At 71.7% G+C, this 57,300-nt stretch carries 47 protein-coding genes, 1 rRNA gene and 1 other RNA gene (1 of these 49 only partly in view); 14 read left to right on the forward strand and 35 right to left on the reverse strand.

Annotated elements, in window-relative coordinates:
* From ACZ61C_RS04435 to ACZ61C_RS04450, 4 genes are all read right to left on the reverse strand, one after another.
* A 16S ribosomal RNA gene (locus ACZ61C_RS04435) occupies positions 1 to 74 on the reverse strand; the annotation flags it as partial.
* A 423-nt stretch (positions 75 to 497) separates the two neighbouring features.
* On the reverse strand, positions 498 to 2,063 hold the full coding sequence (locus tag ACZ61C_RS04440; protein ID WP_465302802.1) for an amidase: 1,566 nt from the start codon (positions 2,061 to 2,063) through the stop codon (positions 498 to 500).
* On the reverse strand, positions 2,063 to 3,406 hold the full coding sequence (gene glnA, locus ACZ61C_RS04445) for a type I glutamate--ammonia ligase (RefSeq protein WP_465302804.1): 1,344 nt from the start codon (positions 3,404 to 3,406) through the stop codon (positions 2,063 to 2,065). Before glnA ends, ACZ61C_RS04440 begins: the two co-directional genes overlap by 1 nt.
* Positions 3,407 to 3,467: 61 nt before the next feature.
* Positions 3,468 to 4,748 (reverse strand): MFS transporter, encoded by a 1,281-nt coding sequence (locus ACZ61C_RS04450; protein ID WP_465302806.1) that lies wholly within the window; start codon positions 4,746 to 4,748, stop codon positions 3,468 to 3,470.
* An 88-nt stretch (positions 4,749 to 4,836) separates the two neighbouring features.
* Here ACZ61C_RS04450 and ACZ61C_RS04455 point away from each other — a divergent pair, with 88 nt between their 5' ends.
* A complete protein-coding gene (locus ACZ61C_RS04455; RefSeq protein WP_465302808.1) occupies positions 4,837 to 5,499 on the forward strand; it encodes an LppX_LprAFG lipoprotein in 663 nt (220 codons plus the stop codon).
* Here ACZ61C_RS04455 and ACZ61C_RS04460 read toward each other — a convergent pair.
* Together ACZ61C_RS04460 and ACZ61C_RS04465 are read right to left on the reverse strand one after the other, a co-directional pair.
* On the reverse strand, positions 5,496 to 6,962 hold the full coding sequence (locus ACZ61C_RS04460) for an alpha/beta hydrolase (protein ID WP_465302810.1): 1,467 nt from the start codon (positions 6,960 to 6,962) through the stop codon (positions 5,496 to 5,498). The genes ACZ61C_RS04455 and ACZ61C_RS04460 overlap by 4 nt on opposite strands.
* Positions 6,947 to 8,509, reverse strand: coding sequence for an alpha/beta hydrolase (locus tag ACZ61C_RS04465; protein ID WP_465302812.1), 1,563 nt, complete (start codon positions 8,507 to 8,509; stop codon positions 6,947 to 6,949). Before ACZ61C_RS04465 ends, ACZ61C_RS04460 begins: the two co-directional genes overlap by 16 nt.
* Before the next feature lie 155 nt (positions 8,510 to 8,664).
* Between ACZ61C_RS04465 and secA2 the strand changes: the two genes are divergently transcribed.
* Positions 8,665 to 11,004, forward strand: a complete 2,340-nt coding sequence (gene secA2, locus ACZ61C_RS04470; RefSeq protein WP_465302814.1) for an accessory Sec system translocase SecA2 — start codon at positions 8,665 to 8,667, stop codon at positions 11,002 to 11,004.
* 210 nt (positions 11,005 to 11,214) lie between these two features.
* Positions 11,215 to 12,936, forward strand: a complete 1,722-nt coding sequence (locus ACZ61C_RS04475) for an NAD+ synthase (RefSeq protein ID WP_465302816.1) — start codon at positions 11,215 to 11,217, stop codon at positions 12,934 to 12,936.
* Here the strand turns inward: ACZ61C_RS04475 and ACZ61C_RS04480 are convergent.
* Positions 12,933 to 13,547, reverse strand: a complete 615-nt coding sequence (locus tag ACZ61C_RS04480) for a VOC family protein (RefSeq protein ID WP_465302818.1) — start codon at positions 13,545 to 13,547, stop codon at positions 12,933 to 12,935. The two genes, ACZ61C_RS04475 and ACZ61C_RS04480, sit on opposite strands and share 4 nt — an antisense overlap.
* Before the next feature lie 7 nt (positions 13,548 to 13,554).
* Positions 13,555 to 14,898: a S8 family peptidase gene (locus ACZ61C_RS04485; protein ID WP_465302820.1), complete on the reverse strand. Its 1,344-nt coding sequence runs from the start codon at positions 14,896 to 14,898 to the stop codon at positions 13,555 to 13,557.
* A gap of 92 nt (positions 14,899 to 14,990) precedes the next feature.
* Here ACZ61C_RS04485 and ACZ61C_RS04490 point away from each other — a divergent pair, with 92 nt between their 5' ends.
* On the forward strand, positions 14,991 to 15,524 hold the full coding sequence (locus ACZ61C_RS04490) for a methylated-DNA--[protein]-cysteine S-methyltransferase (RefSeq protein ID WP_465302822.1): 534 nt from the start codon (positions 14,991 to 14,993) through the stop codon (positions 15,522 to 15,524).
* A 69-nt stretch (positions 15,525 to 15,593) separates the two neighbouring features.
* Here the strand turns inward: ACZ61C_RS04490 and ACZ61C_RS04495 are convergent, their stop codons facing one another.
* A complete protein-coding gene (locus tag ACZ61C_RS04495; RefSeq protein ID WP_465302824.1) occupies positions 15,594 to 16,184 on the reverse strand; it encodes a DinB family protein in 591 nt (196 codons plus the stop codon).
* Entirely contained in the window at positions 16,147 to 17,373 is a 1,227-nt protein-coding gene (locus tag ACZ61C_RS04500; protein ID WP_465302826.1) for an MFS transporter, read from the reverse strand. Before ACZ61C_RS04500 ends, ACZ61C_RS04495 begins: the two co-directional genes overlap by 38 nt.
* Positions 17,374 to 17,446: 73 nt before the next feature.
* Between ACZ61C_RS04500 and ACZ61C_RS04505 the strand changes: the two genes are divergently transcribed.
* Positions 17,447 to 17,893 carry a MarR family winged helix-turn-helix transcriptional regulator gene (locus tag ACZ61C_RS04505; protein WP_465302828.1) on the forward strand — a complete coding sequence of 149 codons (447 nt, stop codon included), beginning with the start codon at positions 17,447 to 17,449 and terminating at the stop codon, positions 17,891 to 17,893.
* On the opposite strand, the gene ACZ61C_RS04510 is transcribed toward ACZ61C_RS04505, so the two are convergent.
* Together ACZ61C_RS04510 and lysX are read right to left on the reverse strand one after the other, a co-directional pair.
* On the reverse strand, positions 17,856 to 18,428 hold the full coding sequence (locus ACZ61C_RS04510) for a hypothetical protein (protein WP_465302830.1): 573 nt from the start codon (positions 18,426 to 18,428) through the stop codon (positions 17,856 to 17,858). The genes ACZ61C_RS04505 and ACZ61C_RS04510 overlap by 38 nt on opposite strands.
* Before the next feature lie 64 nt (positions 18,429 to 18,492).
* Positions 18,493 to 21,816 (reverse strand): bifunctional lysylphosphatidylglycerol synthetase/lysine--tRNA ligase LysX, encoded by a 3,324-nt coding sequence (gene lysX / locus ACZ61C_RS04515; protein WP_465302832.1) that lies wholly within the window; start codon positions 21,814 to 21,816, stop codon positions 18,493 to 18,495.
* 237 nt (positions 21,817 to 22,053) lie between these two features.
* On the opposite strand from lysX, the gene panB reads away from it, so the two are divergent.
* Positions 22,054 to 22,917 (forward strand): 3-methyl-2-oxobutanoate hydroxymethyltransferase, encoded by an 864-nt coding sequence (gene panB, locus ACZ61C_RS04520; RefSeq protein WP_354919570.1) that lies wholly within the window; start codon positions 22,054 to 22,056, stop codon positions 22,915 to 22,917.
* Between the two features lie 104 nt (positions 22,918 to 23,021).
* Here panB and ACZ61C_RS04525 read toward each other — a convergent pair whose 3' ends face one another.
* Both ACZ61C_RS04525 and ACZ61C_RS04530 read right to left on the reverse strand, forming a co-directional pair.
* Positions 23,022 to 23,882 carry a cytochrome c oxidase assembly protein gene (locus tag ACZ61C_RS04525; protein ID WP_465302834.1) on the reverse strand — a complete coding sequence of 287 codons (861 nt, stop codon included), beginning with the start codon at positions 23,880 to 23,882 and terminating at the stop codon, positions 23,022 to 23,024.
* Between the two features lies 1 nt (position 23,883).
* A complete protein-coding gene (locus ACZ61C_RS04530; protein WP_465302836.1) occupies positions 23,884 to 24,810 on the reverse strand; it encodes an undecaprenyl-diphosphate phosphatase in 927 nt (308 codons plus the stop codon).
* 438 nt (positions 24,811 to 25,248) lie between these two features.
* On the opposite strand from ACZ61C_RS04530, the gene pip reads away from it, so the two are divergent.
* Positions 25,249 to 26,193, forward strand: coding sequence for a prolyl aminopeptidase (gene pip, locus ACZ61C_RS04535; protein WP_465302838.1), 945 nt, complete (start codon positions 25,249 to 25,251; stop codon positions 26,191 to 26,193).
* A 95-nt stretch (positions 26,194 to 26,288) separates the two neighbouring features.
* Here the strand turns inward: pip and ACZ61C_RS04540 are convergent, their stop codons facing one another.
* From ACZ61C_RS04540 to ACZ61C_RS04560, 5 genes are read right to left on the reverse strand one after another with little or no spacing between them, the layout of a single operon-like run.
* Positions 26,289 to 27,086 (reverse strand): ABC transporter permease, encoded by a 798-nt coding sequence (locus ACZ61C_RS04540; RefSeq protein ID WP_465302840.1) that lies wholly within the window; start codon positions 27,084 to 27,086, stop codon positions 26,289 to 26,291.
* A gap of 8 nt (positions 27,087 to 27,094) precedes the next feature.
* Positions 27,095 to 27,934 carry an ABC transporter permease gene (locus tag ACZ61C_RS04545; RefSeq protein WP_465302842.1) on the reverse strand — a complete coding sequence of 280 codons (840 nt, stop codon included), beginning with the start codon at positions 27,932 to 27,934 and terminating at the stop codon, positions 27,095 to 27,097.
* A gap of 1 nt (position 27,935) precedes the next feature.
* On the reverse strand, positions 27,936 to 29,138 hold the full coding sequence (locus ACZ61C_RS04550; protein WP_465302844.1) for an ABC transporter substrate-binding protein: 1,203 nt from the start codon (positions 29,136 to 29,138) through the stop codon (positions 27,936 to 27,938).
* Positions 29,139 to 29,148: 10 nt separating this feature from the next.
* Complete coding sequence (locus ACZ61C_RS04555; protein WP_465302846.1) at positions 29,149 to 30,219, reverse strand: ABC transporter ATP-binding protein; 1,071 nt, start codon at positions 30,217 to 30,219, stop codon at positions 29,149 to 29,151.
* A gap of 8 nt (positions 30,220 to 30,227) precedes the next feature.
* Positions 30,228 to 31,649, reverse strand: coding sequence for a gamma-aminobutyraldehyde dehydrogenase (locus ACZ61C_RS04560; protein ID WP_465302848.1), 1,422 nt, complete (start codon positions 31,647 to 31,649; stop codon positions 30,228 to 30,230).
* Between the two features lie 111 nt (positions 31,650 to 31,760).
* On the opposite strand from ACZ61C_RS04560, the gene ACZ61C_RS04565 reads away from it, so the two are divergent.
* Positions 31,761 to 32,489, forward strand: coding sequence for a FadR/GntR family transcriptional regulator (locus ACZ61C_RS04565; protein ID WP_465302850.1), 729 nt, complete (start codon positions 31,761 to 31,763; stop codon positions 32,487 to 32,489).
* A gap of 34 nt (positions 32,490 to 32,523) precedes the next feature.
* Entirely contained in the window at positions 32,524 to 33,240 is a 717-nt protein-coding gene (locus ACZ61C_RS04570) for a cache domain-containing protein (protein WP_465302852.1), read from the forward strand.
* 8 nt (positions 33,241 to 33,248) lie between these two features.
* Here the strand turns inward: ACZ61C_RS04570 and ACZ61C_RS04575 are convergent, their stop codons facing one another.
* On the reverse strand, positions 33,249 to 34,736 hold the full coding sequence (locus ACZ61C_RS04575; RefSeq protein WP_465302854.1) for a PucR family transcriptional regulator: 1,488 nt from the start codon (positions 34,734 to 34,736) through the stop codon (positions 33,249 to 33,251).
* Positions 34,737 to 34,843: 107 nt separating this feature from the next.
* Between ACZ61C_RS04575 and gabT the strand changes: the two genes are divergently transcribed.
* The 3 genes from gabT to ACZ61C_RS04590 are packed head-to-tail and all read left to right on the forward strand — an operon-like array spanning position 34,844 to position 38,148.
* Positions 34,844 to 36,199 (forward strand): 4-aminobutyrate--2-oxoglutarate transaminase, encoded by a 1,356-nt coding sequence (gene gabT / locus ACZ61C_RS04580; RefSeq protein ID WP_465302856.1) that lies wholly within the window; start codon positions 34,844 to 34,846, stop codon positions 36,197 to 36,199.
* Positions 36,196 to 37,623, forward strand: a complete 1,428-nt coding sequence (locus ACZ61C_RS04585; RefSeq protein ID WP_465302858.1) for an aldehyde dehydrogenase family protein — start codon at positions 36,196 to 36,198, stop codon at positions 37,621 to 37,623. Before gabT ends, ACZ61C_RS04585 begins: the two co-directional genes overlap by 4 nt.
* A gap of 6 nt (positions 37,624 to 37,629) precedes the next feature.
* Complete coding sequence (locus ACZ61C_RS04590) at positions 37,630 to 38,148, forward strand: HAD domain-containing protein (RefSeq protein ID WP_465302860.1); 519 nt, start codon at positions 37,630 to 37,632, stop codon at positions 38,146 to 38,148.
* On the opposite strand, the gene ACZ61C_RS04595 is transcribed toward ACZ61C_RS04590, so the two are convergent.
* The gene (locus tag ACZ61C_RS04595; RefSeq protein WP_465302862.1) at positions 38,137 to 38,907 is read right to left on the reverse strand and encodes a helical backbone metal receptor; all 771 of its coding nucleotides are present in this window, start codon (positions 38,905 to 38,907) and stop codon (positions 38,137 to 38,139) included. The two genes, ACZ61C_RS04590 and ACZ61C_RS04595, sit on opposite strands and share 12 nt — an antisense overlap.
* Complete coding sequence (locus ACZ61C_RS04600; RefSeq protein WP_465304175.1) at positions 38,904 to 40,310, reverse strand: RNB domain-containing ribonuclease; 1,407 nt, start codon at positions 40,308 to 40,310, stop codon at positions 38,904 to 38,906. Before ACZ61C_RS04600 ends, ACZ61C_RS04595 begins: the two co-directional genes overlap by 4 nt.
* Before the next feature lie 125 nt (positions 40,311 to 40,435).
* Between ACZ61C_RS04600 and ACZ61C_RS04605 the strand changes: the two genes are divergently transcribed.
* Entirely contained in the window at positions 40,436 to 41,380 is a 945-nt protein-coding gene (locus ACZ61C_RS04605; protein ID WP_465302864.1) for an ATP-binding protein, read from the forward strand.
* Here ACZ61C_RS04605 and ACZ61C_RS04610 read toward each other — a convergent pair.
* From ACZ61C_RS04610 to ACZ61C_RS04670, 13 genes are all read right to left on the reverse strand, one after another.
* Positions 41,377 to 41,559, reverse strand: coding sequence for a hypothetical protein (locus tag ACZ61C_RS04610; RefSeq protein WP_465302866.1), 183 nt, complete (start codon positions 41,557 to 41,559; stop codon positions 41,377 to 41,379). The genes ACZ61C_RS04605 and ACZ61C_RS04610 overlap by 4 nt on opposite strands.
* A gap of 42 nt (positions 41,560 to 41,601) precedes the next feature.
* On the reverse strand, positions 41,602 to 41,817 hold the full coding sequence (locus ACZ61C_RS04615) for a hypothetical protein (RefSeq protein WP_465302868.1): 216 nt from the start codon (positions 41,815 to 41,817) through the stop codon (positions 41,602 to 41,604).
* 2,886 nt (positions 41,818 to 44,703) lie between these two features.
* A complete protein-coding gene (locus tag ACZ61C_RS04620) occupies positions 44,704 to 45,690 on the reverse strand; it encodes a C40 family peptidase (RefSeq protein ID WP_465304177.1) in 987 nt (328 codons plus the stop codon).
* A gap of 17 nt (positions 45,691 to 45,707) precedes the next feature.
* The gene (locus ACZ61C_RS04625) at positions 45,708 to 46,310 is read right to left on the reverse strand and encodes a hypothetical protein (RefSeq protein ID WP_465302870.1); all 603 of its coding nucleotides are present in this window, start codon (positions 46,308 to 46,310) and stop codon (positions 45,708 to 45,710) included.
* A gap of 3 nt (positions 46,311 to 46,313) precedes the next feature.
* A complete protein-coding gene (locus tag ACZ61C_RS04630) occupies positions 46,314 to 48,398 on the reverse strand; it encodes a magnesium transporter (protein WP_465302872.1) in 2,085 nt (694 codons plus the stop codon).
* The gene (locus tag ACZ61C_RS04635) at positions 48,395 to 51,367 is read right to left on the reverse strand and encodes an ATP-binding protein (RefSeq protein WP_465302873.1); all 2,973 of its coding nucleotides are present in this window, start codon (positions 51,365 to 51,367) and stop codon (positions 48,395 to 48,397) included. Before ACZ61C_RS04635 ends, ACZ61C_RS04630 begins: the two co-directional genes overlap by 4 nt.
* 3 nt (positions 51,368 to 51,370) lie before the next feature.
* The gene (locus ACZ61C_RS04640) at positions 51,371 to 51,856 is read right to left on the reverse strand and encodes a hypothetical protein (protein ID WP_465302875.1); all 486 of its coding nucleotides are present in this window, start codon (positions 51,854 to 51,856) and stop codon (positions 51,371 to 51,373) included.
* Between the two features lie 12 nt (positions 51,857 to 51,868).
* Positions 51,869 to 52,135, reverse strand: a complete 267-nt coding sequence (locus tag ACZ61C_RS04645) for a hypothetical protein (RefSeq protein ID WP_005166545.1) — start codon at positions 52,133 to 52,135, stop codon at positions 51,869 to 51,871.
* A gap of 450 nt (positions 52,136 to 52,585) precedes the next feature.
* Entirely contained in the window at positions 52,586 to 53,440 is an 855-nt protein-coding gene (locus ACZ61C_RS04650; protein ID WP_465302878.1) for an SCO6745 family protein, read from the reverse strand.
* Between the two features lie 108 nt (positions 53,441 to 53,548).
* Positions 53,549 to 53,942: RNase P RNA component class A (gene rnpB, locus ACZ61C_RS04655), an RNA gene on the reverse strand.
* Between the two features lie 19 nt (positions 53,943 to 53,961).
* Complete coding sequence (locus ACZ61C_RS04660) at positions 53,962 to 55,206, reverse strand: NAD(P)/FAD-dependent oxidoreductase (RefSeq protein ID WP_465302880.1); 1,245 nt, start codon at positions 55,204 to 55,206, stop codon at positions 53,962 to 53,964.
* Entirely contained in the window at positions 55,203 to 56,009 is an 807-nt protein-coding gene (locus tag ACZ61C_RS04665; protein ID WP_465302882.1) for a ferredoxin, read from the reverse strand. The genes ACZ61C_RS04660 and ACZ61C_RS04665 overlap by 4 nt, the downstream gene beginning before the upstream one ends.
* Positions 56,010 to 56,017: 8 nt before the next feature.
* Positions 56,018 to 56,686, reverse strand: a complete 669-nt coding sequence (locus ACZ61C_RS04670) for a DUF4142 domain-containing protein (protein ID WP_465302884.1) — start codon at positions 56,684 to 56,686, stop codon at positions 56,018 to 56,020.
* 247 nt (positions 56,687 to 56,933) lie between these two features.
* Between ACZ61C_RS04670 and ACZ61C_RS04675 the strand changes: the two genes are divergently transcribed.
* A protein-coding gene (locus ACZ61C_RS04675) for a sigma-70 family RNA polymerase sigma factor (protein ID WP_465302886.1) crosses the window boundary here: on the forward strand, positions 56,934 to 57,300 show its 5' portion. The gene runs 212 nt beyond the window's last position; only the first 367 of its 579 coding nucleotides appear in the window; it begins with the start codon at positions 56,934 to 56,936; its stop codon lies beyond the right edge, outside the window.

Raw genomic sequence — 57,300 nt, forward strand, 5'->3', positions numbered from 1 at the left:
GTTCAGCGTTCGACTTGCATGTGTTAAGCACGCCGCCAGCGTTCGTCCTGAGCCAGGATCAAACTCTCCAACAATGAACAGTTTAATCGAGGCAAATTTTCTTGCTCTCAAAGGAACCTCATACGAGGTTCAATACATAAGCTCTACTGGCTTAGTTCACTAGCACACTGTTGAGTTCTCAAGCAACACACTCTGGAATCACCGCCTTATCGGCGGTTATATCCTCGGCAGTTGTTCCAAGCGATATTCAAAGCTTTTGGTCGAGCATGCCTCATCCTACGGTGTTGGTCGTAGGGATTCGGCGGCCGCTCGTGGGCCGACGCTGAACATTACCCGGTCCGATCCGCGGTGTCAACCCGCTCGGCCCGGCCGGATCTTCGGGGCTTGCGGCCCCGGGGCGACCCGGTGTTCCTGGCGACGAAGAGAAGATTACATGCCCTGAAACCGGTCCCGAACAGGGGGGTCACTTAACGCCAATGCCGCAGGTCAGAGCGTGTTCATCGACCCGCGGCCGGCACCGTCGCCAGGTACCTCGGCGGGACCCGCGCCGGAACTGCTCGCGAGAAGTCCGCGGCGAGCGCCAGCATCCGGGCGTCCGACCACCGGGCGCCCATGAACGAAATGCCGACCGGGAGCGGTCCGGCGAACCCCGCGGGCACGGTGACGTCCGGATAACCCGCGACCGCGGCCGGGGTCGACGACGGGATCACGTCGTTGTCGCCCACCGCGCAGTCGGTCTTCCACGCCGGTGGGTTCGTCGGCGACACGATCGCGTCGAGGCGGTACTTCGCCAGCGTCTCGTCGAGGGACCGGCGGGCCAGGTCCGACAGCTCCGCGCGGCCGGCGAGGTATCCCGGGTCGATCGGCGGCGGCGCGGCCAGCGCCTGCTCGAACAGCTCCTGGCCGGCGAAGCACGTCCGCTCCAGCGGGTCGGCCCGGTTGTAGGCGATGAGCTCGGCCAGGTTCCGCGGGCCGCGGGGACGCGTCGCGAGGTAGGCGTCGATGTCGCGGTGGAACTCCGTGAGCAGCGCCGGGAACTCCAGCTCGCCGAGTCGCGCCTGGTACGGCGGAGTCACCTCGACGACCGTCGCACCGGCCTTGACCAGGGCGTTCCGCGCGGACGTCATGATCGCGTCCGTCTGCGGGCCGAGCACCGGCAGCCGCCACAGCCCGATCCGCGCGCCGCGCAGGACGCCCGGCCGGAGCAGCTTCGCGTAGTCCGTCGGCTGGGTGCGCGGGTACTGCAGGGTCGCCGGGTCCGCGGGATCCCTCCCCTGCAAGACCGACAGCGTCAGCGCGACGTCTACGACGTTGCGGGCGATCGGGCCCGCCGTGTCCTGCTCGGCCGAGATCGGCACCACGCCGGTGCGGCTGACCAGGCCGAGGCTCGGTTTGTGCCCGACCGTGGCCGTCATCCCCGCGGGGCAGACGATCGAGCCGTCGGTCTCGGAGCCGATCGCGACCTGCGCCAGCGACGCGGCGACGCCGGCCGCGGACCCGGCGGACGACCCGCACGGGTTGCGGTCCAGCACGTACGGGTTGTTCGTCTGGCCACCGACGCCCGACCAGCCGGACGTCGGCTTCGCGGCACGGAAGTTCGCCCACTCCGACAGGTTCGCCTTGCCGAGGATCACCGCGCCGGCGTCACGCAACCGGGTGATCAACGTGGCGTCTTTCGCCGGATAGCTGCGCAGGGCCCGCGATCCCGCGGTCGTCCACTGGTCGCGCGTGTCGACGTTGTCCTTGACCAGCACCGGGATGCCGTCGAGCGGGCCGCGCAGGTGGTGCGTCCGACGTCGGGCATCACTCGCGGCGGCCTGGCTCAAGGCCGCGGGGTTCAGCGCAAGGACGGCGTTGACCTTGCCGTCGATGCGGTGGATCCGGTCGAGGTACGTGCCGGTCAGGCCCACTGCGGTGAGCCGGCCGGACGCCATCCGCGCCTGCAGCGACGGGATGTCGGCCGCGTCGAGGTCGAACTTCGACGACGCGGACGCGACCGGCGCCGTCGGGACGAGCACGAGTGCGGCGGCCAGGATCGCGAGGAGCACCGGCCGCCGCCTCATCAGAGCACCGGCAACAGGGTGCGGAGCTCGTACGGGGTGACCGCGCTGCGGTAGTTGTCCCATTCCACCCGCTTGTTCCGGAGGAAGAAGTCGTAGACGTGCTCGCCGAGGGCTTCCGGCAGCAGCTCGGACTTCTCCATCTCGGCCAGCGCCTCCCCCAGGTTCTGCGGCAACTGCGCGTAACCGGCGGCGCGCCGCTCGGAGTCGCTCAGCTGCCAGATGTTGTCCTCGGCGGGTGGCGGCAGCTCGTAGCCCTTCTCGATCCCCTTGAGCCCGGCGGCGAGGATGACCGAGTACGCGAGATACGGGTTGCACGCCGAGTCCAGCGTACGGATCTCCACCCGTCGGGATGACGCCTTTCCGGGTGAATACATCGGGACGCGGACGAGCGCGGACCGGTTCGCGCGGCCCCACGAAACCGTCGTCGGCGCCTCGCTTCCGCTGATCAGGCGCTTGTAGGAGTTCACCCACTGGTTGGTGACCGCGGAGATCTCCTTGGCGTGGTGCAGCAGGCCGGCGACGAACGCCTTGCCGGTTTCCGACAGCTCGTGCGGGTCCTCGGCGTCGTAGAAGGCGTTGCGATCACCCTCGAAGAGGCTGATGTGGGTGTGCATCCCGGAGCCGGGCTGGTTCGTGAACGGCTTCGGCATGAACGTCGCGCGGACCCCCTGGGTCAGCGCGACCTCCTTGACGACGTAACGGAACGTCATCACATTGTCGGCCATCGTCAGCGCGTCGGCGTAGCGGAGGTCGATCTCCTGCTGGCCCGGCGCACCCTCGTGGTGGCTGAACTCGACCGAGATGCCCATCGCCTCGAGCGTCTCGATCGCGTGCCGGCGGAAGTGCGTCGCCGTGGCGTGGCTGGCCTGGTCGAAGTAGCCGCCGTTGTCCGCGGGCTCCGGCTCGCTGCCGTCCTCGGGCAGGGTCGCGAGGAGGAAGAACTCGATCTCCGGGTGCACGTAGCAGGTGAAACCCGCTTCGGCCGCCTTCGACAGCTGGCGCCGCAGGACGTGCCGCGGGTCCGCCCAGGAAGGCGAGCCGTCCGGCATCGCGATGTCGCAGAACATGCGGGCCGAGTACGGGCTGCCGTCGGGGGTCTCCCAGGGCAGGACCTGGAACGTGGCCGGGTCCGGCTTGGCCACCATGTCGGATTCGTAGACCCGCGCGAACCCTTCGATGGCCGAGCCGTCGAAGCCGATCCCCTCGGTGAAAGCGCCTTCGAGCTCGGCCGGGGCGACCGCGACGGACTTGAGGAACCCCAGCACATCGGTGAACCAGAGACGAACGAAACGGATGTCGCGCTCCTCGAGCGTGCGGAGCACGAATTCCTGCTGGCGATCCATGGCCGCACCCTAACGACAGCGTGTTAACGGGATGTTTCACGACGCGCCGAGGGTGACCAAGTCACGCCGTGAGCACCGAAACGGGCTTCTTCGCGCGCTTGATCGCCAGCGACGCCACCGAGGCGAGCACCGCCAGGACCGCCGCCGAATACCAGGCCAGGTTGTAGTTCCCCAGCTGGTCGCGGACCAGGCCCGCGGCCGATGCCGCGAACGCCGCACCGAGCTGGTGGCAGGCGAAGACCCAGCCGAACACGATCGGGCCCGCGTCGCCGAACGCCCGGACACAGAGGGCGACCGTCGGCGGGACCGTGGCCACCCAGTCGAGGCCGTAGAACAGGATGAACGCCCACATGCTCGGCTGCACCGAGTTCGTGAACAGCTGCGGCAGCAACGCCAGCGAGAGGCCGCGCAGGGCGTAGTACACCCCGAGCAGGATGCGCGGGTCGACGCGGTCGGTGAGCCAGCCGGAGAAGATCGTGCCGACCACGTCGAAGACGCCGACCAGGGCGAGCAGGCCCGCCGCCGTCGTCTGGGGCATGCCGTGGTCGTGCGCGGCCGGGACGAAGTGGGTGCCGACCAGGCCGTTCGTCGTCGCGCCGCAGATGGCGAAGCCGACCGCGAGCAGCCAGAACGTGCGGGTGCGAGCCGCCTGACCCAGCACCGAGAGCGCGCGCCGGGCCGAGCCGGTCTTCGACGCCGGGCGCTCGACCACCGTGTCGGCGGGCGCGCCGTAGGCCGTCGTGCCGACGTCGGCGGGGTGGTCGCGGATCACCAGCAGGACCACCGGGACGACCGCGAGCGCGGCGATCGCGATCACCAGCGACGCCGTCCGCCAGCCCGAACCGACCGCGAGGTTCGCGATCAGCGGCAGGAAGATCAGCTGGCCGGTGGCGCCCGCCGCGGTCAGCACGCCGGTCACCACCCCGCGGCTGCGGACGAACCACCGGGCCGCCACGGTCGCGGCGAAGCTCATCGCCATCGAGCCGGTGCCCGCGCCGATCAGCACCCCCCAGCACAGCACCAGCTGCCAGCTCGCGGTCATGAACACCGTGCCGGCCGCACCGAGGGCGATGACGAACAACGCCGTCGCCGAAACGCGGCGGATGCCGAAGCGCTCCATCAACGCGGCCGCGAAGGGCGCGAAGAGGCCGTAAAGCACGAGGTTGACCGAGACGGCCGAGCTGATCGTGGCCGTCGACCAGCCGAACTCCTGGTGCAGCGGGTCGATGAGGACACCGGGGGCGGACCGGAAGCCGGCGGAGGCGAGCAGCGCGACGAACGCGGCGCCGGCGATCAGCCAGGCGCGGTGCAGCTTCGGGGCAGGACGGGTCTCAACAGTCACAAGAGGCAGTTTCGCCGCGCGCGCGTGGCAGGGAAAGTGGCCTGAAGGACATCGTCCGCAAGGATCAGGCCACGACTAGGCTCGGGGGATGTCGCGCTTCGCCCTCCTGCTCGTGCTCCTGCTGACGGCCGGCTGCACCGGATCGCCGGACACGCGGGGGCCGTTCCCGGCGGGTGCCGAACTGGTCCGCGACGCGGCGACGTCGTTCGCTTCGGTGCGGAGCGTGCACTTCGCGGCCGGGGTCAACGGTGTGCTGCCGGGCTTCCCGCTTCGGCAGATCGAAGGCGACGCGACCCTCGACGCCGGCGAGGCCGCGACCGGCACGGCCGACGTCCAGGAGGGCGACGGGCACACCAAGTTCCGCTTCACCGTCCGGGACGGCGAAGTCACCACCGACCCTGACATCGCGCGCGGCCGGATCCCGGCGATGTACGACGTCGGCAGGTTCCTCGGCCCGGATGCCGGGCTGAAACGCCTGCTCGACGGCGTCACCGACACGAAGACCGAGGGCCGGGAGAACGTCGACGGCGCCGCCGCGCTGCGGGTCGGCGGCCGGGTGCCCGCGGCCGTCGCGCACGGCGTGCTGCCGCAGATCCACGACGACGTCATCGTCAAGGTGTGGGTCTCGGCCGAGGGGCCACGGCGGTTCGCTCGGCTGTGGGTGCAGGTCCCGCCGGCCGGCGACCACCTCAGCCCGGTGATGTTCGAACTGTCCCTGACCAGGCAGAACGACACCGTCGACCTCGGTTAGCAGCGGGTGTCGGCGACGGTTCCGTCGATCAGGTACGCGATGCCCGCGCGGTCGACGCACGGGTTGCCGTCGAGGAAGACCGTGTGCTGGACCCCCTCGTAGGTGAGCAAGGCACTGCCGAGGTCCTTCGCGAGGTCGACGCCCTGCTGGTACGGCGTCGCCGGGTCGTGCGTCGTCGAGACGACCAGGGTCTTCGGCAGCCCGCCGACCCGCGGGACGTGCTCGGCCGACGTCGGCGGGACCGGCCAGGTCGAGCAGATGTCCAGCTCGCTCGTGTCGGGCGTGCCGCCGGCGAGGAAAGGCGCGCCGGACAGCATCTTCTCGTGCGCGCGGTCGATCGTGGCCCGGTCGGTGACACGGGTGTGGTCGACGCAGCGGACGGCGAAGTACGCGTCGATCGCGCCGCTGTACTGGCCGTCGCGATCACGCTGGTAGTAGTCGTCCGCGAAGGCCAGCAGCGTGCGGCCGTTGCCCTGGGCCACCTGCTCGAGCGCAGCCTTCAGGGCGGGCCAGTCGCCGCGTGAGTAGAGCCCGGCGAACGTGCCCGTGATCGCGTCCTCGAACGACAGCTTCCGCGTCCCGGCCGGGAGCGGCTTCGTGATCAGCGGACGCGCCAGCCGCTGGAGCCCCTCGGTGCCGCCGGTCAGCGGGCACGAGCACCACTTGGTGAACTCGTTCAGCGCGTCCTGGAAGCCCGCGGCCTGCGTGACCAGCGAATCCACCAGGCCCTGGGCCGGGTCGATCGCGCCGTCTAACAGCAGCGCGCGGACGTTGCGCGGATACGCCTCGGCGTAGGCCGCGCCGATCTGCGTCCCGTACGAATAGCCGAGGTAGGTCAGCTTCTCGTCGCCGAGCGCGGCACGAAGGACGTCTAGGTCGCGTACGACGTCTCGCGTGCCGACGTTCGCGAGGAACTCCTTGCCGTACTTCGTCGCTTCGACGCACTTCGCGCCGTACGCGGTCGTCTCGGCGAGCTGCTTTTTCACCCCTTCGGGCGACATATCGCTTTCGACGTCGGACGCGCGGTCCGCGTCCTGCTCGGCGCCCGTGCGGCAGGTGATCCGCGGCTCGCTCGTGCCGACGCCGCGCGGGTCGAAGCCGACCAGGTCGAAGCGTTCCAGCAGGGGCGCGGCGGCGGGTGACTTCGCGAGTGACGCGGCCGTCGCCGTCCCCCAGCCGCCGGGCCCACCCGGGTTGACGACCAGTGAGCCGATGCGCTGCTTCGTGGCCTTGTGCCGCCGGAGCCCGACCGTGACGGTCTTGCCGTCCGGCGCCGCGTAGTCCAGCGGAACGGTCAGGCGCGCGCAGTCCAAAGCCTCGCCGCAGGGACTCCACTCGAGCTTCTGCGAGGTGAACTTCCCCAGGTCAGGAGGGCGCGTCGACGGCGACGGCACGGGCGCCGGAGCACTCGTGCACGCCGCCAGCAGCACCGCCAGCGCGGCGACGCCTACTGCCCGGCGCACCGCGTCCCCTCCGGCGGCGCCGTGCCGTCGACGAGGTAGTCCGTGCCCGCCTGGTCCACGCACTTCACGCCCTGCAGGAACACCGTGTGCTGCGTGCCCTCGAAGGTGAGCAGCGCGCCCTTCAGGCCCTTCGCGAGGTTGACACCGGCCTGGTACGGCGTCGCCGGGTCGTTGGTCGTCGAGATGACCAGCGTCTTCGCCAGGCCTTCGACGTTCGGCACGTGCGGCTGCGAGGTGTTCGGCACCGGCCAGAACGCGCACGCGTCGCGCGCCGCCGAAGCCGGGCGGCCGTCGTCGAGGAACGGCGCCACCTTCACGTACTCCTCCTGCGCCTTGAGGATGACGGCCGGGTCGGTGACGCGCGGGTCGTCGACGCAGCGGATCGCGGTGAAGGCGTCCTGGGTGGTGCCGTACTTGCCGGTGGAGTCACGCTCGTTGTAGATGTCGGCGAGCTTCTCCAGCGTTGCGCCGCGCTGCTGCTTCAGCTCGTTGAGGCCCGAGTTCAGCGGCTCCCAGAGACTCTGCTGGTAGAGCGCCTGGATGACGCCGGTGGTCGCGTCCTCGTAGGAGAGCTTGCGGCCGTCGCCGACCGGGACCGGGAAGTCGATCAGCGGCCGGACGAGCTCCTGGAACGCCTTGACCGCGGCGCCGGCGTCCTGGCCGAGCGCGCAGTCCTGCTGACCGGCGCACCACTTGGCGAACTGCGTGAACGCCGTCCCGAAGCCCTGGCCCTGGGCGACGAGCGACTCGACCGCGTCCTGCTCCGGGTCGACCGCGCCGTCGAGGATCATCGCGCGCACGTTCTTCGGGAACGCCTCGGCGTAGGTCGAGCCGATCCGGGTGCCGTAGGAGTACCCGAGGTAGGTCAGCTTTTCGTCGCCGAGGACCGAGCGCAGGACGTCCAGGTCCTTCGCGACGTCCCGGGTGCCGAGGTTGGCCAGCATGCCGGTGCCGTCGTCGGTGCGCTGGGCGCACTTCGCGGCGAAGTCCTTCTCCTGCGCTTCCTGCTTGAGCACACCCTGGGGCGAGCCGTCGGTCTCGCTGTCGTCGGCGCGGTCGGTGTCCCGCTCGGCGTCGGTCAGGCAGTGGATGGCCGGCTGGCTCGCGCCGATCCCCCGCGGGTCGAACCCGACGAGGTCGAAGCGCTTGGCCAGGCCGGTGCTCGTGGCCGGCTTGACCAGCCCGGCGGCCGCGACCATGCCCGACGCGCCCGGGCCGCCCGGGTTGACGACCAGGGACCCGATCCGGGAACCCTCGTCGGACGCCTTGTGCCGGAGCAAGCCCAGCGTGACGGTGTCGCCGGCCGGCTTGGCGTAGTCCAGCGGCACGGTCAGCCGGGCGCACTGGAGGTCTTTCGCCTGGAACGCCGACCGCGCGTCTTCCGACGTCGCGTAAGGTGCGCACTCGGCCCAGGTCAGGCTCTGGCCGTAGAACCGTTCCAGCCCGGCGGGCACCGGCCCGGACGGCTGGTGCGATTCGGTCGTCGGCGCGGGCGGCGTGGTGTCGCCGGTGGACGTGCACGCGGTCAGCGAGGCCGCTAGCAGCACGGATGTCGCAATTGCGGTGATCGGGCGACTACCGGACCTGGCGCTGGGATGAGGGAACACGGTTGGATCGTCCCATCCGGCCGCGGAACTCGAACGCACCACCGCCACGTTGGGTGGGGCAGGCCGGTCGAGCGAGAGAGAACGGGAGACCAGGGGTGGCAGCACTGATCAGCCGGGTGGGCAAGCGGCTCCGCCGGATCATCCAGCGGCCGGGCAGCGTCGAGCTGACCCGCTACGAAGCACTGCTGCCCGCAGTCGAGAAGCTCGAACCCGAGCTCGAGAAGCTCTCCGACGAGGAGCTGACCGAGCGGGCGGGCAAGCTCCGCGAGACGCTGAAGGACACCGCCTTCGGCGACAACCAGCTGATCGAGGTGTGCGCGCTGGGCCGCGAGGCCGCACGGCGCGCACTCGGCGAGCGCGCGTTCGACGTGCAGGTGCTGGGCACGATGGGCCTGCTGACCAAGCACGTCGTGCAGATGGAGACCGGTGAGGGCAAGACGCTCGCGGGCGCGCTGGCGGCGGCCGGGTACGCGATCCGCGGAAAGCGCGTTCACGTCGTCACCGTCAACGACTACCTGGCCCGGCGCGACGCGGAGTGGATGGGCCCGGTCTACGCCCTCCTCGGCGTGTCGGTCGGCTGGGTCGAGCCGGCGCACTCGCGCGAAGAGCGCAAGGTCGCCTACGCCAACGACGTCACGTACGGCGCCGTCGCCGAGATCGGCTTCGACGTCCTGCGCGACCGGCTCGTGACGGCGGTCGACGACCTCGTCCAGCCGGACCCGGAGGTCGCGATCGTCGACGAGGCGGACTCGGTGCTGGTCGACGAGGCCCGCGTCCCGCTGGTGATGGCCGGTTCGATCGACCACACCGACGCCGACGAAGAGGTCGCGAAGGTCGTCCGGCGGCTGCGGCTCAACCTGCACTACGAAACCGACAGCGAGGGCCGCAACGCCTGGCTGACCGACGCCGGCGCGTCCGTCGTCGCGAAGTCGCTCGGCCTGGAGGTCGACGACCTCTACGGCGAGACGGCTTCGGACCGGCTGCCCGCGGTGAACGTCGCCCTGCACGCGCACGCGCTGCTCACCCGCGACGTCGACTACCTGGTCCGCGACGGCAAGGTGCAGCTCATCAACGCCGCCCGCGGCCGTGTCGCCGAGCTGCAGCGCTGGCCGGACGGCCTGCAGGCGGCCGTCGAGGCGAAGGAGCAGGTCACCGCGACCGACCGCGGCGAGATCCTGGACTCGATCACCGTCCAGGCGCTGCTCGCGCGCTACCCCGAGGTGGCCGGTATGACCGGTACCGCGGTCGCCGTCGCCGAGCAGCTGCGCGAGTTCTACGAGCTCGAGGTCGCGGTCATCCCGCCGAACACCCCGAACGTCCGCGAAGACCTCGAGGACCGCGTCTTCGCGTCGCCGTCGCAGAAGCTGCGGGCGATCGAAGAGGAGATCCGCACGGTCCACGAGACCGGACGGCCGATCCTCGTCGGCACGCAGGACGTCGCCGAGTCCGAAGAGCTGGCCGAGAAGCTGGCGAAGGTCGACCTCGAGTGCGTCGTGCTCAACGCGCGCAACGACGCCCAAGAGGCCGCGATCATCGCCGAGGCCGGCAAGAAGGGCGCGGTCACCGTGTCCACGCAGATGGCCGGCCGCGGCACGGACATCCGGCTGGGCGGCACCGACGGCGCGACCCGCGACGAGGTCGTCGAGCTGGGCGGGCTGCACGTCATCGGCACCGCGCGGTACCCGTCGAGCCGCCTCGACGGGCAGCTGCGCGGGCGGTCCGGCCGCCAGGGCGACCCGGGCAGCGCGATCTTCTTCGCGAGCCTGAACGACGAGCTCGTGCTGTCGAACGCGCCGGACGTGCCCGAGGGCATCACCGACGACGAAGAGACCGGCGAGATCGTCGACAACGCGGCGTTGCGGCAGCTCAACCACGCCCAGCGCGTCGCCGAGGGTGTCGACCTGGAGATCCACCGCAACACCTGGCGCTACACGCGGCTGATCGAGCGGCAGCGCCGTGACCTGCTGACCCACCGCGACAAGGTGCTTCGCACCGGGTACGCGGCAGAGCAGCTCGAGAAGGCGCACCCGGAGAAGTTCGGCGAGCTGAAGGAGAAGCTCGACGACCAGGAGAAGCTGGAGCAGATGTGCCGCGAGGTGCTGCTGTTCCACGTCGACCAGCTCTGGTCCGACCACCTGGCGTACCTGACCGACGTCCGCGAGAGCATCCACCTGCGCGCGCTGGCGCGGGAGACCCCGCTCGACGAGTTCCACCGCGCGGCGATCCCGGAGTTCCACAAGATCATCGCCGAGGCGGACTCGCGCGCGGCCAAGACGCTCGAAGAGGCCGAGCTGACCGACGAGGGCATCGACCTCGGCGAGGCCGGCGTCCGGCGGGCGAACACGACGTGGACCTACCTGGTGCACGACAACCCGTTCGACTCCGACTTCGAGCAGACCATCAAGAAGGTCCGGAGCATGATCAAGCGCAAGTAGCCTTCGCGCTTCGAACGGCCCCCGTCCGGTTCGCCGGGCGGGGGCCTCTCCGTTGCACCGGCCAGGGCGCCGGCGAAGGCGCACTTTCCCAGGGAAAGCTCCGCTTTTTGGGGTTGGTGGGAGTGGTGGGGCTGAAGTGGACGGCGCCGGGCGTGGCATTTCGCCCACATTCGCTCGGCTGCCCGGGTGGCCGTGGGACAGAATGGCGGCATGCCGCAACTGCGCATCGCGCTCGCCCAGGTCAACCCCACCGTCGGTGACCTCGACGGCAACGCCGACCTGCACGTCGCCTGGACGCGCCGGGCCGCCGAAGCCGGCGCCCACGTCGTCGTCTTCCCCGAGATGTCCCTGACCGGCTACCCCGTCGAGGACCTCTCGCTGCGCAAGACCTTCGCCGCCGCTTCCCGGCAGGGTGTCGAGTCGCTGGCGCGCCGCCTCGACGAGGCCGGCTGCGGGGACGTGCTGACCTACATCGGCTACCTCGACCTCGACGAGACCGGCTCGCGCGACGCGGCCGCGGCGCTCTACCGCGGCGAGGTCGTCGCGCGGCAGTTCAAGCACCACCTGCCCAACTACGGCGTCTTCGACGAGCACCGCTGGTTCAAGCCGGGCACCACGCTCGACGTCGTCCGGCTGCACGGGCTCGACATCGGCATGGTCGTCTGCGAGGACATCTGGCAGGAGGGCGGCCCGATCACCGCGCTCGGGCACGCCGGGGTCGACCTCGTCGTGGCCCCGAACGCGTCGCCGTACGAGCGCTCGAAGGACGAGCAGCGGCTGCCGCTCATCGCGCGCCGCGCCGCCGAAGCGGGCGCGCCGCTGGTCTACACCAACCAGGTCGGCGGCCAGGACGACCTCGTGTTCGACGGCGACTCGCTCGTCGTCGGCGCGGACGGGACGCTGCTGGCGCGGGCGCCGCAGTTCGTCGAGCACCTGCTGGTGCTGGACATGGACCTCCCGAAGAGCGCGTACGCGGGCGACGGTTCGTACGAGGGCTTGCAGGTCACGCGGCGGGTGCTCGGCGAAGAGCCGCTGCCGGCGTACGAGCCGACGGCCGAGCCGGTGATCAGCGAGCCGCTGTCGGACGAGGCCGAGGTGTGGTCGGCGCTGGTCGTCGGGCTGCGGGACTACGTGCACAAGAACGGCTTCTCGTCGGTGACGTTCGGGTTCTCCGGCGGCATCGACTCGGCGGTCTGCGCGTCACTGGCGGCGGACGCGCTGGGCGGCGACAACGTCTACGGCGTCTCGATGCCGTCGAAGTACTCCTCGGGGCACTCCAAGGACGACGCCGAGGACCTCGCCCGCCGGATCGGGGCGCACTACCGCGTCGAGCCGGTCGAGGACATGGTCCGGGTGTACGTCGAGCAGCTGTCGCTGACGGGGCTCGCCGAGGAGAACATCCAGGCGCGGACGCGGGGCATGCTCCTGATGGCACTGTCCAACCTGGACGGTCACCTCGTGCTCGCGACCGGCAACAAGACCGAGCTCGCCGTCGGGTACTCGACGATCTACGGGGACGCGGTCGGCGCGTTCGCCCCGATCAAGGACGTCTTCAAGACGCACGTCTGGCAGCTCGCCCGCTGGCGTAATGACACAGCAGCCCAGCGTGGAGAGACGCCGCCGATCCCGGAGAACTCGATCTCGAAGCCGCCGTCGGCCGAGCTGCGGCCGGGCCAGATGGACTCCGACTCGCTGCCGGACTACGCGCTGCTCGACGACATCCTCGACGACTACGTCGAGGGCGACCGCGGGTACGCGGACCTCGTCTCCGCCGGGTTCGAGCCGGAGACCATCGACCGCGTGGTGCGGATGGTCGACAAGGCCGAGTACAAGCGGCGCCAGTACCCGCCGGGCACGAAGATCACGTTCAAGGCGTTCGGCCGTGACCGGCGGCTCCCGATGACCAACCTGTGGCGCGAGGGCAAGGCCTAGCTCAACGCGATCTGGCGGCCTTCCTTCGACCGGAGGGCCGCCGTCAAGCTCGCCTTTTCGGTGCGGCGGACCAGGAACTCCAGGCCGAGCGCGTCCATCGCCGTTTGGACCGACGCCGGGTCCGGATGGGTGCCGGTGACCATCAGCAGCGGGATCGACGGCAGGCCGCGGGTGGTCGGGTGCGGTGTGGTCCCCCAGTCGATGAGGAACGGGCGGAGCGTGCCCGGGGCGCTCGGCGGGGTCAGCCGCCAGCGCAGGAGCTCGCCATCGGCGGTCTCGCGGGACATCTCCCGCGCGTCACCCGGGTCGAAGCCGTGGGCCTTCGCCTGCTCGATGGTGGCGTCGAGGTCCGTGGTGCGCACCGCCCACGCGACCAGCGCGGGCTCGGTGAGGTCGTCGATGCCGAAGGGGCGCGGGAGCTCGGGCGCCGGTTGCGCCGGGTCCGGGCCGATCACCTCCAGGTACATCCCCGCGCCGAGGTCGGCGAGGTGGTTGGCGGTCCCGAGACCGACGTGGCTGCCGCCCGGCGCGGGCGTGACTCCGGTGAGTTCGGTGACGCGGGCGACGGCCTCGGCGAGGTCCGGTCCGGCGTAGACGAGGTGATCGAGCACGGCGCCATCATCCCGCGCCGACCGCGGTCGCCGCATCGACCATCCCGTGGCCGTAGTAGGTCGTGCCGGTCTTCGTCGCCTGGCACACGGTGTCGGGGCACGGGAGCGGCGACGCCGTCTCGTAGAGCGCGCGCTTGATCCGCTCGGCGCTCCAGCGCGGGTGCTCACTCGCGATCAGCGCGGCGACGCCGCTCGCGTGCGGCGCGGCCATCGACGTCCCGCTCGCGGAGCGGTATTCGCCGTTCGGCCAGGTCGACCAGACGCGCGCGCCGGGCGCCGCGACGCTGATCCGGGACGCGGAGTAGTTGGAGAAGCTCGCCTTCAGCGACTTTTCGTCGAGCGCGCCGGTGCCGACGACGCCGGGCAGCTCGTGCGGCAGGCGGGTGCACGTCGGGTCGATGCGGCGTTCGACCGGGGTGCTGTCGGCCGGGCTCTCGGTGTCGACCGAACGGGTGTCGAGGTTGATCCCGGCGTTGCCGGCGGAGGCGACGACGAGGACGTTGCGACGCTGGGCGTAGGCGACCGCGCGGCCGACGGCGAGCTTGGCCGCGGCCTGGTCCGGCTGGTCGTCGCAGTTGTAGCGCCACGGGATCGAGCGGTAGCTGTTGTTGGTGATCGCGAAGCCGTGTTCGGCCGCCCAGACGAAGCCGCAGACCATGCTTTCGGCCGTCTCGGTGTCGTCGAGCTCGGCGAGCTTCACGGCGGCGATGCGGGTGCCGGGCGCGACGCCGACCACACCGGATCCGTTGCGGGCCGCGGCGATCGTGCCCGCGACGTGCGTGCCGTGGCCGTCGAGCGTCGGCCGCCAGGCGCCGGGACTGCGGTCGGCCCAGCCGGCGAGGCAGGACACGGAGCTCCTCGCGTCGAAGGCCGGTTTCAGGTCCGGGTGGGTGTCGTCGACGCCGACGTCGAGCACGCCGACGACGGTGCGCCGGCTGCCCTCGGTGACCTGGTGCGCTTCGGGCAGGCGCAGCGCTGGGACGTCCCAGGCGGTGCCTTCGGGCGGGACCTGGCCGGAGTTCGGCGAGTTCGGCCCGGTGTAGCGGACGTCCTTGCGGGGCGCGAAGAACTCCTTCGGGATCTTCGCGGTGCGCGTCGCCCCGACGGCGTCGATGCCCGGGGTCTTACGGACCTTCGCGGCGAAGTCGTCCTTCGCCGTGTACGCGACGACGACGCCGATCTGCGGGTAGCTCGCGACGACGGTGCCGCCGGCTCGGTGGACGGTCAGCTCGGCCCACCACGCGTTGTGCGCGACGACGACGTGCGGCATCACGAGCGGGTCGGCCGTCGCTGCCGCGGGGGTTGTGGTGAGACCGAGCAGCACCGCCACCACCAGCATCACGCGTCGCACCTGACGGCCTCCTCGAACTCGGCAAACCACCCAAACCGAACCTAGCGATCCGTCGGGTCCGCGGCACCCCTCTTCAGTCGTAGGCTGATCGCATGACAACGGGGTTCACGGTGTTCGACACGGCGATCGGGCCGTGCGGGCTGGCGTGGCGCGACGACGTCGTGATCGGGACGTCGCTGCCCGACGGAGGCGCCGCCGGGATGCGCGCCCGGCTGGCCGGACGGTTCCCGGACGCCGTCGAAGGCCCGCCGCCGGCGCCGGTCCGGGCGGCTGTCGACGGGATCGTCGCGCTGCTGAACGGCGCGCGGGACGACCTGACGTCGATCCGGCTGGACCTTTCGGGCGTGCCGGAGTTCAACCGCCGCGCGTACGAGATCGCGCGGGCCATTCCGCCCGGCAAGACCCTGACCTACGGCGACATCGCGCACCGGCTGGGTCTGCCCGGGTCGGCGCAGGCCGTCGGGCAGGCCATGGGGAACAACCCGTTCCCGATCGTCGTGCCGTGCCACCGCGTCATGGCGGCCGGTGGCAAGGACGGCGGGTTCTCGGCCCGCGGCGGGGTCGCGACGAAGCGCCGGATGCTCGTGATCGAGGGCGCGCTGGCGGACGAGCCGACCCTGTTCTGACCGGTCCGACCCGGCCCGGCGGGGTGACCGCCGGGCCGGTGCCGGGTCCGGAACGGACGACTCGGGTGGTCAGGCGGGCTGGGTTTCCGGGGTCCAGGGTTTGACCCACGGGGTCTCCGGCCAGCCTTCGGCCGCCGCCATCAGGGGGATCGCCGTGCCGCCGTCGACGTGCTCGCGGATGATGTCCGCGTGGCCCGCGTGGCGCGCGGTCTCCTCGATCAGGTGCAGCAGCACCCAGCGCACCGACCACGCCTCGACGTCCTGCGGGTACCAGGGCACCCCCTTCGGAACCGGGACCGGGCGGCCGAGGTCCTCGATCCGGCCGATGACCTCGGCGGTGCGGGCCGCGACCTCGTCGTAGCGCGCGAGCACGCTCTCCAGCGTCTCCTCGGGACCCAGCCGGTAGCCCGCCTCGTACGCCGCCATGCCTTCGCCGAACGGCTTCTGCGGCAGCTGCAGGATGATGTCGAGCCAGCCGTCCTCGGTCGTCGCGACGTGCTTGACCAGCCCGCCCACCGAGAGCGCGCTCTTCGTCGGCGTGCGTCTCGCCTGATCGTCCGTGAGCCCGTGTGCGGCCAGCTTGAGGACGTAGCGCTGCTGCTCCAAGAAGCGCAGCAGCCCGTCACGCTCGTCGGCCACCGGAGGCACGTTTCCCGCCATCAAGACCATCTCCTTCGAGTCCGTTTCCGGAATCGTGCCACTCGCCACCGACATTTCCGGCGGAAACGGCCAAGAGCAGCCCGGCCGCGAGCGCGAGCGCCCCGCGGGCGCCCGTCCACGCCGCGAGCGGGCCGGCCAGTGCCGTGCCCGCCGGGGTCAGCCCGAACCCGGCCAGGGACTGGTACGCCGAGACCCGCGACAACCGGTCGTGGCGCACGTGCTGCCGCAGCAGCGTCATCAGCCCGACGCCGAACACCTCGACGCCCACCCCGGCCAGTCCCGCCGCGAGGCACACGAGGAAAACCGGGGCGCCGCACGTCATCGCGACCAGGGGCGCGGCCGTGAGCGCGCCCCCGCCGACCGCCCAGCGGCGCGACGGCGTCCAGGTCAGCAGCAGGAGGCCGCCCAGCACCATGCCGGTCGCGTCGCAGGCCATGATCAGCCCCCACGCGGCCGCGTCGGCCGCCACGACCGGGCCGAGCACCAGCTCGTACGCCCCGACGGCCAGCGCGTTGACCGCCGCGAACTGGACGACCATCGGCGCCAGCCAGCGGTGCGACCGGAACTCGGTCCAGCCCTCGCGCAGCTCACGCAACACCCCGGTCCGGGCGCTGAACGTGCCTTCGACCCGGATCGCCAGCCCGAGGAGGACCGCGACGACGAACGTGAGCGCGTCCGCCACCAGCGTCCAACCGGGCCCGGTGGCCGCGACCACGAGCCCGCCGAGGGACGCGCCGCCGATCTGGGCCAGGTTCAGGGCCAGCCGGAACGCGGCGAACGCGCGCGGCCCCTCCTCGCGGCTCAGGTCGCGCAACAGCAGGCCCTGCGCGGCCGGCCTCGCGAACGCCGTCGCGACGCCGGTCAACGCGGCCGCGACCGCGACGTGCGCGAGCCGCGCCTGGCCGGTCAGGACCGCCACCCCGAGCCCCGCCTGGACCACCGCCGACACCACGCTCGTGCCGACCAGCACGCGGTTGCGCGGCCACCGGTCGGCGACCACCCCGCCGACCAGGAAGAATGCCAGCGCCGGCACGAGCCCGCAGACGCCGACCACCCCGACGTCCCCCGCCGAGCCGCCCATCCCGAGCACCGCGAAGACCACCGCGACCTGGGCGCCCGCGGTGCCCAGGACCGAGATCGTCACCGCCGTGGTGTGCAGCACGAACGTCCGGTTCCGCCACAACGACACAGTTCTCCCAAAGTTAGACGCAAAGTAGTTAGTATCAATTTCGTCTATATACTTTGCGGGTAGAGTCGGAGGTGTGTCAACCGAGAACATCCCCACCGGCGCGGAGCTGGCCGACGCGCTGCGGCGCATCACCCACGTCCTGCGCCGGTACGCTGGCGCGCCCTACGCCCGGCGCGGCTGGCCGACGGCCCAGGTCCAGCTGCTGCTGATGGTCGACCTGCTCGGCGACCGGCCGCGGATGGGCGAGGTCAAACGGCGCCTCGGGGTGACCGGCCGCGCGATCACCTCGGCCGTCGACGCGCTGGAGCGGGACGGCCTGCTGCGGCGCGAACCCGACCCGACCGACCGGCGCGCGAGCCTGCTGGCCGTCACCGACGCCGGCCGCGCGCGGCTGACGGAGATCGAGCGGATCCAGCACGGGCACGCCGACGACACGTTCAGCGTGCTCGACCCGGCCGAGCGCAAGACCTTGCTGGAGCTGCTCAGCCGCCTCGAGGCGCATGTCGGGGCGCAGGCTTGATGAAGGCGTACGCCCCGCCCACGCCGTACAGCGCGGCGCGGACCACCTGCTGAACGCGCGTCACCACGCCTTCGGCCGTGTCCAGCTGCCGCGTGAGGACGACAGCGGCCCAGGTGAGCAGCACGACGACGAGCCCGGCGACAGCGAGCGCCCGCCAGCCCGGCGGCCACCACAGGATCAGGCTGACCACGCCGACGGTGAGCACCACGGTCGCCAGCGACGACAGCAGACCGCTCTGCCCAGGATAGGCGACCTGCAGCAGCGCAACGGCGCCGAACGCGCTCACCGAGATCGAGCTGAGCCGCGCCGTCCAGTGGACTGGGCCGAGCCGGTTCAGCGGCGGCCCGGCGAGCACGAACGCGACCCCCGAGACGGCGAGCAGCACGCGGAACACCGGCGGGCCGGTCAGCAGCGCCTCGACCGGGTCACGCACCGGCGAGACGCCCGTCGGGAGGAAGAACTCCAGCAGCCACCCCGAATACGCCAGCACGGCCAGTCCCATGAGGAGGGCCGAGGCGATCCGAGCCGTGCGCACGAGGCACACATTAAGCGACCCCCGGCGTCCTGGCGGTGTGACGCTGACCGGGTCGACTGACTCGTTATGCCTGCGGACGGACGAAGGGGAACAGGACCGTCTGGCGGATCGACGCTCCGGTGAGCATCATGAGCAGCCGGTCGACACCCAGGCCGAGGCCGCCGGTCGGCGGCATCCCGTGCTCGAGGGCCAGCAAAAAGTCCTCGTCCAGCTCCATCGCCTCGACGTCGCCGCTGGCCGCGCGCAGGGACTGCGCCTCCAGCCGCCGCCGCTGCTCGATCGGGTCGGTCAGCTCGGTGTAGGCCGTGCCGACCTCGGAGCCGAACGCGATGAGGTCCCACCGCTCGGCCAGCAGCGGGTCGGTGCGGTGCTGGCGGGTCAGCGGCGAGACGTCCGTCGGGTAGTCCGTGTAGAACGTCGGCAGCACGGTCGAACCCTCGACGAGGTGCTCGTGGGCCTTGAGCACGAGGTCGCCGTGGCTCGGGTCCTCCCCCACCGGCACGCCCGCGGCGACGCACAGCCGGCGCAGCTCGGCCACCGAGGTGCCCGAGTCGATCCGCTCGCCCAGCGCCGCGGAGACGGCTTCGTGGACCGGGACGACCGGCCAGTCGCCGGAGATGTCGTGCTCGACGAGCTTTCCGGCCGCGTCGGGCCGGCGCACGACCTGGGCGCCGTACGCCGCTTCGGCCGCGTGCTGGATGAGCTCGCGGGTCAGGACGCGCATCGAGTCGTAGTCGGCGTAGGCCTGGTACGCCTCGAGCATCGTGAACTCGGGGTTGTGCGTCGCGTCGACCCCTTCGTTGCGGAAGTTGCGGTTGAGCTCGAAGACCCGCTCGACGCCGGCGACGCACAGCCGCTTGAGGTACAGCTCGGGCGCGATCCGCAGGTACATCCGCATGTCGTAGGCGTTGATGTGCGTGACGAACGGGCGGGCGTTGGCGCCGCCGTGCACCGTCTGCAGCATCGGCGTCTCGACCTCGAGGTAGTCGGCGTGGTGCAGCCGGTCGCGCACCGCGCGGACCACCGTGGAACGCAGCCGCAGCATCGCCGTCGAGTCCGGGTTGACGGCGAGGTCGAGGTAGCGCTGCCGCACCCGCGTCTCCGGGTCGATGAGGCCCTTCCGCTTGTCCGGCAAGGGATGCAGGCACTTCGCGGTGACCGTCCACTCGTCGACGAGCACCGAGAGCTCACCGCGCTTCGACGTCACGACCTGGCCGCTGACCCCGACGTGGTCACCGAGGTCGACGCCGGTCCGCCAGCCGGTGAGGTCCAGCTGTCCCGCGTCCAGCATCAGCTGGATCTCGCCGCTGAAGTCCTTGACGCGGGCGAAGCACAGCCCGCCGAGGATGCGCATCGCCAGCACGCGCCCGGCGATGCGGACGCGGTGGCCGGTGGCGGTGTCCGGGGCCGGCGCGCCGAACTTCGCGACGACGTCGCCGATGTGGTCGTCGCGGCGGAACCCGACCGGGTACGGGTCGATCCCGGACTCGCGCAGCTTGGCGAGCTTCGCGATGCGGACGCGGACCTGCTCGGGCCGCCGCGTCTCCCGCGCCGCCGGGGTGGCCGCGGACGCCTCGATCTCCTTGACGCGCGCGACGAACTCGTCGCCGACCGTCTCCAGCCGCAGCGACCGCGACCGTCCGGTCGGGACGAACCCCTCGAGCGCGCCCGCGACGATGCCGACCCGCGGCAGCCGCCGGGCCGAGGAGTAGCAGAGGAACCGCGGCTCCCAGTCCGGCCCGTACTTGGCGTTCGACCGGTACAGCGACTCCAGCTGGAAGAACCGCGAAGCGAGGCTCAGGACCCCGCGCCAGGCCCGCAGCACCGGCCCCGCGCCGATCCGCTCGCCTTCGGAGAAGACCGCGCGGAACATCGCGAAGTTCAGCGAGATCCGCTGCGCGCCGAGGTGCTGCGCGGCCGCGACGACCTCGGCGATCATGTACTCGTTGAGGCCGTTCTCGGCGTCGCGGTCGCGGCGCATGAGGTCGAGCGAAAGGCCTCGCCGGCCCCACGGGACGAACGACAGCAGCCCGCGCAGCTCACCCCGGGCGTCGTAGGCCTCGACCATCACGCTGCGGCCGTCACTCGCGTCGCCGAGGCGGCCCAGCGCCATCGAGAACCCGCGTTCGGTCTCGGCGCCGCGCCAGGCCTGGGCCCGCGCGAGGAGCTCGGTCATCTCCGCATCGGGGATCTCGCCGTGCCGGCGGACCTGCGAGGTGTAGCCGGCGCGCTCGATGCGTTTGACGGCCTGGCGCACGGACCGCCGCTCGGGCCCGGCGAGGCTGAACTCGCGGACGTCGAGCACGGCCTCGTCGCCGATCTCCAGGGCGCGCAGGCCGGCGTCGGTGTAGACCTTCGCGCCGGCCTCGCTGGCGCCGAGCACCCCCGGTGTCCAGCCGTAGGTGCGCGTCTCGTCGAGCCACGCGCGGACGGCGTCCGGCCACGACTCGGGGTCGCCGACCGGGTCCGCGCTCGCCACGCTGGTGCCGCCGAGCACGCGGTACGTCACGGCCGCGCGGCCGTTCGGCGAGAAGACGACGCTCTTGTCGCGCCGGGTCGCGAAGTAGCCGAGCGAGTCGTCCTCGCCGTGCTCGGCGAGCAGTTGACGCACCCGCAGCTCTTCGTCGTCCGTGCGCAGGCGACGGCTGCGCACCCCGCGGAAGAGCATGTAGAGGGCCCCGGCGGCGACGAGCGTCGCGGTGAGGTCGATGAGCGCGTCCAGCCAGCCCGGCCCCTCGCCGACGCCGATCCGGCGCAGCTGCAGGTTCTCACCGGTGGCGTGGTTCACGACCCAGGCGAAGCGCTCCCACGTGTCGCCGAGGTGGCCGGGGAAGGCCTCCGCGAGCCCCCAGCCGACCAGGATGACCACGGCGAACCCGCCGAACAGCATGGTCAGGCCGTCGCGCCAGGCGCTCGGCGCGAGCCGGGCCGGGAAGGCCGGGCGCAACGCGAGCAGGAACACGATCAGCCCGACCGACAGCACGTCGGCGGCGGTGAGGGCCCAGAGCTGGACCGGGATGTGGCGGACCTGCCGCGACCCGAGCGAGAGCAGCTCGGGTGACCACAGCAGCGTCGCCTGCAGGGCGAGGGTGAGCAGCAGCCCGCCGACCTGGAACAGCACCAGCGTGTACAGCGCGGCCTTCTTGCGACGGCGCAGCGCGGCCCCCAGCACGACCAGCAGCAGCACCATGACCAGGCTCGCGCTGGTCGGCACGCTGAGGCTGGAGAACGCCATGTCGATGCCGTTGAGCAGGCGCCCGTGCGCGCCGCCGGCGAACAGCAGGACCACGGAGAACACCGCGGCCAGCTGGACCACGGTCGCGACGACGCCGCCCGCCTTCGCCTTCCAGGGCCGAACGCGCGGACGCGTGCTCGCGAGGTTTCCCATGGGTGGTTTTGTCGCCTTTCGCGGCCGGTCGATGGTCATGCCTCTTCTTGACGTCAGTGAACACAGGTTGGTTGTCCCCGGTCATCAACCTGAAGGCTGACGGCGGCTCCTCCCCGAGGGTGTGAAGCTTGTCGCACGCGGTTGGGGGCGCTCCGGGCGCGTGTCACGCTTTGAGACGCCCCTGCTCCACGACCCGGGGACCTCACCGAGGCCTCGAGGGAAGGACGGTCGACGACGATGTCTGCCAGCGCCGAAGAACCCGCCCCGTACGGCACCGGACCCGCCGCCAAGCCGGCGCCGGGCCGGAAGGTCCGCGTGCACCACCTGCGTGAGCTCAAGGAACGCGGCGAACCGTGGCCCATGCTCACCGCGTACGACATGTACACCGCCGCGCTGTTCGACGAGGCCGGGATCCCCGTGCTGCTCGTCGGCGACTCCGCGGCCAACAACGTCTTCGGGTACGACACCTCGCTGCCGGTGACGGTCGACGAGCTGCTGCCGCTGGTCCGGGCGGTCACCCGATCGGTCAAACGGGCGCTGGTCGTCGCCGACCTGCCCTTCGGCTCCTACCAGCTCTCGCCGCAGCAGGCGCTCGAGACGTCGGTGCGGTTCATGAAGGAGGGCCGCGCGCACGCCGTGAAGCTCGAAGGCGGACGGCGGTTCGCCGCGCACGTCGAGGCGCTGACGTCGGCCGGCGTGCCGGTGATGGGCCACATCGGGTTCACCCCGCAGAGTGAACACAACCTCGGCGGCTACCGGGTGCAGGGGCGCGGTGAAGCGGCGGACGTGCTGCTCGCCGACGCGCTGGCCCTGCAGGAGGCCGGGGCGTTCGCGGTGGTGATGGAGATGGTGCCCGCCGAAGCCGCGAAGCGCGTCACGGCGGAGCTGAAGATCCCGACGGTCGGCATCGGCGCCGGCCCGGACTGCGACGCCCAGGTGCTGGTGTGGCAGGACATGGCCGGGCTGCGGCGCGGGAAGGCGCCGCGGTTCGTCAAGCGCTACGCCGACGTCGCGACGGTGCTGCAGGACGCCGCGACGGCGTTCGCGGAGGACGTCCGGCGTGGGGAGTTCCCGGCGCCCGAGCACGCGTTCCACGACTAGCCCACAGCGCCCCAATGTGGCCTTCGGTGCGTTGAACGCACCGAAGGCCACATTGGGTGCGTTCAACGCAACCAAGGCCGCCTTGGGGCGCTTGAGAGCCCTTGTCATCGGCTCCGGAACCGCTCGGCGAGCTCCGGGTCGGTCTCCCACCAGAGCCCCGACGTCGACGCGGCGCCCGAAGCAGCCTCCTCGTCCAGCCGGACGTCGATCTCCTTCGCGCGCCGCTCGTCGTCGCGGGCCCACCGGACGAACAGCGCGGCGACGAACGGCAGCCCGGCGACGTCGCCGCCGATCCACAGCACCCCCGCGCCGATGATCTGGTCGGTGCGGGGGTCCGGGCCCCGGCCCGGGTGCGCGGCCGCGTAGTGCGCCGGCGCCAGCAGCGGGCCGAGCCAGAGCACCAGGCCGAGCGCGCCGTCGAAGATCACCTCGGTGAACGCGATCCACACCGACACCAGGTGCGGGTCGCGCCGCGGGGTCGGGTCGAGCCCGAGCCGGGTCCAGAAGTAGCCGAACCCCGCAAGCACCAGGACCAGCCGGACCAGGCCGTCGACCACTGAGGACCGCAGCACGAGGTCGTAGAGCGGGGTCAGGTACAGCACCAGCACGGGCACCACGAGCGCGAGCGTGACGACCGGCGGGAAGGTCAGGGCCCGCGCCACCCTGCCTCGGCCGTGGCGGCGCAGCCACCGGGCCGGGGTGGTGTCGAGCAGGAGCCGGACGGGCGCGCCCATGGCCAGCAGCAGTGGCGTGATCATCAGCAGCGTGACGACCTGGACCGCGCGAACCCAGAAGAACGTCGTGTCGTAAACGGCCAGCGGCGAGCACGTGACGAGCACGATCGTCGCCAGGCCGGTCAGGAACGCCGTGGTGCGGCCCGGCGGCCACCCGCGGCCCCGGGCCGCGCGCACGTAGAGCGTGCCCAAGACGAGCACGCAGAGGAGCGCCGGGGCGTCGACCGTCACCTCACACCGCGAAGAAGATCAGGCTGCCGATTCCGGCGACCACGCAGTAAATGGCGAACGGGGTCAAAGTGCGCGTTTCGAAATATCCGGTGAGGAACCGGACGGAAATGTACGAAGCGACCCCGGCGATGACACTCCCGACGAGCGCCGGGCCGAGCGACGCCTGGTTCTCCGGCGCGAACAGCGTCGGCATCTTCAGCACCCCGGCGGCGAGGATCACCGGTGTGGCGAGGAGGAACGCGAACCGCGCGGCGTCCTCGTGGCCGAGACCGCGGCGCAGCCCGGCGACCATCGTGATGCCCGAGCGGCTGATGCCGGGCAGCAGCGCGAAGATCTGCGCCGCGCCGATCAGCACGGCCTCGCCGACGCGCAGCTTCGCCAGCCGGACGTCGGTCTTCTCCTCGACGCTCACCGCGCGCATGACCAGCGTCTCCTCGGCCGAGAAGTCCACGGTGTCGTCGTCGGCCGCGGGCTTCTGCCGGGAGAACTTCTCGGCGGCGTAAAGGACTCCGCCGTTGAGCGCGAGGAAGACCGCCGCCGGCACCGGTTTGCCGAGGAAGTCGCGCAGCAGCCCCTCGAACAGCAGGCCGGCCAGCCCGACCGGGATGGTGGCGAGCACGAGCAGCCACGCGAGCCGCTGGTCGGGGGTGCGGACCTCCCGGTGGCGGACCGACGTCCAGAGGCCGCCGATGATCCGCACCCAGTCCTTCCGGAAGAACAGCACGAGCGCGAGCGCGGTGGCGACGTGCATCGCCACGAGCACCGCCAGGTAAGGGGAGTCCTTGCCGATGCTCAGGTCCTGCTGCCACTGCCCGCCGAGCCAGGCGGGCAGCAGGATGCTGTGGCCGAGACTGGACACCGGAAACAATTCCGACACCCCTTGCAAGGCGCCGACGACAATCGCCTCGACATAGGTCACCGCGGACATTCCGAGCCTTTCCGTGCCACTTTCGAAGCCACTTTTCGAAGCTTCGACACCGGAACGTACCGGCCCATTCGTTAACACCGGGCAAGGGGCGGGGTCGCACTCAGCGTCCTCTCAGCGCGCGTTCACGTACATGAACTTCAATCATGTCCTTGACTGACGTTCGGGCTTTGGCTTAGCGTTTAGCCCGTCGCCGCCACGACGAAGATTCGAACCCTCGACGAGGAGGACGGGAATGCGTGTGCGGACTGCCGGTCGTTGTGACCACACCGACGGCTTCGTTCCTCCTCGTCCGGACGTCAGCCCCGGGGGCTGACCCACGGACCGGGAGCCCGCTCAGCCCGGCGGCGGGGGCGGGCTCCCGCCTTTCCTGGTCGTCGTCCCGCTTGGAAAACATAGGGTCGGGACGACGACCAGGACCACTCCGGCAGAGTGTCGGGCATGGACGAGCTGTACCCGCCGCTTCCCCCGCGCGCCGAAGGGTTCCTGGACGTCGGCGACGGGCACCGGATCCGGTGTCAGGAGGCGGGCAACCCCGAGGGCAAGCCGGTCGTGGTGCTCCACGGCGGGCCCGGCAGCGGGATCGCGCCGATGGCGCGGCGGCACTTCGACCCCCAAGCGTACCGGATCGTCCTGTTCGACCAGCGCGGCTCCGGGCAGTCGACGCCGGACGCGAGCGACCTCACCGCGAACACGTTGTGGCACCTGGTCGCCGACATGGAGGCCCTGCGCGCACGGCTCGGCATCGAGCGCTGGCAGCTCTTCGGCGGCTCGTGGGGCGCGACGCTGGCCCTGGCCTACGCCGAGACACATCCTTCGCGCGTCAGCGAAGTCATCCTGCGCGGTGTGTTCACCGTGCGGCGGAGCGAGCTCGACTGGATCTACCGCGGCGGCGCGGCGAACCTGTTCCCGCGGGAGTGGGAGGCCTTCCTGGCGCCGCTGCCCGCGGGACGCCGGGACGACCCGCTGGCCGCGTACAGCGAGCTGCTCTCCCACCCGGGGGAAGAAGTCCGGCACCGCGCGGCGATCGCGTGGAGCACCTGGGAAGGCGCGACGGTTTCGGTGCAGCCGCAGGAGACTTTTGTGCAGCAGTACGCCGATCCGGCGTTCGCACTGACCTTCGCGCGGCTCGCCGTCCACTACTTCAGCCACGGCGCCTGGCTCGAAGACGGCCAGCTGATCCGCGACGCGGGCAAGCTCGCGGGCATTCCGGGGGTGATCGTGCAGGGCCGGTACGACACGGTCTGCCCGCCGACCACGGCGTACGAGCTGCACCGGGCGTGGCCGGGTTCGGAGCTGAAGCTGCTCGAGGGCGCCGGGCACGCCGTCACCGACCCCGGCGTGCTGGCCGCCCTGCGCGCGGCGACGGACTCATTCCGCGAGTAGCGAAGACCCACAACAGGAGCTGGGTGGTCATCCCGGAGCCTGCCCGTCCGGCGAGGACATCTTCTTCACCGTGGCAACGAGGCGGGCCCGGAAGCCTAGAGCCGTCCGCCCGAGGCCGTGTCGCCGGACAGCCGCTGCGCCAGGTACACCGGCACCGTCGACACCACGATCAGGACCGCCGCGACCACGTTCACGATCGGCGCCTGGTTGGGCCGGAACAGGTTGTTGTAGATCCAGATCGGCAGCGTCTCCATGCCCGTGCCCAGGGTGAACGTCGTCACGATGATCTCGTCGAACGACAGCGCGAACGCCAGCAGCCCGCCGGCCAGCAGCGCCGACCGCAGCATCGGGAACGTCACCAGGCGGAACGTCGTGAACCCGGTCGCGCCGAGGTCCATCGACGCCTCTTCCAGGTTCCCGCCCATCCGGCGCAGCCGCGCGACGACGTTGTTGAACACCACCACGATGCAGAACGTCGCGTGCGCGATGATCGCCGTCAGCAGGCCGAGGTCGACGCCGAGGATCGTCCGGAACGCGTTGTTCAGCGCGATGCCCGTGACGATCCCCGGCAGCGCGATCGGCAGGATGATCAGCAGCGACACCGGGTTCCGGCCGAAGAACCGGTAGCGCTGCAACGCGAACGCGGCCATCGTGCCGAGCACCAGCGCGATCGCCGTCGCCGCGAGACCGGCTTCGACGCTCGTCCACAGCGCGTTCAGCGCCCCCTCGTTCGACGTGGCGCGGCTCCACCACTCCAGCGTGAAGCTCGACGGCGGGAAGCCGAACGTCGTGTCCGGGTTGAAGGAGTTGAGCAGCACCACCAGCAGCGGGAAGTAGATCACCGCCAGGCCGAGCCCCAAGGCCGTCCACAGCACCACGCGGGAGGTACGCACGGAAGCTCCTAGAGGTTGTCGAGCGCGCCGGTGCGGCGCACCGCGGCCAGGTACACGAGCATGATCACGACCGGCACCGTGGCCACCGTCGCGGCGAACGGGAGGTTGTTCGCCGCGCCGATGTTGTCGTAGACGACGTTGCCGAGCATCTGCGAGGTGCCGCCGACGATCTTCACCGCGATGTAGTCCCCCAGCGACAGCGAGAACGTGAAGATCGAGCCCGCCACGATCGCCGGGAACGTCAGCGGCAGGATCACCGACCGGAACGTCCTCACCGAACGGGCACCGAGGTCACCGGAGGCGTCCACCAGCGAGTCCGGCAGCCGGTCGAGGCCCGCGTAGATCGGCAGGATCATGTACGGCAGCCAGAGGTAGGACAGCGTGATGATCGTGGCCGTGACGCCGTAACCGGGCGAAAGCCAGCTCAGCGCGCCGTTGCCGGACAGCATCGAGCGCCACGCGTATGCCTTCACCAGGTAGCTCGCCCACAACGGCGTCATCACCGCGATCACCAGGATCCGTTGTGCCCGCGGCGAAGCGAGCTTGGCCATCGCGAACGCCATCGGGAACGCGACGACGGCGTCGATCACCGTGACCAGCGCCGCGATCCCGACCGTGCGGAAGGTGATCGTGCGGTAGACCGCGTCGCTGAACAGCGTCTTGAAGTTGTCCAGCGACCACTCGATCACGACCTGGCCGGTGAACGCGTCCGTGTGCCAGAACGCCGTGACGAACAACGCGGCCAGCGCGCCCAGGTAGGCCAGGCCGAGCCACAGCAGCGGCGCCGAGAGCAGGAAGCCCAAGCGCAGCTCGGGCTTCCGGTAGAAGAAGGCCGATACGGCGGTCATGTCAGCCCTTGATCTCCGTCCACGCCTTGGTCCACTCGCCGTAGTCCTTGCACTTGACGTCCGTGCGGCCGTCGAGGCACTGCTGGATCGGCGTGGTCCAGTACGCGATCTTCGACGCGTAACCGGCGTCGTTGGCGTGGTAGGTGTCGCAGAGCGTCTTGTCCGTCATCTCCGCGCACGCCTTCGGGTTCGCCGGCGCCTCGCCGAAGTACTCGGCGACCTGGGCGTTCACCTTCGGGCTGATGATGTAGTCGAGCCACTTGTACGCGCACGTCTTGTGCGCCGACTTCGCCGCGACCATCCACGTGTCCGACCACCCGGTCGCGCCTTCGCTCGGGACGGCCGACTCCAGCGCCGCGCCCTCGCCCTTGGTCAGGTTGACCGTGACCTGCCAGGCGGTGCCGACGACGGCGTCGCCGTTCTTCAGCGCCTGCGACTCCTTGAGGTAGTCCGACCAGTACTCGCTCACCAGCGGCCGCTGCTGCTTGAGCAGGTTCACCGCGGCGGTGAACTGCTTGTCGTCGAGGGCGTACGGGTTCTTGATGCCGAGGTCCGGCTGGTGCGCCATCAGGTACAGCGCGGCGTCGGCGATGTAGATCGGCGAGTCGTAGGCGATCACCTTGCCCTTGTAGGGCGAGTTCGCGTCGAACATCACCGACCACGACGTCGGCGCCGGCGTCACCTTGTCGGTGCGCCAGGTCAGCAGGTTCGCGCCCCAGCCGTGCGGGATCCCGTAGGCCACGTTCCCGACGCTGTTCCAGGACTTGTCCTTGAGGAACGGCTGGACGTCGGCGTAGTTCGGCACGAGCGTGGTGTTCACCGGCTCGACGTCACCCGACGCGACCAGCCGCAGCGACGCGTCCCCGGATGCCGAAACGACGTCGTACTGCCCGGTCTTCATCAGCGTGACGGCCTCGTCGGAGGTCCCGAACGGCTTGACGTTCACCTTGCAGCCGGTCTGCTGCTCGAACGGCGTCACCCAGTTGACCTTCGGGTCGTTGGAGCCGTTCTCCGCGTACCCCGGCCAGGCCAGCACGTTCAGCGCGCCCTCCGGCTGGCCGAGCGCCTTCAGCGCCTCCAGCTTCGGCGGGGTGAACCCCTGCGCGCCGGGCGGCGCGGACGAACTCGTGCCCGACGTGCCACATGCAGCCAACAGCAGGCTAGCGCCGAGGAGGCCGGCAAGCCGCGTCTTCCTGTTCTTCATGGCAAACCCTTCACTGACCGGGAACCTGAAAACTGTGTTCTTGACGCCAGCTGAGCCGGACGCGGCCCTCCACCAAAGCGCCGTCGGTGTTCTGCCGGACGACCGAGAGCCGGCCCCCGGCGTCGAGCGCGACGGCGTACCGCACGGTGGCCCCGGCGTAGACGACGTCGGTGATCGTGCCGGTCGCGCTGGTGTCGCCCGGGGCGGCGGGTTCGGACAGCTCGCCGTCGATGCGGATCTTCTCCGGCCGGATGCTGAACAGCCCCGGCCGGCCGATCACGGACTCGGCGCCGCGGCCGCCGAGCAGGTTCGAGGTGCCGACGAACCCGGCGACAAACGCGCTCGCGGGCCGTTCGTAGACTTCTTCCGGCGTCCCGACCTGCTCGATCTTCCCGTCGTTGAACACGGCGATGCGGTCGCTCATGGTGAGCGCCTCGTCCTGGTCGTGGGTGACGAAGACGAACGTGATGCCGACGTCGCGCTGGATCTGCTTGAGCTCCAGCTGCATCGCCAGCCGCAGCTTGAGGTCGAGCGCGCCGAGCGGCTCGTCGAGCAGCAGCACCTTGGGCCGGTTCACCAGCGCGCGGGCGAGCGCGACGCGCTGGCGCTGGCCGCCGGAGAGCTGCGCGGGCTTGCGCGAGCCGTAGTCGTCCAGCCGCACGGTCTTGAGGGCTTCAAGAGCGCGCTCCCGGCGTTGCTGCTTCGGGACGCGCTTGACCTTCAGGCCGTACTCGACGTTCTGCTGCACGCTCATGTGCGGGAACAGCGCGTAGTCCTGGAACACCGTGTTGACGTCCCGCTCGAACGGCGCCAGCGTGCTGACGTCGCGGCCTTCGAGCTCGATCGTGCCGTCGGTGGGCAGCTCGAAGCCGGCGATCAGGCGCAGCACCGTCGTCTTGCCGGAGCCGGACGGGCCGAGCATGGAGAAGAACTCGCCGGGCGGGACGTCGAGGTCGACGCCGTCGACCGCGTGGACGTCACCGAAGTGCTTGCGCAGCCCGGAAAGCCGGATCGCGGGCCCTTCGGTCTCGTTCGGCGGCGCGGAGTCCTCCCGCGTCTCGGTGGGTGCTTGGTTGGGCATCGCCAGCCTCACAGTGCGCTCATGACGTGCTTGACGCGGGTGTAGTCCTCCAGCCCGTACAGCGAGAGGTCCTTGCCGTACCCGGACTTCTTGAAGCCGCCGTGCGGCATTTCGGCGACCAGCGGGATGTGGGTGTTGATCCAGACGCAGCCGAAGTCGAGCTTCGCCGCGAGGCGCATCGCGCGCTGGTGGTCGCGGGTCCAGACCGAGGACGCGAGGCCGTACTGGACGGCGTTCGCGGACTTGAGGGCGTCGGCCTCGTCGCTGAACCGCTGGACGGTGATGACCGGGCCGAAGATCTCGTTCTGGCTCAGCTCGTCGTCCTGCTTCAGGCCGGAGACCACGGTGGCCTCGTAGAAGTAGCCTTCGTCGCCGGCGCGATGGCCTCCACAGTGGACGGTCGCGTGCTCCGGCAGCCGGTCGATGAACCCCGAGACCTTTTCCAGCTGGGCCGCGTTGTTGAGCGGGCCGTACGCGACGTCTTCGTCGTCCGGCTTGCCGGTCTTGGTGTTCTCGGCCTGCCGGGCGAGCGCCGCGACGAACGTGTCGTGCACCTCGTCGGCGACCAGCACCCGGGTGGCGGCGGTGCAGTCCTGGCCCGCGTTGAAGTAGCCCGCGACGGCGATGGCCTCGGCGGCGGCGTCGAGGTCGGCGTCCTCGAAGACGATGACCGGCGCCTTGCCGCCCAGCTCCAGGTGCACGCGCTTGACGTCGTTGGCCGCGGACTTGGCGACCTCGATGCCCGCGCGGACCGAGCCGGTGATCGACACCATCGCCGGGATGTCGTGCTCGACCAGCGCGCGGCCGGTGTCGCGGTCGCCGCACACGACGTTGAACACGCCCGGTGGCAGGAACTCGCCGGCGATCTCGGCCAGCAGCAGCGTCGACGCCGGGGTGGTGTCCGACGGCTTGAGCACGATGGTGTTGCCGGCGGCGAGGGCGGGCGCGATCTTCCAGATGGCCATCAGCAGCGGGTAGTTCCACGGCGTGACCTGCGCGCAGACGCCGACCGGCTCGCGGCGCACGAACGACGTGTGGCCTTCCATGTACTCGCCGGCGGACCGGCCTTCGAGCACGCGCGCGGCCCCGGCGAAGAAGCGGACCTGGTCCAGGACCATCGGGATCTCTTCGGACATCGTCAGCGCGATCGGCTTGCCGGTGTTCGCCGACTCGACCCGCACGACCTCGTCGGCGCGGGCTTCGAGCGCGTCGGCGATCTTCAGCAGCGCGAGCTGGCGCTGGGCCGGGGTGGTCGCGCGCCAGGTCTCGAACGCGGTCGCGGCGACCTGCAGCGCGTTGTCGACGTCGTCGGGTCCGGCGATCGGCGCCGTGCAGTAGGGGCGCCCGGTGACCGGGTCGACGATCTCCGCCGTCCGGCCCGACTTGGACTCGACGTACGCGCCGCCGACGTAGTGCTTCAGCTCCTGCACGAGTGGCTCCTCGGGTTCGCGAGAGCTAAAACATATGAGTTCATATGTAATAGGACAAGAGGATCAGGCAAGATTGGTGCGAACGGGTACCTCCACCGGCGAAGGGTCACGATGCGCCAGGGCATGTCGCACAGCGCGCGGTCCGCCATGTTCGCGCCGCTCGGCCAGGTCGGGCGGGCGGAAGCGGTGGCGGCGCGGCTGGTCGACGCCATCACGCTCGGCCTGCTCGCCGACGAGGAACAGCTGCCCAGCGAGGCCGACCTGGCCGCGCAGTTCGGCGTCTCGACCGTGACGGTCCGGGAAGCGCTCGTGGCGGTGCGGCAGCAGGGCCTGGTCGAGACGCGGCGGGGGCGCAGCGGCGGCAGCTTCGTCCGGGCGCCGGCCAACCCTCCCCCGGACGAGTGGCGCTCGCGGCTGCGCGAAGTGTCCTTGTCCGATCTGCGCGACGTCGGCGACCACTACCTGGCGATCGCCGGAGCCGCCGCGAAGCTCGCCGCCGAACGCAGCTCGCCCGAGGACGTCGCCCGGCTGCGGCTGGCGACCGACGACCTCCGCACGGCGCACGGCATCGACTTCACGCGCGCGGAGCGGCAGTTCCACCTGGAGGTCGCGGCGGCCGCGCAGTCGCCGCGGCTGACGCACGAGGAACTGCAGCTGCAGACCGAACGCGGCGGGCTGCTGTGGCTCCCGCTCGGCGCCCACCCGCACGAGGAGCACGCGGCGATCACCGCGGCGATCGCCTCCGCGGACGGCGAACTCGCCCGCAAACTCACCGAAGAGCACATCCTCGGCGCGCTCGACCGGCTCGCGGACGTGCACCTCGACCTGCTGGCCCCCTAAACTCCGCTTTACTCCGCGTATCGAGGTGAGCACCGTGAACGACACCCGCACGCTGACCGGCGACGAGGTCGTCGAGCAGGTCTCGGCGTTGGTGGAAGAGGTCTTCGAGCGGCTGAAGCCGCTGCTGACGGCGGCCGAGTCGGTGCTGGCGGACGCCCCTTCCGCGGCGGCGCTGCACCGGATCCGGCCGCAGGTCACCGAGGCCCTCGGCGGCCTGGTCGTCGGCGCGGGCTTCGTCAGCGCCCCGCACGTGTTGTCCGACTCGGAGTTCGGCTTCGAGTGGTGGACGGGCTCGGCCGCGGAGCCGTCGCAGCTGTTCATCAGCCTGGATCCGGCCGCGGAGAACTTCCTGGACTACACGCGCCAGTCGTGGTTCACGGTCCCCCGCGACACCGGGCGGCGGCACATCAACGGCCCGTACGTCGATTACCTGTGCACCGACGAGTACACGCTGACGTTCACGATTCCCGTGTCCCGTGGGGATTCCTTCGCGGGAGTCGTGGGAGCGGACGTGTACGTGCGCGAGTTCGAGCGCGCGGTCCGTCCGCGGCTGCGGTCACTGGGCCGGGGCGCGGCGCTGCTGAACGCGCAGGGCCGGGTAATCGTGTCCAACAGCGTCCGGCAGCCGACTGGCTCGCTGGTGCGGGAGGCCGACGTCCCGGCGTGGTGGTCGGCGGGCGCGGAGCCGAGCCCGGTGCTGCGCCGCTGCGGGGACTCGCCGATCGTGCTCGTGAGTGGTAATTCGGGTTAGAACCCTAATTACCACTCACGACCAGCCGCGGCAGGAGTCTGCAACGCCACCCACAGCTCCGCCCGCACGCCCGGCGAGTCCAGGTCCCGGCCCAGCAGCTCCCCCGCCTTCGTGATGCGGTTCCGCAGCGTGTGCCGGTGGACGCCCAGGCGCGCGGCGGCGACGTCCCAGTGCCCGTGGTGCTCCAGCCAGCAGCGCACCGACTCCACGAGATCCCCCCGGCCGGTCTCATCGTGCTCTCGCAACGGCGCCAGCAGGTTCCTGCCGTAGACCCGCGCCACCACCGGGTCGATCAGGGACAGCAGACCGCGGGCCGAGTGCTCGGCGAAGCTGACCAGCGGCTTGCCGTCCGCCTCCGCCGCGCGGGCCGCCAGGTCCGCCTGCTCCGCCGCCACCGCGAAGTTCTCCAGCGGCACCGGGTCCACCAGGCCCGCGTACATCGGCCCGGCGCTCGCCGCCGCCGTCAGCGCGCGGTCCAGCACGTCGCCGCCGGACCGGCCGAGGACGAGCACTGCCGAACCCGACTCCGCGAAGAACAGCGAGCTGTCGCCTTCCAGCGCATCACACGCCCGGCGCCGCTGAGCGGGCGCACCGACCAGCGCGACGAGCGCCCACGGCGGTTCCGGCGGGTCACCCCACGCCGTCGTCATCACTCCCAGCGCCAGCTCGTGCCGCCCTTCCGCCAGCAGATCCACCAGGCCGGTCCGCAGCGACCGCCAGGCGTGCGTGAGCTTCAGATCCTGTTCCAGTGCCAGGGAAAGCAGCGCGACCGCGGTGTTGACGACGTGCCGTCCGGCGGTGTCGAGCGGCTCGGCGGTGCCGACCGCGAGCGCCCGGCGCACCCGCGTGGGCAGGGTCTGCAGCACCACTTCCTGCCCGGCGAGCTCGAAGACTCGCGTGCCCGAGCGAAGCTGCTTCAGCTCTTCGCGCACTTCGTCGGAGTAGGACTGCGCGGTGGCCGGTGCGCCCCCCTCGACGCCCGAGGTGTCGAGCAGCAGCACCCAGCCGTCGACGAGCTTCGCCAGCTTGCGCAGCACCCCCGCCGGGCCGCTCTTGCCGACCGCCGTGCGGGTCAGCTCCTGCTGGGCCTTCCCGATCCGGACCGTCGTCGCGTACTCGTCGGCCGCCACCGCCCGGGAAACCGCGCGTGTGATCGCGATGAACGGCGTCTCGCGCGGCACCTCCAGCACCGGCAGCCCCACCTCGGCGGCCGCCTCGACCAGCGCGGGCGGGACCTCGTCGTGGCTCAGCCCGACGCCGAAGCCGAGCCCGGCCGCGCCCGCGTCGACCAGCCGCCGCACGTAGGCCGGCGAGGTGTCCTCGTCGAGGGCCAGCCCGGTCGTCAGCAGCAGCTCGCCGCCTTCGAGGAACGCCTGCGGGTCGGTCAGCTCGGTCGGGTGCACCCAGCCGATCGGCCGGTCGAGGAGAGCGTCGCCGGTCAACACACGCAGGCCGAGCGGGCGGTCGGCGGCCAGGCCGCGCAGCGTGAGTGCCATAACGGCCAATTCTACGCGCCTTCTTGTACGGATCGGCCAGCTGACGCACCGCCCGGTGACCGCTCATCCTGGGGACGACCACCCACCCGCGTCCGCAGGAGCACGCCGTGACCGCAAGCACCACCGCCGAGCCGCAGGCCCCGGCGCCCCGGCAGCGCAGGCTGCGCACCGAGATCCCCGGCCCCGTCTCGCGCGAGCTGCAGGAACGCCGCGCGAACGCGGTCGCCGCGGGCGTCAGCTCGGTGCTGCCCGTCTACGTCACCTCGGCCAGCGGCGGGCTGCTCACCGACGCCGACGGCAACGTCCTGATCGACTTCGGCTCCGGCATCGCGGTGACGAACGTCGGGCACTCCGCGCCGGCCGTCGTGGACCGCGTCCGCCAGCAGGCGTGCTGGTTCACCCACACCTGTTTCATGGTCACGCCGTACGAGGGCTACGTCGAGGTCTGCGAGGCGCTGGCCGAGCTGACGCCGGGTGACCACGCGAAGAAGTCGGTGCTGTTCAATTCCGGCGCCGAAGCCGTCGAGAACGCCGTGAAGATCGCGCGCGTGGCGACCGGGCGCCAGGCCGTCGTCGTGTTCGACCACGCCTACCACGGCCGCACCAACCTCACGATGGGCATGACCGCGAAGTCGGTGCCCTACAAGCACGGGTTCGGCCCGTTCGCGCCCGAGGTGTACCGCGTGCCGGGCTCGTACCCGTTCCGCGACGGGCTTTCCGGCGCCGACGCGGCCGCGCTGGCCATCGACCGGATCGAGAAGCAGATCGGCGGTGACCAGGTGGCCGCGGTCGTCCTGGAGCCGATCCAGGGTGAGGGCGGCTTCATCGAGCCCGCGCGCGGCTTCCTGCCCGCGATCGCGGCGTGGTGCCGCGCGAACGGCGTCGTGTACGTCGCCGACGAGGTCCAGACGGGCTTCTGCCGCACCGGGTCCTGGTTCGCGTCCACCGACGAGGACGTCGTGCCCGATCTGATCGCGACGGCCAAGGGCATCGCGGGCGGGCTGCCGCTGTCCGCGGTCACCGGCCGCGCTTCCCTGCTCGACGCGGTGGGTCCGGGCGGGCTCGGCGGCACGTACGGCGGCAACCCGATCGCGTGCGCCGCCGCGCTCGGCTCGATCGAGACCATGCGCGCCGAAGACCTCGCCGCGTCGGCGAAGCGCGTCGAAGGGGTCGTCCTGCCCCGGCTGCGGGCGCTGGCTGCCGAGACCGGCGTCATCGGGGACGTCCGCGGGCGCGGCGCGATGCTGGCCGCGGAGTTCGTCCGTCCGGGGACTTCGGAGCCGGACGCCGACCTCACCAAGCGCGTCGCGGCGGCCTGTCACCGGGCCGGCGTGGTGGTGCTGACCTGCGGCACGTACGGCAACGTCGTCCGGCTGCTGCCGCCGCTGTCCCTGTCCACCGACCTGCTCGACGAGGGCCTCTCGGTCCTCGAGCACGCTGTCCGCACGGAGGCGCACGCATGACTTTCCCCTTCTGGGTCGCCGGAAAGCCGGTGACCGGCGGCGCCACGGCCGACGTCCGCCACTCCTTCGACGGCTCACTCGCCGGCTCCCACTTCGTCCCGTCCACTTCGGACGTCGAGGCGGCGGCGCAGGCCGCGCACGAGGTCCGGGACGAGTTCGCGACGCTGCCCGCGCACGTCCGCGCCGGGGCGCTGGACCACGTGTCCCGAACTTTGGGTGAGCGGTCCGAAGAGATCGCCGCGCTGATCACGGCCGAGTCCGGCAAGCCGCTCAAGTGGGCGCGCGGCGAGGTCGGCCGCGCGGTCTCGACGTTCCGCTGGGCCGCCGAGGAGGCCCGCCGCTTCTCCGGCGAGCTCCAGCGCCTCGACACCGACCCGGGCGGCACCGGGCGGCTGGCGCTGGTCCGGCGGGTGCCACGCGGGCCGGTGCTGGGCATCACGCCGTTCAACTTCCCGCTGAACCTGGTGGCGCACAAGGTGGCCCCGGCGATCGCCGTCGGCGCGCCGATCGTGCTCAAGCCCGCGCCCGCGACACCGCTGACCGCGTTGCTGCTGGGCGAAATCCTGGCTGAAACCGATCTTCCGGCGGGCTCGTGGTCGATCCTGCCGGTGGACAACGAGACGTCGTCCCGGCTGGTCGAGGACCCGCGGCTGCCGGTGGTGTCGTTCACCGGCTCGGTCCCGGTCGGCTGGGCGATCCGCGACCGCGTCCCGCGCAAGCACGTGGCCCTGGAGCTGGGCGGCAACGGCGCGGTCCTCGTCTGTCCCGATTGGACGGACCTCGACTTCGCGGCGCAGCGGATCGCGACGTTCGCGATGTACCAGGCCGGGCAGTCGTGCATTTCGGTGCAGCGGGTGTACGTCCACACGGACGTGTACGACGCCTTGGTCGAAAAGGTGCTTTCGCAGGTCGGTCTCCTGCGCACGGGCGACCCGCGCGCGGAGGGCGTCGACGTCGGCCCGCTGATCAACGAGGCCGCGGCTTCCCGGGTCTCGTCGTGGGTCGCGGACGCGGTCTCCGCGGGCGGCCGCGTGCTGGCGGGCGGCGGGCGCTCGGGCGCCACAGTGGAGCCGACGGTCCTGGCGGACGTCCCGGAGGACGCGGCGGTGATGGCCGAAGAGGTGTTCGGCCCGGTGGTTTCGCTGGTCCGGGTGCAGTCGGTGGCCGAGGGGGTTTCGCGGATCAACGCGTCCCGGTTCGGCTTGCAGGCGGGCGTGTTCACCCGCGACCTGCCGACGGCGTTCGAAGTGTCGGCGGCGTTGCAGGTCGGCGGGGTTCTGGTGGGGGACGTGCCGAGCTTCCGCGCGGACCAGATGCCTTACGGCGGGGTCAAGGACTCCGGCGTCGGCCGCGAGGGCCCGGCCTCGGCGATGGCGGACTTCACCGAGGAGCGGGTAACGGTTTTGACCGGCCTGACGCTCTAAGCAGGTGTGAGACCGCTGATCCTGCTCGACGTCGACGGCCCGCTGAGCCCGTGGGCCGCGCCACGCCACGCGAAGCCCGCCGGCTACGTCGAGCACCAGCTGCGGATCTCGCGCTGGAGCCGGCGCCGGCAACGGATCTGGCTGAACCCGGCGCACGGCCCGGCGCTGCTCGCCCTGGCCGGTTCCGCGGACGCGGAGCTGGCCTGGGCGACGAGCTGGGAGGACCGGGCGAACGCCCAGGTGGGCCCGGCCATCGGCCTGCCGCCGCTGCCGGTGGTCCAGTTCGCCGGGCAGCTCGAGGCCCGGCCCGCCACCTGGAAGTTCGGCCCGGTGGCCCGGTTCGCGGCCGGGCGCCCGCTGGCCTGGCTCGACGACGACTTCGACCTCTTCCCCGCCGCCCGGCAGTCTTTCCTCGACCGCCGCAGGAACCTGCCGACCGAGCTGATCGCCGTCGACCCGCACACAGGCCTCGCCGCCGAGCACTTCGCCGCGCTCGAGGCCTGGGTGCGCGACCTAAAGCTCTGACAGCGCTTCCGTCAGCGCTGCATGAGCCTCGACCAGCGAAGGCCCGTACCAGGTGAGGTGACGTCCCGAGACCAGGACGTACCGCTCGTCCGGGAAGTGGTCCGGGCCGTCCTCCGCCGTGAACAGGTACGGCTCGTCCGGCAGCACCAGCAGATCCGCATCCGCCGCGAAGTGCGCCCGCAGCTCCTCGACGTCCGGACGCGGGTACCGCTCCTCCGACGCCGCGTAGACGTTCGCCACGCCCACCCGGCGCAGGACGTCGCCGCCGAAGGTCTCGCGGCCCAGGACTATCCACGGCTTGCGCCACACCGGCACCACCGCGTGGCACCGCGCCGGCCGGACCTCGCGCCACAGCTCCTCGGCCTCGACCAGCCACTCCGGTTCCTCGAGCTCGTACGCCTGCGTCAGGATCCGCCGCAACGAGCCCAGCGCGGCCGGGACCGTGGCCGCCGCGGCCATCACCCAGACCGGGATCCCGTTGGCGCGCAACCGTTCGACGTCCTCCGGTCGGTTCTCCTCGGAGTTGGCCAGCACCAGGTCGGGTGCCAGGTCCAGCACGTCGTCGAGCTTCGGGTACTTCGACCCACCCACTCGCGGGATGTCCAAAGTGGACGGATGCGTGCAGTAGTCCGTGGCACCGGCGAGCCGCCCGGGCGCGCTCACCTCGACCGCTTCGGTCAGCGACGGCACCAGAGAAACCACGTGCGAAGCCGGGCCGCGCACCGGCACCGGCTCCCCGAGATCGTCGACGAGGTTCATGCGCGTTCGAACGACACCTTCCGCTTCTCGACGTCGACCGCGGTCAGCCGGACTCCGATCCGCTCCCCCGCCGTCAGCTTCTCGCCCGCGCACTTCGCCATCACCGTCGGGTCTTCGACGAGGATCTCCGCCTTGTTCTCGTCCGCGCGCAGCACCACCGCGCTGAACTCGCCGCCGACGTGCTCGGCGAGCACCCACGCCTCCACCTGGTCGATGCACGCCCGCTCGACCTTCGCGGCGAGCGTGTCCGACGCGCTCATGCGCTCCGGGACGTCCGCGAGCGCCGCCCGCACCCACTCCGGGACCTCGCGCCCGGCCGAGACGGCGAGGCAGATCTCGGTGGCGAACCGGTCGACCAGCCGCCGGATCGGCGCCGTGACGTGCGCGTACGCGCCGCCGATCCCCGCGTGCGTGGTCAGCGCGGGCAGCCCGCCGTCGAACGCGGTGTACCCCGCGCCGCGCAGCAGCCGGGTCGTGTCCGCGTAGATCGCCATCGCCGCCGGCTGCCGGGGATCCAGCCGGGACAGGAACTCCGAAACGGTGTCCGCGGCCGGCCACGCGATGCCGACCGCCTCGGCCGAGCGGCGCAGCCAGTCGACGGCCTCGGGCTCCGGGTCGGGCAGCGTGCGCAGGACGCCGACCCGCGCGTCGATCATGATCTGCGCCGCGGCCATCCCGGTGAGCAGCGAAATCTCGGCGTTCCAGGCGTCGACGGCGGTGCGCGGACGGCGGGCGAGCACCCAGCCGCCGTCCGGGTCGCCGCTGATCTCCTGCTCCGGCAGCTGCAGTTCGACCGCGCCGCGGCGGACGGCCAGCTCGCGCCGCCGCCGTCCCAGCTCGGGCAGCGCCGCCACCGACGGGTGCGGGTTTCCCGTGTCGAGCGCCGCCTGCACCGTCTCGTAGTCGAACTGCTCGGTGGACCGGACCAGCGCGCGGCGGACGCGGGTGGCCGTCGGCTCGCCGGACTCGTCGGTCTCGATGGTCCAGAGCACCGCGGGCCGGATCTCGCCCGGCAGCAGGCTCGCCGCGCCTTCGGACAGCACCGGCGGGTGCAGCGGGACGTTGCCGTCGGGCAGGTAGAGCGTCTGCCCGCGGCGGCGCGCCTCCCGGTCCAGCGCGCCGCCGGGCGGCACGAACGCGGCCAGGTCGGCGATCGCGTAGTGCACCCGGAAGCCGTTCGCGGTCCGCTCGACGACCACGGCCTGGTCGAGGTCCTTCGACCCGGGCGGGTCGATGGTGACGAACGGCAGGTCGGTCGCGTCCTCGCGGGGGCCGGCACTCGCGAGCGGGTCGAGCACCGCCGCCTCCGCCTCGGCCAGCACCTCGGGCCCGAACGACTCCGGCAGCGCGAACTCGGCACGCAGGGGGCCGAAGTCCCCGCCCGCCGAATGTGTCCTGATCACGAGGGGAGGCACCCCCCAACCCTAACCCCGGAAGGGCCCTGTGATCGCCCGATCGGGCTTGGGCCGGTCGGGTGTACGTTGCCCGTAATGAAAACCGTCTTCACGACCACCAAGGGAGCCGAGAAGTGAAGATCGCGTTCGTCGGCAAGGGCGGCAGCGGCAAGACGACGCTGTCGTCGCTGTTCGTCGCGTACCTCGCCGACGCCGGTGCGCCGGTGCTGGCCATCGACGCCGACATCAACCAGCACCTCGCGGTGGCGCTCGGCGCGACCGAGGAGGAAGCGCTCGCCTGGCCGACGCTCGGCGACAACATGGCCCTGATCAAGGACTACCTTCGCGGCGACAACCCGCGGATCCCGGACGCGGCGTCGATGATCAAGACGACCCCGCCGGGCCGGGGTTCCCGGCTGGTGCGGCCGTTCGAGGACAACCCGGTCTTCTCGGCGTGTTTCCGGCAGCTGGGCGGCGTCCGGCTCGGCGTCACCGGGCAGTTCGACGAGGACGACCTGGGTGTGAAGTGCTACCACTCGAAGGTCGGCGCGGCGGAGCTGCTGCTGAACCACATGGTCGACGTCGACGGCGAGTACGTCGTGATGGACATGACCGCGGGCGCGGACGCGTTCGCGTCGGGGCTGTTCACGCGGTTCGACGTGACGTTCCTGGTGTGCGAGCCGACGGTCCGCAGCGTCGGTGTGTACCGCCAGTACGCGGACTACGCCCGCGACTTCGGCGTGCGGCTCGTGGTGGTGGGCAACAAGGTGACCGACACCGAGGACGTCGAGTTCCTGCAGGAGCAGGTGGGGCCGGCGCTGCTGGGCTGGCTGTCGGCGTCGGGTCACGTGCGCGCGGCCGAGCGCGGCACGACCCGGCCGATCGCCGAGCTCGAGGCCGGCAACCTCGCGACGCTGGCCACGATGCGAGCGGCGGTGGACGTGGAGCGGCGCGACTGGGCGCGTTACCAGCGCCAGGCGGTGGAGTTCCACCTGCGCAACGCGACGGCGTGGGCCGGTGCCGACCTCGTCTCGCAGGTGGACCCCGAGTTCGTCCTCGGTCCGCAGCTGGCGGTCTAGTCGTCTTCGGCGTCGGCTTGCCGCGTCCGTTCCCTGGCGATTTCGAGGGCCCGCCGGGCGGTGGCCTCATCGGGGTACGGGCCGAGCAGGTCGACGCCGCGGCTGCGTTCGAGGTGCTCGACCTGGTGCGTGCGGGTGTTGTAGTACCACCCCTGGTCCGGGTTCGGGTCGTTGGCCATGGGAGCAAGCCTGGCACCCGACGGCCCGGCTGTCAGCGTGAGTCACCGCTTGTAGCGGTAGGGGATCTCGGTTGGCTGCCCGGTCGGCCCGAAGTCCGGCGGCTCTTCGGGGTCGGCGGGCTGGTCGGTGAACTCGTCGAACCAGCCGCGCTGGTTGCCGCGGGGAGGGGTTTCGGGTTCCTGGCGGGAGGGTTGGGGAAGCGGGGTGTCCCGGCCGGGGAAGACGGGGGTGGCGTTCGGGCCTGGCGTCGGCGGCATCGTGCCGGGGCCGGGGAAGACCGGGCGGGCGGGGGCGGCGTGGCGGGCTGGGAACGGCTGGGGGGTGGACTCGGGGCCGGGGAAGACCGGTTTTGGGGGGCGGGGGGCTGGGTTGGGTGTGGTGGGGGCCGGGTTGGCCGGCGCGGCGGCCGGGTTGGTTACCGCGGGACCCGGGTTGGTTACTGCGGGACCTGGGTTGGTTACTGCGGGACCTGGGTTGGTTGCCGCAGGGCCGGGGTTGGTCGCGGCGGGGCCGGGGTTCGTCGGCGCGGGGCTCGAGTCGGTCGGCGCCGGACCTGGGTTGTTCGCCGCAGCGCCCGGATTGGTGACCGTGGGGCCGGAGTTGGTCGACGTGGGGCCTGGAGCCGGGCCGTTGCTGGAGGTCGGGCTCGCGGTGGGGACCTGGCCGGACGGCGGCAACTGGACGTTCGGGGCCGGACCTGAGCCGGGTGCCTGAGCGCTGCCTGGGACCGGACCGACGGGCGGGATCAGAGTGGCGCCGGGACCCGAGCTGGTCGGCGCGAGGCCCGGGTTGGGTGCGGCGGGACCTGGGTTGGTCGCCGCCGGGCTCGAATTGATCGGCGCAGAGCTTGGGGCCGAGCCAGTGCTGGAGGTCGGGCTCGTAGCGGGGCCCTGGGCGGGCGGCAGCGACTGGGAGGTCGGGGCCGGACCTGAGCCGGGTGCCGGAGCGTTGCCCGGAACTGGACTGGCGGGCGGGTTGTGGGCCGCTCCGGGGCCGGGAGCCAGATCGGCACCCGATGCCGGGGCCGGAGGGGTGGATGGCACCGATTGGAAGGTCGGGACTGGATCAACGGCTGGAGGCGGACTGGTGTCCGGAGCCGGGCCGGAGCCGGGAGCCTGACCGGCCGGGCCGCTGGGTGGGGCCGAGTGAAGGTTCGGGACTGGATCCGGGCCGGTGGGCGGCGCTGGACTGTTCGGGACCTGACCGGCGCCTGGCACCGGTCGCGCGGACGGCGCCGGTGGGAAGTTCGGGACCGGACCTGAGCCGGGCACCGGAGCGTTGCCCGAGGCCGAAGTGGCGGGCTGGGCGGTATGAGCGCTCGAGTCGGGAGCAGGGCCAGTGTCGGGAGCTCCGGTAGCCGGGCCCCACGGCGGCTGCGAACCGCCGACCGCAGGCTGCTGCGGTTGAGGCGCGATGGGCGCCGGCGGTGGCGGTGCGCTGGGCGGAATCGGCGCGGAGTCAGCAGCCGGCTCGGCGTCGGCGAGCGGTGCCGGCTGCGCATCGGCAGGCAGCTGCGGCTCATCGGGCACCGACCGGGAGGCGGCAGACAGCTCAGCGCCGATGGGCGGCGCATCGGCAGGCGACGGCACATCGGGCGACACCGCCCCGGAGGCTTCAGACAGCTCAGCGTCAGGGAGCGGCGCCGGCGGCGGATCGGCAGGCCGCTGCGGCTCATCGGGCACCGACTGCGAAGCGACGGGCGGATGCGCCGCGTCGGGCATCGGCTGCGAAGCAGCAGATGCTTGCGAAGCAACGGGCGTCGCCGGCTGCGAAACTTCCGGTGGCTGCGGTTCCGCAGGCGACTGTGCCGCGTCGGGCTCGGGCTGCGGAGCAACGGGCGTCGCCGATTGCGGACCCTCCGGTCGCTGCGGCGCAGCAGGCGGCTCCGCACCTGCAGGCAGCGATTCCTGGGCCGCGGGCTGCGAAGCGTCAGGTGGCGGCTCTGACTGCTGCGCACCAGGCGAACCTTCGGCCGACGGCGCAGCAGGGCTGTCGGACGCCGGGTGAGGTTCAGTCGGCGTTGCTGCCTCGGCATCAGGTGCAACCGGATGTGCCAGCTTGTCCTCGCTCGGCGAGATGGCCGCTTCCGGCTGGTCGGCGACCTGCCCAGGCGCGACAGGCTCCGGTTGCTCACCGGCCTCCGGCGGAGCCGCAGCCTCAGGCCGGCTGGCTTCCTGCGATGCGTGTTCGGATTCGGATCGGCCGGCATCAGCCGCTGGTTCGCTCTCTTGCGGTGCGCCCTCGACTGCCGTCTCCGTCGGTGCAGGTTCGGACTGCGCGGGCTGCCGGGTCTCCCAAGGCTCCGGCGCCGCGTGGCGCGCAGTCGACGGGGCCCTCACCGGGCCCGGCGGGTCGACCTCGGCCGCCACCGCCCGCTCAGGCTCCGCCGAAGCCGGATTCCACCCCGGAGACGTCCGCCGCGGCGGCCTCGGCTGCGGCTCCGGCGTCCCCGGCACCGACTGCGCCGGCGGCGGATGCGGCACGGTTCGCCACACCGGCGCCGGGCCGATGTTCATCGGCGCCGGCGCCTGCCCCGGTGCCGGCGGAGCCCCGGGCGGCGGGGGCGAGGGACGCGCCGCCGGGCGGGGGATCGGGTCCAGGCTCGACACCAGCACCGTCGTGTTCTGGGGGTCCTCCACCTTCCGCCCACTGCGCTCGCGGTAGACCATCTCGCCGTCGGCGTCCATCTCGACCAGGTAGCCCGCCTCCGCGAGCTGCTCCTCGTCCAGATCCTCCAACCGCTCGTACCTCGACGGCACCACCCGGTAGATCGGCCACGCCAGCGCCGCGTGCTCGGCGTGGAACTGGGCCAGCAACGCCGCCATCTGGTGCTGCCAGGGCAGGGACATCCCCTCGGCCAGCGAGCGCGGCAGCACCACGTACCCCTGGTCGACGCCCGGGTACCCCTGGCTCAGCTGGTCGGCGAGCGGGGTGCTGGACGCGGGGCGAGCCGACTGCCGGGGCGGCTGGGGCGCGCCGAACAGCGACGCCGGGTCCTGGGGCTCGCCCGCGCCGGACTTGCCGCGCTTGCCGAATTTCCGTCCCACGTGCTCATCCTCTGCCAGTACGCGGCCACCTGCTCGTGGAAGCGCCGCGACGTCGGGTGAATCGGCCGATTCGTGTCAAGGCCCTCGCGCCCCATGCTAAACGCCGGGGCGGACCGCCTGCGGCACCACTTCACGCTCGTCGAACGAGAAGTCCCGGGTGTGCACCGGCACGCCGGTCTGCTGGGCCTCGACGACCTTGCCGTCGCCGAGGAACATCATCACGTGGTGGATCGTGTTCGGGTTCGACGGATCCGTCGCGAGGAACAGCAGGTCACCGGGCTGCGCCTCGCGCACCGGCAGCATCGCGCCCGCGTGGTACTGGTCGCGCGAAACCCGCGGCAGGATGATCCCCGCCGACTCGTACGCGCGCAGCATCAGGCCCGAACAGTCGTACGAGTTCGGGCCCGTGGCGCCCCACACGTACGGTTTTCCCTGCTCGCCCAGCGCGAAACTGATCGCCTTGGCCGCGGCCTGGCTCGGCGGCAGCAGCTGGCCCAGGCCGGTGCCGCAGGCGACGACGTCGACGACCTGCCCGACGTTCTCCACCAGCTTCGCCGCCATCGGCTCCCACTTGTGGTACCGGTCCGGGAAGCCCGAGCGCTCGACGGCCTGCGCGGCGTCGCCCGGGCGCTTGTTCTCCCAGTCCGGCACCGCGAGCAGGACGTCGTAGAACTTGTTGACCGCGTACGTCGGGTTGGTGACCTCGGCGATCGAGCCCCAGCCCATCGACGGGCGCATCTGGAAGATCCCCTGCGAGTCGCGGTCACCGTAAGTGAGGTTGTGCAGGCCCGACTCGGTCATCCCGGCCTGGATCGCGACCTGCCAGGCGCGCGGGGCCAGCGTCCGCTGCTTGCCGATCGAGACGATCAGCGCGACGATCCCGCGCTGCTCCTCGTCCAGCTTCGAGGCGTCGACGGCGCCGCGCTCGCCCTGGCCGGGCTGGGTCGGCCCGACCGAGGCGTCGCAGCTCTGCAGGGACACGCCCCTGGCCTGCGCCTGCTGGTTGTCGATGACCACCTTGGCGGCGACGGCGGTGACGATCAGGGCGCCGATCGCGACGAACACGATCAGCCCCAGCCACACCCCCAGCCGCCGCACGGTCAGCTCGCCTGGTCGTAGTCGGCGACGCGCCAGCCCGCGTTGGTGTTGACCACCGTGATGGCGAGCTTCGGCCCGTCGGTGGGGATCGTCAGCTGCACCGAGCTGGTGTAGGACGTGCCGACCGTCGGCTCACCGGTGACCTTCGTCGCCGGGACGTTCGCCGGGTCGACCGACGACATCACCGGCAGGTACTCCTCCGTCGTGAACGGCTTGAGCTGGGCCAGCCACTGCTCGGACGTGATGCCCGCCGGGTGGTTCACCCAGGCCGCGGCCCATTCCTTGGCGACGCGGACGGCGTCGGCGTTCGGCGCCGCCGAGGTCGGGGTGGCCAGCGGTGTGGACAGCCGCGTCGGCAGGTTGGACGTCGGCACCGGCGCGGCGACGCCCGGCGGTGTCGCCGTCACCGACGTGGTCGTGGTGCCGGTGGCCGGGGACGCCTTCGCCTGCGGCTTGCCGATCGCCTTCGGCAGCACGATGCCGAGTGCGGTGACGAGGATCGCCAGGAAGACCAGCGTGCCGATGAGGTGGCGGGGCGAGCGCAGCGGCCACCCCCACAGGCGGCGGTAGACCGCGGCGCGGCCGCGGTTGGTCCGGATCGGCATCCGTCACCGCCCCATCACTTGGTCGGTCTCACGCGGTTCCTCACGGACTTCGATGCCGCGCGACGGCCGGTACAGCACGAAGACCGGCTTGCCGGCGACCACTTCGGGGTCGACCCGCCGCGGCTGGGCGCGCACCCCCGGCGTCCGCGGCGCTTCCTGCGCGGCGTACCCGTTGAACTCGGCTTCGGGGGCCCGCAGGTCCGAAGGTACGACGACGGGCTCGGGCTCGTCGTTCCACCGCCGGTCGGCGACCGGCGAGGTGTCGACCCGCCGGCTCTCCTCACCCCGGAGCGTCGGACGACCACCGGGCCCGACGACGACGTAGTCACCGCCGTCGCCGTTCGCCGGGTTGTACTGCCCGAACACGGGCGAGCCGGGGCGGCCGCCCGCGGGCAGGGCGCCGGCCGGACCGCCGTTGATGGCGCCCGGCCAGGCGCCGGACCAGGCCGCGGCCGGCCGGGACGCGCCCGAGCCGTTGTCGAGGCGCTGGGCGTTGGCGAAGATCGTGGCCTCCGGCCGGAAGCGGCCACCCCCGGCGGTCGCGCCGAGCGGCCCGCGCTGCTCGCCGTCGACGACGTCGTCGGTCTCGCGCACGTGCTGCCAGAACTCGTCCTGGGGGGTCGGGCCGTTTTTGTTGCGCCGGAAGCGGGAGAAGATCCCGCCGCCGGGCGACGGCACGGCGGCGCCGACCATGCTGACCGACATCTCCACCATCTGCCACAGCCGCCGCACCGGTCGCCCGACCATGAACAGCAGCACGGTGATGAGCCCGGCGAGGACCATCTGCGTGAGCATGTTCAGCGAGTTCCCGGCGTCGAAGATCGCTTGCAGCAGCAGCGCGTGCACGCCGGCGAGCACCGAGAGCACAACGAGGTTGAATGCGACCCCGCCGGCGACCTTGAGCACGCGGCGCAGGATCTCCGGGTGCAGCAGGGCGATGAGCCCGATCAGCGGCGCGGTGAGCGCGAAGAGGCGGATCAGGACCTGGGCGAGGAGGACACTCGCCTTGGCGAGGAGCTGGAAGAGCGAGTAGACGAGGGCCTGGCCGAGGGAGAGGAAGCCCGCTCCGGTGCGGCCGCCGGCTTCGCCGGTGAAGTAGCCGGTGGCGGGGCCGAGTTTGGTGGAGATGTCCTTGTAGGCGTTCTTCTTGCCGTCGATGACGGACTGGTTCCCGTCGTCGCCGCTGCGCAGCTGCGCCCACGTGAACGCCTGCGCGTCGAGCAGCGGGCGCCCGAACTGCTCGGCCTGCGGCGCGGTCGGCGAGCCGAACTCCCCGCGCACCCAGTTCTTGTAGACGATCTCGTTGTGCAGGTTCGTCGGCAGCACGTGCCGGATGACGCGGTCGTTCGAGTCGTCGACGAACCCGGCCTGGATGTTCGTCGTGGTCTGGACGATCGCTTTGTCGATCGGGTCGAAGTACCGCAGCATCGCCAGTGACGACGCGGCGAGCCAGACGCCCGCCAGCGCGTACAACGCCCGTTTGCTGACCGCGGCGAGATCGCCGCGCCAGATGTTGCGGAACAGCATGATCGACATGACGAGCGCGACCAGCCCGAACAGCTGGGCGTAGATGTTGTTGTAGACCTTCTCCGCGCCGGACTTCACCGCGCTGTAGAGCGGGTTGAGCAACCCTCCCTCGAGCACGGTGTAGTGCAGCGAGTTCGTCGCGCCGACGATGTTCTTGCCCAGGTTGAACAGCTGGTTGCCGCCCCAGGTGTCGAGCGTCGAGCCGGCCGGGGTCAGGTTCAGCGCCGTGCAGTTCGTCTCGAAGGTGTTCCAGACGAACCCGGCGTAGCTGTAGTCGACGTAGGCGCTGCCCGCCTCGCCGTGGCCTTCGGCGGGGTCGATCGCGCCGACCATGCCCGCGCCCGGCCGTTCCGGGTTGGGAGCCTCACCGCAGGCCGCCGCGCTGGCCGCGGGGGCCGTGGCGATGGCCTGCAGGCCCAGGACCAGCATGACGGCGAACATCGTCGCCTTGCGGCCCGGGGTGCGCCGCCCCGGCCGCGGACCTTCCTTGATCCGCCGCTTCAGCGCCTGCCACCCGGCGGCCAACGTCAGCAGGACCGCCAGCGTCAGCACGGTGTTCATGCGGCGTCCCGGCCGGTGCCGCCCTTTCCGCCGGTGCGGGCGTGCTCCTGGCCGCCGTGGCCGTTGGACGGCTGGACGCCGCCCTCCACTTCGCCGGTCTCGGCCGCCAAGGGGTCCGGGGCTCCCAGGAGGTTCTCGTCGGCCAAGCCGACCTCCAGTTCCGCCGCCAGCTCGAAGTCCTGCTCCAGCTCGATGTCGTCCTCGGGCGGGGAGGCCACGAACGGCTTCTCCGGCGTTGCGTTCGGCGGAAGCGCCAGCTCGTTGCCCGGACGCCGTGACGGCGCCGCGTCCTTCGAACCCGGGGTCGTGTCCATCACCGCGCGGAGATGGTCGAGGTGCGGGCCGGAGAAGTCGACGCGGATGCGCTCCACCCCTCCCGCGCCGTCGCCGAAGATGAACTGACGGGGCTCGACGTCGCGCTCCAGGCCGCGCTGGGCGGCTCCCGGGCGGCGGCCCAGGGCCGCCACCACCTGCTCGTACCCCACACCGACCGGGACCTTCAGCAGCCGCAGCGCGTCGGCCTGGGCGTCGTCGTCGTCCAGGCGGCCGACGAACACCGAGTCCAGCAGGGTCACGAACCCCTGGATCTTCAGGAAGTCCGCCGGGATCTGGGACGACAGCAGCACGCGGACGTTCCACTTGCGCGAGTCACGCGCGAAGCGGTTCATCAGCACGCGGCCGGTCGGGACCTCGGACAGGAAGAACGCCTCGTCGATCCAGACGCCCTTGCGCATCTCCTTCGGCTTCTCGTACACCGACCGCTGGGTCAGCCACGCCGCCAGGTTCAGCATCTCGACGCCGAGGGACTCCGCGTCCGTCCAGTACTCGCGGGGGACGCCGTCCTTCGGGAGGGTCAGGCCGGCCATCGTCAGCACCGTCAGCCGGTCGTCACGGGTTTCCGAGTACGGGTCCGCGTCGGCTTCCGGGATGAGCAGCGCCATCCGCTCGCGCATCTCGTCAAGGAAGTCCGCGACGACGCTCGCGTGCTCGTGGTGTTCCGAAGAGTCCCGCCGCAGCGCGTCGATGACCTGGCCCGGGTCGGCGTCGAACCGGCCCCCGACCGTGCGGACCGCGCGCAGCAGCACGATCCGGGTCTGCGCCATCCGCGACACCTCGTACGGCAGCACACCGGTCAGGACGTCCAGCACGAGACGCCGTCGAGTCGCGCCGGCCAGGGCCTTCTCCCGGCGCCAGGAGCGCTCGGGGTCGTCCTCGTCCATGAAGTGCTCGATCAGCGGCTCGGCGACCACCCGGTACGGGTTCAGGATCCCGGGCTGGGCGTTGAGCAGGTTGATCGGCCGCGCGTAGGGCCGCAGCTCCGGCAGGTCGCACAGCCGCGACAGCGGGCCGGACGGGTCGAGGATCGTCCAGCTCGCGCCCGCGCGCAGGGTCTTGTAGACGATGCCGCCGCCGAGGAACGACTTGCCGCCACCCAGGCCGGCGACCATCGCCGTCAGGCCCGAGCCGTCGCGGATCTCCTGGGCCATCCACGGGTCCCAGGCCACCGGGCGCCGGGTCGCCGTGCACGTCTCGCCGAGCAGGATGCCGCGGCGGTCGCCGACCTCCGCCGTCGCCGTCGGGACCGCCGAGGACGCCCAGACCACCGAGCCGCGGCGCATGTACGCCGCCGAGGCCAGCGGCTCGCCGGGGATGAACTCCCGGGCCAGCGCGTACTGGGCCTCGGGGTGCTCGATGGCGATCTTCGGCTTGTAGAGGTCGAGCAGCTGCTGGGCCAGGCGCAGCGCGTCCCGCTCGGTCGGGCCGGACACCGCCAGCCGCCACCAGGAGCGCACGCGGGTGGCGAGCGCGGTGAAGCCCGACGTCATCTCGTCGTCGATCTCCAGCACGCGCCCGGCCTGGCGCGACAGCGACTGCGGCGGCTCCAGCTCGTGCTCGTCGGTGTAGTGCTTGACCTGCGAGCGCACCTTGTTCATCTGGCGCTGCAGCTCGTTGGCGACCTCTTCGGGGCGCCGGACGTAGATGCGCGCGGACACCTCGACCGCGGCCGGCAGGCGGTCGGCGTGCTGGATCCACGGGTCGTCGACCTCGGGGATCTGCAGGCCGTGCATCTGCCCGACGGTGAGGATCGCCAGGTGCCGCGAGACGCCGGCGTTGGAGCCGGTCCGGCCGCGGACGGTCACCGTCGGCGCGTACGGGTCGGCGTAGTAGTCGGCGGCGTCGGTGAAGCTGGCCAGGTCTTCGGGCTCCCAGGCCGCACCCGGCACCGCGGGCATGTTCCGCGGCGCGGGCAGGCCGAGCGAGCACGAGCGGTGCATCAGCCAGGACATCTCCTCGGCGTGCACCGGACGGCCTTCCAGCCCGGCGCTGCCGATGACCTGGTCGAGGTGCTCGACCTCGGAGTCCAGCGCGGTCAGCTCGGCGTCGACGGCCTCGGGCAGGATCTTGCGCAGCACCGGCGCGGCCCGCTCGACCGCGCGGTCGACCATCCGCCGGGTCTGCACCTGGACCCCGATGTAGACCTCTTTTTCGGCCATCGAGCGGCCCATGAGCTGCTGCTGCTCGCCGATCAGGTAGTCGTCGAACGACATCGCGCCCGGGACGTCCTGGGGACGGCCGTGGGCGTTGTAGACGTGCGCCTCGGCCCACATCCGGATCGGGTACGGCCGGTTCGTCACGCGCAGGTGCAGCCAGCGGCCCTGCAGCTCGGCGTACTGCCCGGCGATGGCCGCGACGAGGTCACGGCGTTGCGAGTCCGAGCGGAACGACCAGCGCTGCGGCGCGAGCCGGTACCAGGCGTAGACCTCGAAACCGGTGCGCACCAGGTGACCGTCGATGCTGCGCACCGCGATCGACGGGGTGTACGCGGGAATGGCCTGCTCGCCGGTCAGGCGCCGGCCGCCCTTGCCGCCCGAGCCGTTCCGCGCCGCGCGGACCTGCTCGGGCGGTTGCCACGCGCCCGGGTGAGCGTCCCGACCCTGCTTTCCTCGGCTACCGCCGCGACCGAACAACGACTACCTCCCGGCCCGAGCCGCACTGCTGCGGCTCCGGCGCGCTCGTGGTGTTCCCTGGGTGAACTCCGCCGCACCCGGCGGCACGCCGTGGTGCTGGTACTGCCGCCTTCGGCGGTGCTTCGGCAACGGGCGGGTCGCCCGCACCCGGACGCGGCTGGCGCTGACCGCGCCGCCCGTGCCCGTGGTCACCTCTCTGGGGGCGTTGAGCTCGCGCCCGGCCATCGCGACCACGGCGCCGAGCGGGCGCTCGTGGCTGATCTTGGCCGTGAGCAGCCGGGTGATCACGATGGTGGCGATGAACGCCCACGCCGTCGAGAAGAACCCGAAGCTCCACCCCGCCCAGCGTTCGACGCCGAGGACGACGAAGAACGCCGGGATGCCGATGAGCCAGGCTACGTACCGGGCCCTCCAGGGAAAAGTCGCTTTCGGCGGGCCGAGCCACACGGCGTCGACCCGGTAGACCTCGTCATCAGTCCTGATGCGCACGCCGGTTCCGCCTCAGCCCGTGAACAGGCCGGCGATCCACTGGCCCACGTTGACGCCGGCGCCGCTGACCGCGAGCCCGATGATCGCGAGCGCGATGACCACGCCGGCGAGGCGCCGCATCACGCCGGCGTTGTCGCCCTTGCCACCGCCCAGCCACAGCAGGAGGAGGGCGACGGCCAGCAGCACCAGCGGAATGATGTTGTCGATCAGCCAGGTGCGCACGTTTCCCGTGCCCAGCTCGCCGGCGGCCAGCGTGTCGAGGGTGGTCAAGGTCATCATCGCGATACTCCCGGTGCGCGGTGGGGCCCGCGCGGCTCTGGCTCAGGCGGTGCTTCGAACAACATCATGGCGGCTACGAGGGGTAGTGGTCAAAGCGCGCTGCGTAGAGGACGGCTGCCTTGTCAACCGGCGTGGCGCGCGTGGCGCACGAAAACTCCACGCCCACCATCATCGCGGCAAGGGCCCTCGGGTTAAAGCCCGGGCACCCATACTTCTCAGTGTGCTGACGAACTCACTCCATTGCCCGGGATTTGCTCACTGTGGGTACTTACGCCGTGGCCGTTGTGCGGCCGGGAACAGTGTGACATGACCCGAACGGCCCTGTCGCGCGAGTCCGCTCCGTAACAGCCCCTCGGCCGGTCCGGAGGGATGTCGATCTTCACCGTCGCCGCCGTCCGTCACAGGGCGCTCAGAACCTCACAGGATTTTCACTACATAGCGTGATCTTGGTCAGGATCGTCGCTGTGCGAAGACACCCGCGGGGAACGCGCCGGCCTCGACGACGCGGGCGCTGAGGCCGCGGCAGAGCTCTTCGAGCCGGACGGTCTTCTCGGGGCCCAGGTGCTCCCACGGCCCGCGCGCGGCGGCCTCGGTGGCGATCTCCACGCGGTCGCGGACGGCGGCGCCTTCCTCGGTGAGCGCGCCGTCGGCGTCGAAGAGCCCGCGGTCGCGAAGACCGGCTTCGGCGGCGGCCCACTGCTCGTCGCTCCAGCCGCGGGTCCGCTTCGCCGCCTCGGTGGTGAAGCCACCGCCGGTCGCGACGTGCGTGACGACGGCTTCGACCCCGCTCAGGCCGTTGAGCACCAGCGCGGCGAGGTGGCCGTCCCCGCGGTGCTCGCGCAGCAGGGTGATGGCGTGCCAGAGGACGAGGTGCGGCTCCCCCGGCCAGCCCAGGCCGGCGTGCGCCGCGTACAGGGGACGGCCTTCGCCGTGACAGCCGGCCGAGGCTTCCCGGGCGAGGTCCGCGGCTTCGGCGACGTCGTCACCCTTGACGTGGTCACCGAGCAGCCGGGTCAGCGCCTGGTCGACGCCCTCGAGCCGCGCGTCGAGCACCTGGTCGGGGGTCGCCAGGGTCCAGGCCCGCGGGATGGTCCGGGCGACGACCTCGGGGTTGAAGTTGTAGAAGGTCGCGGCGACGACCTCGGGCCCGACGGCGCCCATGGCGGCCGAGCGCCCGGCGAAATACGGCATCCGCCCCGGCCGCAGCCCGATGCCGGTGAGCGCCGCGTCGACTTCGGGTGCGAAGTACGCAAAGGCGTGCAAGGAGTCGAATGCCCGCTTGAACCGCTTCTCGTCGCCCGCCATGACCGCACCCTACTACCGGGTAACCACCGCTGGCGAGGCTCCGGCCGTCGTGAGTGGTAATTCGGGTTAGAACCCTAATTGCCACTCACGACCAGCTGCGGAAGGAGGCGGACGAGCTGGCATGTAAGCCGGATCCTGTTCCCCGGTCGCCTCGCGGCTCGCGGGGCGGCGGCCATCCATCTCGGCCTGCCGTCGCCGGCAGGCTCCAGCGGCCTACCCGCAGGCTCGGACGGGCCGTCCTCGAACGCCTGCGCAGGAGCTCGCGCTCCCTCTTGGCCTTGCTCCGGGTGGGGTTTACCTAGCCGTCCCGGTCGCCCGGGACGCTGGTGGTCTCTTACACCACCGTTTCACCCTTACCCCCGTCCGAAGACGGGGGCGGTCTGTTCTCTGTGGCACTGTCCCGCGGGTCACCCCGGGTTGCCGTTAGCAACCACCCTGCCCTGCGGAGTCCGGACTTTCCTCGGACCGGGTCGCCCCGGCTCGCGACCGCCCTGCCAGCTCGTCCGCCGGAAGATCGTAGCTCAGTACCCGGCCACGGCCCCGCTGTGGTGGCGCGGCCGGACCTCCGGCGGCGGTGGCTCGTCCCGGCCGGGCGCGGGGTGCTGGCGGGCGAGCTCGGCGGTCCAGTGCAGCACCGCTGCCGGGCTGTCCAGGCCGATGAGGCCGACCAGCCGGCCGCCGCGGACGAACCCGGTGATCGGCCGGGTGCCGGCGACCGGTGACTCGAGCAGGACGGTGTCGGTGCCGAGGGCCGGCCGCCCGGCGACCTGGATGCGGACGCCGTGCTGCTCGGACCAGAAGCGCGGCACCGGCGTGTAGGCCGGGGAACCTTGCGGGCCGGTGAGGAGGTTCTCGGCGGCGACACGGCTCATCTCGACGGCGTTGAGCCAGTGTTCGTCCCGTTGCGGCGTGGGCTCGTAGCGGAGGTTGGGCCAGCGGGCGACGTCCCCGGCGGCGACGATCGTGGCCGACCCGACGACGTGACACGTCGGTCCGCACACCACACCGTCGTCGAGGGGCAGCTTCGCGCCGCGCAGCCACGAGACGGCGGGGACGCTGCCCACCGCGACCACGACGCACGCGACGTCGACCGCCCGGCCGTCGGCGAACTCGAGCCCGACCGAGGTCGGCGAGGGGCGCCAGCGGCGGATGGTGGTGCCGAGCTCGAGGTGGACCCCGCGGGCGGTGTGCAGCGCGGTGAGCCAGTCGCCGATGTCGGGGCCGAGGACGTCGGTCATGAGCGCCCGCGCGCGGCCGAAGAGGATGACGTCGCGGTTCATCTCGCGAAGGCTCGAAGCGACTTCGCAGCCAATGAAGCCGTCACCGACGACCGCCACCGGCCCCGGGTTGCCGGCCAGGGCGCGCTGGAGGGCCGTGGTGTCGGACAGCGTGCGCACGACGACGACCCGCGGGTGGCCGTGCGGCGCGCCCGGCATCCGCCGCGGCTCGACGCCGGTGGCGATGACCAGGCCGTCGTAGCGCAGCTCCTCGTCCCGCAGGTGGACGACCTGACGGTTCGGCGACACCGCGGTCACCGGCGTGTCGAAGCGCCACTCGGCGTCGACTTCGAGCGGGTCGACGAGCAGCGTGTCGGCGCGGCTGACCGCGCCGGTGAGCAGCTGCTTCGACAGCGCCGGCCGGTGGTAGGCGACGTCGGGCTCGGCGCCGATGACAACGACCTCGCCGTCGAACCCGAGCTCGCGCAGCCGTTCGGCCGCGCGCAGGCCGGCGAGGCCGGCTCCGGCGATGACGATCCGTTCGCTCATCGGGTGGCTCCCAACAGGTGGATGGCTCGCATGGGACAGGCGCGCGCGGCGGCCTGGACGTTCGGCGCCTGGCCGGCCCCCGGTCGTTTCTCGTACTCGAGGTGCCCGTCGTGGCCGAGCTGGAAGACCCCGGGCGCCTCGGCCTGGCAGACCCCGTAGGCGTGGCAGCGCCGGCTGTCGACGTCGACGTGCAGCCCGGCCGGCTCCGGCTCCTCGGGCGCCGGCTCGATCAGCCCGGCGCGGACGAGGGCCGACGTCGGCAGCACCCGCAGCACCGAGAGCACCACCGGCGGGACGAGCAGCGTGATGCCCGCGAGCCAGACCACCGCCAGGTGCCCGGCGGAGATCGCGCCGAGCCAGGCGTGCACCGCGAGCAGCCCGATGGCGAGGTAGCCGAGCTGGTGGAAGCGCAGCCAGCGGCCTTCGCGGGCGCCGCGGCGCAGCCCGGCGGTGACCGACACGGCGATGACGAGCTCGAGCCCGGCGATGCCGAGCGCGTGCCGCGGGGTGCCGTCGTAGAAGGGCACGAGCAGGTCGGTGACGCCGAACGGGTCGTCCTCCAGGAAGAGGAACGTCAGCCCGTGCAGGGTGCCGGTGGCGAGGGTGAACGCCGAGAGCAGGACGTGCCCGGCGCGCAGGGCGTCGCGGCCGCTGAAACGGCGGACCCAGCCGGTGGCGGCGAGCACGCCCCAGCACAGCGCGAGGCACATGCAGAGGTAGGTGAGGCGGCCGGACAGCGCGGCGGCCTCGGCGATCCCGGTGTCGTGCGGCGACACCGGGACCAGCGCGGCGGATGGGGACATGGGCGGGCTTACCTCCGGGTGCGCGGCTGGGTCCTGCCGGGGGTTCCGAGCAGGCGGAGCAGGCCGAACGTGGCGACTGCGGCGAAAGCCACGAACACGGCCCCGAGCGCGAGGTCTTCGCCGCCGAGGCTGTTGTCCTCGGTGGCGGAGACGAGCAGGGACGTCGTCTCGGCGAGCCCGGTGCTCTCGAGGAGCGTCAGGTGGCCGAGTGCGGTGTCGACGGCGGTCTGGGCGAACGCGCGGACGTCGTCGTCGCGGGTGCCGGCGCGGACGTCGGAGGCGAGCGCGAAGAGGCTGCCGTACTCGGCGCGGACCCGGTTGACGTAGGCGCGGTCGAAGTCGTCGCCGGAGTCCGCGGCGAGCTCGTCCGCCCACGCGCGCTCCTTTCCGGTCGGCTCGGTCGGCAGCGCGTAGGCGAGCCGGTCGGCGACCGCGCGCAGGGCGACGTCGAGGCGGGCCTGGTCGTCGGCGATGCGGCCCGCGACGGCCTGCACCCGCCGGTTGGTGGCCCGCTCGGCGGCGAGCCTGCTGGCCGGCCCGGCCCACAGCGTGTGCTGCTTCAGCCGGGTCAGCAGGGTCCGGTCGGACTGCTGCAGCTCGCCGGCGGCGGCCGGGAAGGCCAGGCCGAGCACGAGCGCGGTCGTGGCGGCGAGCAAAGCCACGAATCGGAGCGGCATCCCCGTTGTCCCTTCGCGAAGTAGTCCTCACAGGGAGCTACGGGGAGAAGGTGCGATCCGGTTCTCACCGTCACCTTTTAGTGACTATGACGTGCATCACAAGACACAATTTGAACCCGTCTTCCATGATCACCGTGGCCGCCGCGCCCAATTGGGCAGGGAAACTAATGCATATGGCCTATTAAGTGTTTTTGCGCTACGCTCCAATGGCCCCACGGTCCGCCAGTCAGGTGAGGTTGCGAGCTTTATGGAAGCACTGGGCAGAGAAAGTCGCGGCCACGTCGGCTACGCCCCGTCCACCACCGCGGTCGCCGTCGCCCCCAGCTCCGCGGATGACCTGGTTCCGTTGCTGTACAAGGACTTCCGCGCCACACTGTTCGCACAGGTGTTGTCCCTGACCAACTATGACCGGCAGTGGACCGAGGATGTGGTGCAGGAGACCATGATCCGCGCGTGGCAGCATTCCGGAACGCTCGAACGCGAGCCCGGAATGCTGCGCGGCTGGCTGCTCACCGTGGCCCGCCGGATCGTCATCGACGGCTGGCGAAACCGCCGGGTCCGCCCCCAGGAGGTCGCTCTGGAGATCCCGGAAAACGCCGAGTCCGCCGATCATG

The sequence above is a fragment of the Amycolatopsis sp. NPDC104587 genome (assembly GCF_055583645.1).

Excerpts from the sequence above, each read along its gene's own strand:
- ACZ61C_RS04440 (WP_465302802.1), bottom strand. The coding sequence starts at position 2,063 with ATGAGGCGGCGGCCGGTGCTCCTCGCGATCCTGGCCGCCGCACTCGTG.
- glnA (WP_465302804.1), bottom strand. The coding sequence starts at position 3,406 with ATGGATCGCCAGCAGGAATTCGTGCTCCGCACGCTCGAGGAGCGCGAC.
- ACZ61C_RS04455 (WP_465302808.1), top strand. The coding sequence starts at position 4,837 with ATGTCGCGCTTCGCCCTCCTGCTCGTGCTCCTGCTGACGGCCGGCTGC.
- ACZ61C_RS04475 (WP_465302816.1), top strand. The coding sequence starts at position 11,215 with ATGCCGCAACTGCGCATCGCGCTCGCCCAGGTCAACCCCACCGTCGGT.
- ACZ61C_RS04490 (WP_465302822.1), top strand. The coding sequence starts at position 14,991 with ATGACAACGGGGTTCACGGTGTTCGACACGGCGATCGGGCCGTGCGGG.
- ACZ61C_RS04495 (WP_465302824.1), bottom strand. The coding sequence starts at position 16,184 with ATGGCGGGAAACGTGCCTCCGGTGGCCGACGAGCGTGACGGGCTGCTG.
- lysX (WP_465302832.1), bottom strand. The coding sequence starts at position 21,816 with ATGGGAAACCTCGCGAGCACGCGTCCGCGCGTTCGGCCCTGGAAGGCG.
- panB (WP_354919570.1), top strand. The coding sequence starts at position 22,054 with ATGTCTGCCAGCGCCGAAGAACCCGCCCCGTACGGCACCGGACCCGCC.
- ACZ61C_RS04530 (WP_465302836.1), bottom strand. The coding sequence starts at position 24,810 with ATGTCCGCGGTGACCTATGTCGAGGCGATTGTCGTCGGCGCCTTGCAA.
- pip (WP_465302838.1), top strand. The coding sequence starts at position 25,249 with ATGGACGAGCTGTACCCGCCGCTTCCCCCGCGCGCCGAAGGGTTCCTG.
- ACZ61C_RS04545 (WP_465302842.1), bottom strand. The coding sequence starts at position 27,934 with ATGACCGCCGTATCGGCCTTCTTCTACCGGAAGCCCGAGCTGCGCTTG.
- ACZ61C_RS04550 (WP_465302844.1), bottom strand. The coding sequence starts at position 29,138 with ATGAAGAACAGGAAGACGCGGCTTGCCGGCCTCCTCGGCGCTAGCCTG.
- ACZ61C_RS04555 (WP_465302846.1), bottom strand. The coding sequence starts at position 30,219 with ATGCCCAACCAAGCACCCACCGAGACGCGGGAGGACTCCGCGCCGCCG.
- ACZ61C_RS04565 (WP_465302850.1), top strand. The coding sequence starts at position 31,761 with ATGCGCCAGGGCATGTCGCACAGCGCGCGGTCCGCCATGTTCGCGCCG.
- ACZ61C_RS04575 (WP_465302854.1), bottom strand. The coding sequence starts at position 34,736 with ATGGCACTCACGCTGCGCGGCCTGGCCGCCGACCGCCCGCTCGGCCTG.
- ACZ61C_RS04585 (WP_465302858.1), top strand. The coding sequence starts at position 36,196 with ATGACTTTCCCCTTCTGGGTCGCCGGAAAGCCGGTGACCGGCGGCGCC.
- ACZ61C_RS04595 (WP_465302862.1), bottom strand. The coding sequence starts at position 38,907 with ATGAACCTCGTCGACGATCTCGGGGAGCCGGTGCCGGTGCGCGGCCCG.
- ACZ61C_RS04610 (WP_465302866.1), bottom strand. The coding sequence starts at position 41,559 with ATGGCCAACGACCCGAACCCGGACCAGGGGTGGTACTACAACACCCGC.
- ACZ61C_RS04615 (WP_465302868.1), bottom strand. The coding sequence starts at position 41,817 with ATGCCGCCGACGCCAGGCCCGAACGCCACCCCCGTCTTCCCCGGCCGG.
- ACZ61C_RS04625 (WP_465302870.1), bottom strand. The coding sequence starts at position 46,310 with ATGCCGATCCGGACCAACCGCGGCCGCGCCGCGGTCTACCGCCGCCTG.
- ACZ61C_RS04630 (WP_465302872.1), bottom strand. The coding sequence starts at position 48,398 with ATGAACACCGTGCTGACGCTGGCGGTCCTGCTGACGTTGGCCGCCGGG.
- ACZ61C_RS04645 (WP_005166545.1), bottom strand. The coding sequence starts at position 52,135 with ATGATGACCTTGACCACCCTCGACACGCTGGCCGCCGGCGAGCTGGGC.
- ACZ61C_RS04650 (WP_465302878.1), bottom strand. The coding sequence starts at position 53,440 with ATGGCGGGCGACGAGAAGCGGTTCAAGCGGGCATTCGACTCCTTGCAC.
- ACZ61C_RS04660 (WP_465302880.1), bottom strand. The coding sequence starts at position 55,206 with ATGAGCGAACGGATCGTCATCGCCGGAGCCGGCCTCGCCGGCCTGCGC.
- ACZ61C_RS04665 (WP_465302882.1), bottom strand. The coding sequence starts at position 56,009 with ATGTCCCCATCCGCCGCGCTGGTCCCGGTGTCGCCGCACGACACCGGG.
- ACZ61C_RS04670 (WP_465302884.1), bottom strand. The coding sequence starts at position 56,686 with ATGCCGCTCCGATTCGTGGCTTTGCTCGCCGCCACGACCGCGCTCGTG.